Annotated in this window: 74 protein-coding genes, 2 pseudogenes and 1 riboswitch (2 of these 77 running past the window's edge); of the genes and pseudogenes, 11 read left to right on the top strand and 65 right to left on the bottom strand. The window is 39.9% G+C overall.

Translation table 11 applies throughout. The features are described 5' to 3' along the window. The 57 genes and pseudogenes from AC5WOE_RS16185 to AC5WOE_RS15905 all read right to left on the bottom strand — a co-directional run. Positions 1–365: the 5' portion of a phage holin family protein gene (locus tag AC5WOE_RS16185; RefSeq protein ID WP_496053041.1), read on the bottom strand. Its footprint begins 40 nt before the window's first position; 365 of the gene's 405 nt are visible here — the first part of the coding sequence; its start codon is at positions 363–365; the stop codon falls past the left edge of the window. A gap of 45 nt (positions 366–410) precedes the next feature. Next, the gene (locus AC5WOE_RS16180; RefSeq protein ID WP_496053040.1) at positions 411–1,133 is read right to left on the bottom strand and encodes a PIG-L deacetylase family protein; all 723 of its coding nucleotides are present in this window, start codon (positions 1,131–1,133) and stop codon (positions 411–413) included. A 21-nt stretch (positions 1,134–1,154) separates the two neighbouring features. Beyond that, on the bottom strand, positions 1,155–4,208 hold the full coding sequence (locus AC5WOE_RS16175) for a phage tail spike protein (protein WP_496053039.1): 3,054 nt from the start codon (positions 4,206–4,208) through the stop codon (positions 1,155–1,157). Then, positions 4,205–5,650 carry a distal tail protein Dit gene (locus tag AC5WOE_RS16170; protein ID WP_496053038.1) on the bottom strand — a complete coding sequence of 482 codons (1,446 nt, stop codon included), beginning with the start codon at positions 5,648–5,650 and terminating at the stop codon, positions 4,205–4,207. The genes AC5WOE_RS16175 and AC5WOE_RS16170 overlap by 4 nt, the downstream gene beginning before the upstream one ends. After that, positions 5,640–9,734, bottom strand: a complete 4,095-nt coding sequence (locus tag AC5WOE_RS16165; protein WP_496053037.1) for a phage tail tape measure protein — start codon at positions 9,732–9,734, stop codon at positions 5,640–5,642. The genes AC5WOE_RS16170 and AC5WOE_RS16165 overlap by 11 nt, the downstream gene beginning before the upstream one ends. An 18-nt stretch (positions 9,735–9,752) precedes the next feature. Continuing rightward, complete coding sequence (locus AC5WOE_RS16160; RefSeq protein WP_496053036.1) at positions 9,753–9,920, bottom strand: hypothetical protein; 168 nt, start codon at positions 9,918–9,920, stop codon at positions 9,753–9,755. Then, a complete protein-coding gene (gene gpG / locus AC5WOE_RS16155) occupies positions 9,917–10,288 on the bottom strand; it encodes a phage tail assembly chaperone G (RefSeq protein ID WP_496053035.1) in 372 nt (123 codons plus the stop codon). Before gpG ends, AC5WOE_RS16160 begins: the two co-directional genes overlap by 4 nt. Before the next feature lie 68 nt (positions 10,289–10,356). Next, on the bottom strand, positions 10,357–11,238 hold the full coding sequence (locus AC5WOE_RS16150; protein ID WP_496053034.1) for a major tail protein: 882 nt from the start codon (positions 11,236–11,238) through the stop codon (positions 10,357–10,359). Beyond that, entirely contained in the window at positions 11,238–11,600 is a 363-nt protein-coding gene (gp17, locus tag AC5WOE_RS16145) for a tail completion protein gp17 (protein ID WP_496053045.1), read from the bottom strand. Before gp17 ends, AC5WOE_RS16150 begins: the two co-directional genes overlap by 1 nt. A 2-nt stretch (positions 11,601–11,602) precedes the next feature. Beyond that, complete coding sequence (locus AC5WOE_RS16140; RefSeq protein WP_496053033.1) at positions 11,603–11,983, bottom strand: HK97-gp10 family putative phage morphogenesis protein; 381 nt, start codon at positions 11,981–11,983, stop codon at positions 11,603–11,605. Positions 11,984–11,987: 4 nt separating this feature from the next. Continuing rightward, the gene (locus tag AC5WOE_RS16135; protein WP_496053032.1) at positions 11,988–12,314 is read right to left on the bottom strand and encodes a phage head closure protein; all 327 of its coding nucleotides are present in this window, start codon (positions 12,312–12,314) and stop codon (positions 11,988–11,990) included. Further along, positions 12,311–12,577 (bottom strand): hypothetical protein, encoded by a 267-nt coding sequence (locus AC5WOE_RS16130; protein ID WP_496053031.1) that lies wholly within the window; start codon positions 12,575–12,577, stop codon positions 12,311–12,313. Before AC5WOE_RS16130 ends, AC5WOE_RS16135 begins: the two co-directional genes overlap by 4 nt. A gap of 65 nt (positions 12,578–12,642) precedes the next feature. After that, positions 12,643–13,623: pseudogene (locus AC5WOE_RS16125) on the bottom strand (DNA cytosine methyltransferase). 83 nt (positions 13,624–13,706) lie between these two features. Beyond that, positions 13,707–13,982, bottom strand: coding sequence for a head-tail connector protein (locus AC5WOE_RS16120; RefSeq protein ID WP_496053030.1), 276 nt, complete (start codon positions 13,980–13,982; stop codon positions 13,707–13,709). Between the two features lie 18 nt (positions 13,983–14,000). Continuing rightward, the gene (locus tag AC5WOE_RS16115; RefSeq protein ID WP_496053029.1) at positions 14,001–14,177 is read right to left on the bottom strand and encodes a hypothetical protein; all 177 of its coding nucleotides are present in this window, start codon (positions 14,175–14,177) and stop codon (positions 14,001–14,003) included. A gap of 26 nt (positions 14,178–14,203) precedes the next feature. After that, complete coding sequence (locus AC5WOE_RS16110) at positions 14,204–15,355, bottom strand: phage major capsid protein (protein WP_496053028.1); 1,152 nt, start codon at positions 15,353–15,355, stop codon at positions 14,204–14,206. Then, positions 15,352–16,095 (bottom strand): head maturation protease, ClpP-related, encoded by a 744-nt coding sequence (locus AC5WOE_RS16105; protein WP_496053027.1) that lies wholly within the window; start codon positions 16,093–16,095, stop codon positions 15,352–15,354. The genes AC5WOE_RS16110 and AC5WOE_RS16105 overlap by 4 nt, the downstream gene beginning before the upstream one ends. Beyond that, the gene (locus tag AC5WOE_RS16100; RefSeq protein ID WP_496053026.1) at positions 16,070–17,320 is read right to left on the bottom strand and encodes a phage portal protein; all 1,251 of its coding nucleotides are present in this window, start codon (positions 17,318–17,320) and stop codon (positions 16,070–16,072) included. Before AC5WOE_RS16100 ends, AC5WOE_RS16105 begins: the two co-directional genes overlap by 26 nt. Positions 17,321–17,332: 12 nt before the next feature. Beyond that, positions 17,333–19,018, bottom strand: coding sequence for a terminase large subunit (locus AC5WOE_RS16095; RefSeq protein ID WP_496053025.1), 1,686 nt, complete (start codon positions 19,016–19,018; stop codon positions 17,333–17,335). Continuing rightward, positions 18,999–19,352, bottom strand: coding sequence for a P27 family phage terminase small subunit (locus tag AC5WOE_RS16090; RefSeq protein ID WP_496053024.1), 354 nt, complete (start codon positions 19,350–19,352; stop codon positions 18,999–19,001). Before AC5WOE_RS16090 ends, AC5WOE_RS16095 begins: the two co-directional genes overlap by 20 nt. 115 nt (positions 19,353–19,467) lie before the next feature. Next, a complete protein-coding gene (locus AC5WOE_RS16085; RefSeq protein ID WP_496053023.1) occupies positions 19,468–19,827 on the bottom strand; it encodes an HNH endonuclease in 360 nt (119 codons plus the stop codon). Between the two features lie 125 nt (positions 19,828–19,952). After that, positions 19,953–20,111: a hypothetical protein gene (locus tag AC5WOE_RS16080; RefSeq protein ID WP_496053022.1), complete on the bottom strand. Its 159-nt coding sequence runs from the start codon at positions 20,109–20,111 to the stop codon at positions 19,953–19,955. A 17-nt stretch (positions 20,112–20,128) separates the two neighbouring features. Then, on the bottom strand, positions 20,129–20,650 hold the full coding sequence (locus tag AC5WOE_RS16075) for a GNAT family N-acetyltransferase (RefSeq protein WP_496053021.1): 522 nt from the start codon (positions 20,648–20,650) through the stop codon (positions 20,129–20,131). A 526-nt stretch (positions 20,651–21,176) separates the two neighbouring features. Further along, positions 21,177–21,890 (bottom strand): DNA-methyltransferase, encoded by a 714-nt coding sequence (locus AC5WOE_RS16070; protein WP_496053020.1) that lies wholly within the window; start codon positions 21,888–21,890, stop codon positions 21,177–21,179. Positions 21,891–22,348: 458 nt separating this feature from the next. Next, positions 22,349–22,576: a hypothetical protein gene (locus AC5WOE_RS16065; RefSeq protein ID WP_496053019.1), complete on the bottom strand. Its 228-nt coding sequence runs from the start codon at positions 22,574–22,576 to the stop codon at positions 22,349–22,351. Positions 22,577–22,725: 149 nt separating this feature from the next. Next, on the bottom strand, positions 22,726–23,265 hold the full coding sequence (locus AC5WOE_RS16060; RefSeq protein WP_496053018.1) for a hypothetical protein: 540 nt from the start codon (positions 23,263–23,265) through the stop codon (positions 22,726–22,728). 16 nt (positions 23,266–23,281) lie between these two features. Then, positions 23,282–24,187 (bottom strand): DUF6731 family protein, encoded by a 906-nt coding sequence (locus tag AC5WOE_RS16055; RefSeq protein WP_496053017.1) that lies wholly within the window; start codon positions 24,185–24,187, stop codon positions 23,282–23,284. Positions 24,188–24,395: 208 nt separating this feature from the next. Continuing rightward, positions 24,396–24,584, bottom strand: a complete 189-nt coding sequence (locus tag AC5WOE_RS16050; protein WP_496053016.1) for a hypothetical protein — start codon at positions 24,582–24,584, stop codon at positions 24,396–24,398. A 59-nt stretch (positions 24,585–24,643) separates the two neighbouring features. Then, positions 24,644–25,144 (bottom strand): sigma-70 family RNA polymerase sigma factor, encoded by a 501-nt coding sequence (locus AC5WOE_RS16045; protein WP_496053015.1) that lies wholly within the window; start codon positions 25,142–25,144, stop codon positions 24,644–24,646. Positions 25,145–25,237: 93 nt separating this feature from the next. After that, complete coding sequence (locus AC5WOE_RS16040) at positions 25,238–25,501, bottom strand: hypothetical protein (RefSeq protein ID WP_496053014.1); 264 nt, start codon at positions 25,499–25,501, stop codon at positions 25,238–25,240. An 11-nt stretch (positions 25,502–25,512) separates the two neighbouring features. Further along, on the bottom strand, positions 25,513–25,839 hold the full coding sequence (locus AC5WOE_RS16035) for a hypothetical protein (protein ID WP_496053013.1): 327 nt from the start codon (positions 25,837–25,839) through the stop codon (positions 25,513–25,515). Then, positions 25,836–26,012 carry a hypothetical protein gene (locus AC5WOE_RS16030; protein ID WP_496053012.1) on the bottom strand — a complete coding sequence of 59 codons (177 nt, stop codon included), beginning with the start codon at positions 26,010–26,012 and terminating at the stop codon, positions 25,836–25,838. The genes AC5WOE_RS16035 and AC5WOE_RS16030 overlap by 4 nt, the downstream gene beginning before the upstream one ends. Then, positions 26,009–26,182 (bottom strand): hypothetical protein, encoded by a 174-nt coding sequence (locus tag AC5WOE_RS16025; RefSeq protein WP_496053011.1) that lies wholly within the window; start codon positions 26,180–26,182, stop codon positions 26,009–26,011. The genes AC5WOE_RS16030 and AC5WOE_RS16025 overlap by 4 nt, the downstream gene beginning before the upstream one ends. Beyond that, positions 26,179–26,370, bottom strand: a complete 192-nt coding sequence (locus tag AC5WOE_RS16020; RefSeq protein ID WP_496053010.1) for a hypothetical protein — start codon at positions 26,368–26,370, stop codon at positions 26,179–26,181. Before AC5WOE_RS16020 ends, AC5WOE_RS16025 begins: the two co-directional genes overlap by 4 nt. 12 nt (positions 26,371–26,382) lie before the next feature. Beyond that, entirely contained in the window at positions 26,383–26,958 is a 576-nt protein-coding gene (locus tag AC5WOE_RS16015; RefSeq protein ID WP_496053009.1) for a hypothetical protein, read from the bottom strand. Positions 26,959–26,973: 15 nt separating this feature from the next. Further along, complete coding sequence (locus AC5WOE_RS16010) at positions 26,974–27,948, bottom strand: 3'-5' exoribonuclease YhaM family protein (protein ID WP_496053008.1); 975 nt, start codon at positions 27,946–27,948, stop codon at positions 26,974–26,976. Further along, positions 27,923–28,147 (bottom strand): hypothetical protein, encoded by a 225-nt coding sequence (locus AC5WOE_RS16005; protein ID WP_496053007.1) that lies wholly within the window; start codon positions 28,145–28,147, stop codon positions 27,923–27,925. Before AC5WOE_RS16005 ends, AC5WOE_RS16010 begins: the two co-directional genes overlap by 26 nt. Further along, entirely contained in the window at positions 28,144–28,434 is a 291-nt protein-coding gene (locus AC5WOE_RS16000; RefSeq protein WP_496053006.1) for a hypothetical protein, read from the bottom strand. Before AC5WOE_RS16000 ends, AC5WOE_RS16005 begins: the two co-directional genes overlap by 4 nt. Continuing rightward, positions 28,435–28,734: a hypothetical protein gene (locus tag AC5WOE_RS15995; RefSeq protein WP_496053005.1), complete on the bottom strand. Its 300-nt coding sequence runs from the start codon at positions 28,732–28,734 to the stop codon at positions 28,435–28,437. It abuts the gene before it with no gap. Then, the gene (locus tag AC5WOE_RS15990) at positions 28,731–29,297 is read right to left on the bottom strand and encodes a PDDEXK family nuclease (RefSeq protein ID WP_496053004.1); all 567 of its coding nucleotides are present in this window, start codon (positions 29,295–29,297) and stop codon (positions 28,731–28,733) included. Before AC5WOE_RS15990 ends, AC5WOE_RS15995 begins: the two co-directional genes overlap by 4 nt. A gap of 301 nt (positions 29,298–29,598) precedes the next feature. Continuing rightward, positions 29,599–31,869 carry a phage NrS-1 polymerase family protein gene (locus AC5WOE_RS15985; protein WP_496053003.1) on the bottom strand — a complete coding sequence of 757 codons (2,271 nt, stop codon included), beginning with the start codon at positions 31,867–31,869 and terminating at the stop codon, positions 29,599–29,601. Between the two features lie 51 nt (positions 31,870–31,920). Then, a complete protein-coding gene (locus AC5WOE_RS15980; protein WP_496053002.1) occupies positions 31,921–32,397 on the bottom strand; it encodes a DUF669 domain-containing protein in 477 nt (158 codons plus the stop codon). Then, positions 32,394–33,119 (bottom strand): ATP-binding protein, encoded by a 726-nt coding sequence (locus AC5WOE_RS15975; RefSeq protein ID WP_496053001.1) that lies wholly within the window; start codon positions 33,117–33,119, stop codon positions 32,394–32,396. Before AC5WOE_RS15975 ends, AC5WOE_RS15980 begins: the two co-directional genes overlap by 4 nt. Then, entirely contained in the window at positions 33,091–33,315 is a 225-nt protein-coding gene (locus tag AC5WOE_RS15970) for a hypothetical protein (protein WP_496053000.1), read from the bottom strand. Before AC5WOE_RS15970 ends, AC5WOE_RS15975 begins: the two co-directional genes overlap by 29 nt. Before the next feature lie 6 nt (positions 33,316–33,321). Beyond that, the gene (locus AC5WOE_RS15965; protein ID WP_496052999.1) at positions 33,322–33,486 is read right to left on the bottom strand and encodes a hypothetical protein; all 165 of its coding nucleotides are present in this window, start codon (positions 33,484–33,486) and stop codon (positions 33,322–33,324) included. Then, positions 33,477–33,650, bottom strand: coding sequence for a hypothetical protein (locus AC5WOE_RS15960; RefSeq protein ID WP_496052998.1), 174 nt, complete (start codon positions 33,648–33,650; stop codon positions 33,477–33,479). Before AC5WOE_RS15960 ends, AC5WOE_RS15965 begins: the two co-directional genes overlap by 10 nt. A 13-nt stretch (positions 33,651–33,663) precedes the next feature. Continuing rightward, on the bottom strand, positions 33,664–34,200 hold the full coding sequence (locus tag AC5WOE_RS15955; protein WP_496052997.1) for a host-nuclease inhibitor Gam family protein: 537 nt from the start codon (positions 34,198–34,200) through the stop codon (positions 33,664–33,666). Between the two features lie 58 nt (positions 34,201–34,258). Then, positions 34,259–34,462 (bottom strand): hypothetical protein, encoded by a 204-nt coding sequence (locus AC5WOE_RS15950; RefSeq protein ID WP_496052996.1) that lies wholly within the window; start codon positions 34,460–34,462, stop codon positions 34,259–34,261. Positions 34,463–34,517: 55 nt separating this feature from the next. Beyond that, positions 34,518–34,673, bottom strand: a complete 156-nt coding sequence (locus tag AC5WOE_RS15945; protein WP_496052995.1) for a hypothetical protein — start codon at positions 34,671–34,673, stop codon at positions 34,518–34,520. 14 nt (positions 34,674–34,687) lie between these two features. Then, entirely contained in the window at positions 34,688–34,828 is a 141-nt protein-coding gene (locus AC5WOE_RS15940) for a hypothetical protein (RefSeq protein ID WP_496052994.1), read from the bottom strand. 62 nt (positions 34,829–34,890) lie between these two features. Continuing rightward, positions 34,891–35,079, bottom strand: a complete 189-nt coding sequence (locus AC5WOE_RS15935) for a hypothetical protein (protein WP_496052993.1) — start codon at positions 35,077–35,079, stop codon at positions 34,891–34,893. A 4-nt stretch (positions 35,080–35,083) separates the two neighbouring features. Next, the gene (locus AC5WOE_RS15930; RefSeq protein WP_496052992.1) at positions 35,084–35,263 is read right to left on the bottom strand and encodes a hypothetical protein; all 180 of its coding nucleotides are present in this window, start codon (positions 35,261–35,263) and stop codon (positions 35,084–35,086) included. Beyond that, the gene (locus AC5WOE_RS15925; RefSeq protein WP_496052991.1) at positions 35,263–35,391 is read right to left on the bottom strand and encodes a hypothetical protein; all 129 of its coding nucleotides are present in this window, start codon (positions 35,389–35,391) and stop codon (positions 35,263–35,265) included. Before AC5WOE_RS15925 ends, AC5WOE_RS15930 begins: the two co-directional genes overlap by 1 nt. Further along, a complete protein-coding gene (locus AC5WOE_RS15920) occupies positions 35,392–35,535 on the bottom strand; it encodes a hypothetical protein (protein WP_496052990.1) in 144 nt (47 codons plus the stop codon). A gap of 63 nt (positions 35,536–35,598) precedes the next feature. After that, entirely contained in the window at positions 35,599–35,949 is a 351-nt protein-coding gene (locus AC5WOE_RS15915; protein WP_496052989.1) for a hypothetical protein, read from the bottom strand. Positions 35,950–35,954: 5 nt separating this feature from the next. Then, entirely contained in the window at positions 35,955–36,650 is a 696-nt protein-coding gene (locus AC5WOE_RS15910) for a Rha family transcriptional regulator (protein ID WP_496052988.1), read from the bottom strand. A gap of 169 nt (positions 36,651–36,819) precedes the next feature. Continuing rightward, complete coding sequence (locus AC5WOE_RS15905) at positions 36,820–37,068, bottom strand: helix-turn-helix transcriptional regulator (RefSeq protein WP_496052987.1); 249 nt, start codon at positions 37,066–37,068, stop codon at positions 36,820–36,822. A 155-nt stretch (positions 37,069–37,223) separates the two neighbouring features. Between AC5WOE_RS15905 and AC5WOE_RS15900 the strand changes: the two genes are divergently transcribed. Next, a complete protein-coding gene (locus AC5WOE_RS15900; RefSeq protein WP_496052986.1) occupies positions 37,224–37,679 on the top strand; it encodes a helix-turn-helix domain-containing protein in 456 nt (151 codons plus the stop codon). Positions 37,680–37,683: 4 nt separating this feature from the next. Beyond that, entirely contained in the window at positions 37,684–38,385 is a 702-nt protein-coding gene (locus AC5WOE_RS15895; protein ID WP_496052985.1) for a 3'-5' exonuclease, read from the top strand. 18 nt (positions 38,386–38,403) lie between these two features. On the opposite strand, the gene AC5WOE_RS15890 is transcribed toward AC5WOE_RS15895, so the two are convergent. Next, positions 38,404–38,727 carry a hypothetical protein gene (locus AC5WOE_RS15890; RefSeq protein WP_496052984.1) on the bottom strand — a complete coding sequence of 108 codons (324 nt, stop codon included), beginning with the start codon at positions 38,725–38,727 and terminating at the stop codon, positions 38,404–38,406. Between the two features lie 373 nt (positions 38,728–39,100). Here AC5WOE_RS15890 and AC5WOE_RS15885 point away from each other — a divergent pair, with 373 nt between their 5' ends. Continuing rightward, complete coding sequence (locus tag AC5WOE_RS15885; RefSeq protein WP_496052983.1) at positions 39,101–40,309, top strand: tetratricopeptide repeat protein; 1,209 nt, start codon at positions 39,101–39,103, stop codon at positions 40,307–40,309. A 134-nt stretch (positions 40,310–40,443) separates the two neighbouring features. On the opposite strand, the gene AC5WOE_RS15880 is transcribed toward AC5WOE_RS15885, so the two are convergent. After that, positions 40,444–40,629: a hypothetical protein gene (locus tag AC5WOE_RS15880; RefSeq protein ID WP_496052982.1), complete on the bottom strand. Its 186-nt coding sequence runs from the start codon at positions 40,627–40,629 to the stop codon at positions 40,444–40,446. A 55-nt stretch (positions 40,630–40,684) separates the two neighbouring features. Here AC5WOE_RS15880 and AC5WOE_RS15875 point away from each other — a divergent pair, with 55 nt between their 5' ends. After that, on the top strand, positions 40,685–42,238 hold the full coding sequence (locus AC5WOE_RS15875) for a recombinase family protein (protein ID WP_496052981.1): 1,554 nt from the start codon (positions 40,685–40,687) through the stop codon (positions 42,236–42,238). A 20-nt stretch (positions 42,239–42,258) separates the two neighbouring features. Here AC5WOE_RS15875 and AC5WOE_RS15870 read toward each other — a convergent pair. From AC5WOE_RS15870 to AC5WOE_RS15855, 4 genes and pseudogenes are all read right to left on the bottom strand, one after another. Continuing rightward, positions 42,259–42,342 (bottom strand): annotated as a pseudogene (locus tag AC5WOE_RS15870) (helix-turn-helix domain-containing protein); the annotation flags it as partial. Between the two features lie 164 nt (positions 42,343–42,506). After that, positions 42,507–42,773, bottom strand: coding sequence for an excalibur calcium-binding domain-containing protein (locus AC5WOE_RS15865; protein WP_496049302.1), 267 nt, complete (start codon positions 42,771–42,773; stop codon positions 42,507–42,509). Between the two features lie 112 nt (positions 42,774–42,885). Further along, entirely contained in the window at positions 42,886–44,040 is a 1,155-nt protein-coding gene (locus tag AC5WOE_RS15860; RefSeq protein WP_496049303.1) for an aminotransferase class I/II-fold pyridoxal phosphate-dependent enzyme, read from the bottom strand. 81 nt (positions 44,041–44,121) lie between these two features. Next, a riboswitch (SAM riboswitch) is annotated at positions 44,122–44,225 on the bottom strand. Positions 44,226–44,413: 188 nt separating this feature from the next. After that, complete coding sequence (locus AC5WOE_RS15855; protein ID WP_496049304.1) at positions 44,414–45,601, bottom strand: M24 family metallopeptidase; 1,188 nt, start codon at positions 45,599–45,601, stop codon at positions 44,414–44,416. Between the two features lie 49 nt (positions 45,602–45,650). On the opposite strand from AC5WOE_RS15855, the gene AC5WOE_RS15850 reads away from it, so the two are divergent. Genes AC5WOE_RS15850 through AC5WOE_RS15840 form a run of 3 tightly spaced genes read left to right on the top strand, consistent with a single transcriptional unit; the run spans position 45,651 to position 48,211 of the window. Beyond that, positions 45,651–47,123: an alkaline phosphatase family protein gene (locus AC5WOE_RS15850; RefSeq protein ID WP_496049305.1), complete on the top strand. Its 1,473-nt coding sequence runs from the start codon at positions 45,651–45,653 to the stop codon at positions 47,121–47,123. A gap of 51 nt (positions 47,124–47,174) precedes the next feature. Then, a complete protein-coding gene (locus tag AC5WOE_RS15845) occupies positions 47,175–47,873 on the top strand; it encodes a hypothetical protein (RefSeq protein WP_496049306.1) in 699 nt (232 codons plus the stop codon). Between the two features lie 32 nt (positions 47,874–47,905). Further along, the gene (locus AC5WOE_RS15840) at positions 47,906–48,211 is read left to right on the top strand and encodes a winged helix-turn-helix transcriptional regulator (protein ID WP_496049307.1); all 306 of its coding nucleotides are present in this window, start codon (positions 47,906–47,908) and stop codon (positions 48,209–48,211) included. Positions 48,212–48,293: 82 nt separating this feature from the next. On the opposite strand, the gene AC5WOE_RS15835 is transcribed toward AC5WOE_RS15840, so the two are convergent. Continuing rightward, positions 48,294–48,557, bottom strand: coding sequence for a hypothetical protein (locus AC5WOE_RS15835; RefSeq protein ID WP_496049308.1), 264 nt, complete (start codon positions 48,555–48,557; stop codon positions 48,294–48,296). 243 nt (positions 48,558–48,800) lie between these two features. Here AC5WOE_RS15835 and AC5WOE_RS15830 point away from each other — a divergent pair, with 243 nt between their 5' ends. Both AC5WOE_RS15830 and AC5WOE_RS15825 read left to right on the top strand, forming a co-directional pair. Further along, positions 48,801–50,333 (top strand): fumarate hydratase, encoded by a 1,533-nt coding sequence (locus AC5WOE_RS15830; RefSeq protein ID WP_496049309.1) that lies wholly within the window; start codon positions 48,801–48,803, stop codon positions 50,331–50,333. Between the two features lie 94 nt (positions 50,334–50,427). Further along, positions 50,428–51,342, top strand: coding sequence for a DUF1002 domain-containing protein (locus AC5WOE_RS15825; protein ID WP_496049310.1), 915 nt, complete (start codon positions 50,428–50,430; stop codon positions 51,340–51,342). 55 nt (positions 51,343–51,397) lie between these two features. Here the strand turns inward: AC5WOE_RS15825 and AC5WOE_RS15820 are convergent, their stop codons facing one another. After that, complete coding sequence (locus AC5WOE_RS15820) at positions 51,398–52,333, bottom strand: DMT family transporter (RefSeq protein WP_496049311.1); 936 nt, start codon at positions 52,331–52,333, stop codon at positions 51,398–51,400. A 129-nt stretch (positions 52,334–52,462) separates the two neighbouring features. Here AC5WOE_RS15820 and AC5WOE_RS15815 point away from each other — a divergent pair, with 129 nt between their 5' ends. Together AC5WOE_RS15815 and AC5WOE_RS15810 are read left to right on the top strand one after the other, a co-directional pair. Beyond that, the gene (locus AC5WOE_RS15815; protein WP_496049312.1) at positions 52,463–53,821 is read left to right on the top strand and encodes an aminotransferase-like domain-containing protein; all 1,359 of its coding nucleotides are present in this window, start codon (positions 52,463–52,465) and stop codon (positions 53,819–53,821) included. 146 nt (positions 53,822–53,967) lie between these two features. Next, positions 53,968–55,104, top strand: the 5' end (the start) of a protein-coding gene (locus AC5WOE_RS15810; RefSeq protein WP_496052980.1) for an MMPL family transporter. It continues 1,995 nt past the right edge of the window; only the first 1,137 of its 3,132 coding nucleotides appear in the window; its start codon is at positions 53,968–53,970; its stop codon lies off the right edge, out of view.

The raw sequence follows: 55,104 nt of genomic DNA, 5'->3' as shown, positions 1-55,104 counted from the left end.
TCAATTGCTTGTGTGATCACCGAGGGAACAGGTAGTCCCATTTTTCCGCTATTTTCTATAATGCTTAATCCTTCATTTGCTAAATAAAAAGTGATGGTCGCATCACGAATGACATGACCATCACCTAGCATTTGATCTACCATATGAGCCAAAGCAACAATCAAAAAGATCATCACTTTTTTTGAGATCCCTCGGCTCCCGATCCGAGAGGATAAAGAACCACTTTTTCCAGCAGCTACGAAGCCCGTAATAAAATCGATAATCACAAACACTAATAAAGTTTGGATTGCCATTGTCCATCCTCCGAACAGATAGGAGGCAATAGCTCCACCGCTAGCCAAGATAGATTTAAAGTATATTTCCATGAGTAAGCTCCTTTTCTAGGAAAAATAAAAAAACGCCTATGCGCGTTATAACACTTCCGGTTTGAAATATTTAAATGTTGGATTGCTTTGTAAATCTGCAAATTGGTCAGCAACACTGTGATATCCAATTGCAAAAGATCCGGCTGCGGGGTTCCATGCCTGGTATGCTTTGCAAACTTTGGTTAATTTGGCAGTCTCCGCAGCTGTAGCGGTCATAGTTGAACTTGCTGGTAATCCGGTTTTGGTCCGATCATTACGAGCCAAAAAGAACCTCGCATCTGTAACTTCTCCGGCTTGCCATAATTCATGCAATGCTTCGGCTAATACCACATGATCAGGCGATGTATCAAAAGGAGAATGAGTCTTAAAACTAGTGCCAGCAGGAAACATGTTAATGTAAGTTCGCATGATGGTTTTGGCTGACTCTTTGTCAAAGGTTTGTCCCTGATCATCTAGGACGTGGAAGTGTAGGTTTTCTGGAGGTACTCCAAGAATTCCGCAAGCTGTGCGGAATTCGTTTTGCCTCGCTTTGCCAAACTCCTCATTGCTTAGAACATGATATCCTTCCAAATGCGGGTCGTGGGTACCGCCCCACCAGGTCGAACCAGTTAATCCATTAATTTTATCCTTTGCCCCACTGGTGAAGCCCAAAGAAAAAAGCACCACGTGAACGGGGCGCCCTGCTGCCAAATGTCTCATAATATCCAATCCAAACTGTAAATTCTCATCATCTGCATGAGCAACCTTAAATACCGCTGGTAATGCCAATTCGATCAACTCCCTATTTTTTTATTGCCATTTCACAATCAACTTTGCAGCCACTTTCATAATTGCGTATGGACCGCTATATATAGCAATTCCTTTGGCTGTATTGTTCACAAAGGCTGCTTTGATTGTGGCGTTTTGATCCAATCGCACCTGCTTTTTCTGGTTAAAATCAAAAGAAGCACTTACAAAAGCGCTTCCAACGGTAGGATTTCCTGCCGGTATGGTTAAATAGTTATGGGTAGTAATACGTATGTTTCCAGGCGCACCCCCTTCAATATCTCTTTGGAGTTCCACCCATATTCCCGTTATGGTTTTACCCACCCAAGACGGTGTGGCTGGCATGGTACCGCCAAAAAACCAAAGCCCTTTGTGATCGCCATAACCGTAGTCACCTTCGCGAACATCAACATCGGAACGCCATCCAATATATTTTGTAGTACGATAGGACCGACCACTCACAGCCGTATCCAAGCTGTTATAAGTGGTTGTAGTTGGCGTGGTTCCTGGTGTTCCTGTGCTTGTTCCAGCTGTACCGTTATTACTTCCTGTATAGGTAAGGGACGTTGGATTTCCTTGGACAATTCCCGCACGCAGGGAAGAAATGATATTCCCTCCTGTGGTTGGTGCCGCTGCTGCTGGATAACCTACTGTAGTGATATTTAACAATACAGATGTACCATTCACATACACAAGTGAACCGCCGTCAGCCGATTGGCCAGCAATCGCGCCTGTTTGGGCGGAAGCACCTGTACATTGTTCCAGGTATACCCGTCCAAATGTTGCTGCTCTTACTGCTTGACTTCTCCAGTCTTGGAAATGCACCTGCGATAGATATGCCATACTACTATCATTTGATGTTACACAGCTGGTATTGTAATTGCTTGTACCTGCCACTCGTCCGGAGATATAACATTCTCTAAAGTAGATATATGGACTCTTAGATAAAAAAAGAGTTGCGGAACTGTTCCCCGTTCCATAAGTAGTCATATCAGGAAAATGACGTCCGTAAAAGACATTCACTCGTTTTGTAGTGGAGTCAAAGATATATCCACCGGTTATCAGATAATGTGTATACGTAAATGGTGCAGCTGCTCCCGTTCGGGTGCCACAATTTATATTGATTGAATTGAGTCCGCTATATCCGCTAATCGTTACAACTTCATTTAAATCGCTCAACACATTAATATTGACTGTGCCGTCACAATTGTGAGGGACGCCAATTAAGGCTCTTCTGATACTGGCAAATGCAGTTCCAGAAGTAAGCCCGTCGTTTTCATCATCACCTGTAACACCATTTACATAAAAAGTAAAATCTTCATCACTATAACTGACGACAGATTCAGAATTGACAATCCCAATATTGGCCACAGCAAAAGAAGCCTGTTCATTGTCTATCCTGGCCGTTTCTTCTCCAGCCGTGTTCAGCGAGCGAAAAGCACTGAAGTTATTGGATAAATCTCCCACGCTAAGAGTTTGGCTAGCACCACCAAGCACACCAGCTCCAGCAACTTGCAATTTATAAAAGTGCCAGTAGTAACCGTCCACATCAGAAGTTCCAGTTATTTGGAATTCCCCGCTATCATAAGGAAAGCTGATTTCATCAGGAAGCCTAACGAATGTCAGCCCGTCAAACGACCCCCACAATTTATAAGTGCCCACGTTAGGAGATAGCAAGAAATTAAGTTTCAGCACATATTCATATACGCTATCTGGAACAGGAACAAGGGTGGTAGAATCAAAGCTTCTCGATTCAATCACGTTATCATTTTCATCTCGTAACTCTACTACCCCCGAAGTAATTTCCTCTGCTGTAAAAACAGACGCATACGCTAGTTGAACAATATTGGTAACTTCAATGGTGATAGACTCGTCCGACTGTGAATAGGAACCTTTTGTATCGTCCTGAGTAGGACCGTATGCAATTACATGTGCGCCTGTAGCCACTTGGTTTTGAATGTTGGTTTGTGCTTGTTGGACAATACTCGGTATCGTAGAGATAATAGGGATATATTCTCCCAGAGTAACCTGGTTCTTCGTTTTATCTGATTTACTTTTCTTGGTTTCGATCACCCTTGCATCCAGTAGCAAATTAGGAGTAAAAGATTTATCTTGAATCTGAATGTTATCCCCTAAACCAACAGGAAAATCCAATAAAATAACCCCTACCGTATAGGTGTATCGGGGTGTACTAAGCTCATCTAGTTTTTTCTTGGTCTTATTGTATAAATCCACTTGGTTCTGTGCTGTATCATCTTGGTAGATTCCAAAGATGTGTTTCCCTTGATCTCCCCATTGCTCCCTAGCAGCTATATTTCCCACCCAATCGCTTTGCTTCTCATAGCCACTTGATACCACAGGGTTATAACTTCCGAATGTCATGGGATTACCAGAACTATCATTTGGACCTTTTCCGATTAAGGCAGTAACTAGATCTTTGGTATCTATCATTCGTTCTACTTGATCACTGAGATCATAACCATAACTGAATAATTTTCCTGTATCGTTCCCTCGTTGTATCACGACATCGATATATTTCCCAACTACTGTGGAGCCGTCGAAATCTACGCGGTATCGGATCTCCGCATCAAATTGAGAAACAATCTGAAGCACAGCTGCAGATGCGGTCATCATCTCGCTAAATGAAAAATCTTGAACACCTGCATAATCAACTCTTCCCAAAGTCCATCCTGTGTTTTGCAATACGTTTCCCATTGCTTGTTCTAAAGTATTGCTCTTTAGTGTAATGGGTCGAATGATTTGACCCATTAAGTCCGTTACTGCTGCGTTCTCTGCAAAAACTTTTACAGAACGATCCGATTTGGTCGAGGTAACGGTTTTAATCCGAAAATATAAAAATTCTCCTGGATTATCATCATCCGCTATCACTACAAAACCTTCATTTACAATGAACTCCGCACTCGGATGATCCAAAGGAATCGTAAATTCCAATGTCAGTAATCCCGTTAATTGCTGTGTCGTAAGATCATCCCAATATGGACATGCTTCCGTCATTTCATTGCTCAATATGGCTACTACTTTTTGGTCTTCATCCATGATATAGAAGTAATCGTTCATCCCAGCCACTTCTCCCGATACGTGATGCTGCCTGAACTAACAATGGCAGGAGTAATTGCTAGATTGGTGTTCCCTGGTTCCAGCTTGATAAACTCACTTCCGAGATCTCCTAGTAAGTTGAAGGCCGGTTCTCCGTTTTTCAAAATCATCCCGCTGGCAGAATCCACGGTCAACGTGTCACCCGATTCGAATATATTGGGAACTTGATTGGATGTGAGTGTGTTCTCGTTGTACACTCTTATCTCGTTCACATTGACAGTAGGGATAAAAGGATTGGTTCCATATTGAGCAGCATGAATCTGAATCGCAGCAAGTTTCGTCTGGAATGCGTTAGCCGTGTCATAAAATACATGGTTATAACGCCCAAAAAAATTATAGTTGCTATCTATTTTCCCGATCTGGAAAGTATATTTCTTCCCAATCCGCTGCAAAATTAGGCGACCATAAAAATTCGTGTATGCTTCTTTCCCTAATTCGCTGTTCACGATATATCTTCCACCAGATGCAGGTCCTAGTCTAGCTTCTACCCTTCCTTGTTTTCCTTTTGCAGTCGCATCGACAACCGCCATTTTACCAATGATGGCATTGTTGATGTCCAGCAAATAAATTTCAATGCGACCTAATTGGTTGGGTTTGGTCATCTTGAAGTTAAAATAATATTCAAGGGAGAAATCTTGGAGTTCTTGACCAAGAGATTTTACCAATGCTGGACCATGCCAAGTAGTTCCCGTGCTATACGTATTCGGATAAATCACATTCCCATCACTAGCAAAAGCCCCTACAATGGAGCCACCATCGACCAAGATTCCTGAACTCCATCCGGTCGTAGTGGAACAATAATCCTGTAATACCATTGTCCTTTTTGATGCGGATGTCGTTGTATCTACTGGTGCTGGTTTTCCTAAGTAAAGATATTGATCATCGGTCACAAAAGCAAATTCAGTAGTACTTGCGTTAAAAGTGACATTAATCTTGGGAAACGCATCCTGGTTCCCATTATTGGTAACGGTCACCGGATCCGTATCCACTGGTGCAAAGGATAGTAATTTTTCGGTGGTACTATAAGCAAGCGGATCGGTACAAAGAAACGTAATGGTTCCTTTTCCATAAATCAATGTATCTTCAATTGCCGAAGAAGAAACTTGAGCCATGTAATACTTGCTGGTATTCGGCAATTGTAATTTCTTTGGGCTGTCATAAAACAACCAGGTAATGAGTTCTGTCTTTCGATCGGATAGATTAGCCTTGGTTGTCCCAATAATTCCAATCGTTATGGTGATGACTCGTTCCCCTAATTCGGTTCCTTGGTTAATCGTTCCGGTTCTTCCTGGTGCTTTGGTTGTTTTAATGGCGATATCCGGGAGAAATTGGTTGGATATTTTTTCAATCCGTACATAATCGGGACTAATGATGTCATTTAAATACAAGCGACTATGGGCCATACACTCTCACCCCCGCAGCCCTATTTTGGATGGTTGTTTTCCTGGCTAGTTCTTCCGATATGGCTTGACCTAAATCCCTCGCCAATGTTTTTACCTGTTGTTTATCCTGCGGCATCATGATATCTCCATTCAGATTAACCACCACAGAAACAGGACTGTATACGGGATTGTTTGTTGATCTAGTCGATTCTGTTCCTACCGCAATCGTCTGAGCAGAAGGCTGTACAATGGCTGCCATTGCTAACCGAGCCGCATCATCAGCGACTTGAGAAGTACTCATTTTGATTCCCAATGACAGTCCTTCTCCTACTGAAGAACCAATGCCCATCATCACTTTGGAGGGCGAATTGATATCCAATGCCGATTTCATCGATTCATAAGCAGACCGAGCAAGGGATATCGCAGCAGAAGCCACGCCACCTATTCCATTTCGAATGCCAGAAGCGAAACTAGAAGCTACATTGGAACCAAGGGAACTCGCTCCACTCACTTTCAAATTGCTTTTTACCGCACCTGCAACTGCACCAGCCGCTGATCCAGCTGCACCTTTTTGACTGGAAACACCACTGGCAAATTGTCCTCCTGCTTTTTTCCCTCCGCCTCCATCGGTTGTAGATCCCAATGTCTTTTGGACTCCGGTTTTCATCGATTGGGCTTGGTTTTGACTTTGCCCTTTCGTAGAAGCAAGACCTGATGCATACGACTGTCCCGCTTGTTTCCCCTGTGGCGACAGATCAGCCTTGGCATTGGTTTTCAGAAGCCCTTCTATTCCTTTGGCAAAATCAGCAATACTGATCTTTCCTGATTGAAGTCCTGTAAGGAGGCTTTGTACCGTTTGTTTTCCTTCTGCTCCAAGATCCACTTTTGCATTGCTCTTTATATTCAATCCTAAAGCTGCGGATGCTTCTTGTAGATCGATAGCCTTGGACTGCATTCCCAGTTTTAGAGTTTCTAGATTTTTTTGTCCTTCAGGAGTAAGATCCACTTTCATTCCCGTTTTGATCTGATTACGGAAATACGTATAGATGGAATCAAACCCTAGCGACCCATTGGATAATCCTTGTACAAAAGACTGTGCCGTTACTTGTCCATATGGGCCAAGATCGATTTTCATTTTGGATTTGAGATCCAAACCAAGTTTGTTCGCTATTTCGGCTGGTTTTTGAGATTTCAACCCATTGGCAAACGTTTCGATCGCCTTGATTCCTTCGGCGGTAAAGTTCCCTGATCCATATAGATCGCGTAGCTGATTCATGGAAGCAATCGAAACATCACGGGCTTTGTATTGACCTGTTTGGAGTCCTTTGACAAACGAATCCACGGATATAACACCCGATGGACCCAAATCAATCTTAAATCCATCTCTCGTATTCAATGCCAAGGATTGGGCAGCTAATCTCGCTTTGTTGCCACCTTTTTGGATCATGGCGGTTAATTGACTTACCGAAGCAGTGCCCATATCTCCGAACGCACGGATCAGCACTTGTTGACTTTTCTTTACTTCTACTGCTGACTTTTGAGCATCTTCAATCAGACTCTGGAAATACTCATGGTTCTTCTTTTTTCCTACCTTTGTTAATTGATCATTCGTGGCTTCCAAAGCAAACTCATCTTGGACGGCACTATACCGATCTAGCATTTCCCCTGTCTTTAAGTCGTACATATTTGCTTCATCAGACAAACTTTTTTCCAATGATTGCAATGCCTTTGCACGGGAGTCTTTGGCAATCTGGATTTTTTCTTTTTCCCCTTGATCCACAATTTTGAGGACTTGATCATACTGCTGTTTGGTGATGTTCCCATTCGCAAATTGTTCTTCCCATACTTTCTTTTGCTCACCCGACCACTTGTGTGCTGCATTGATTGCTTGGGTAAAAGCAGTTTGAATATCCTTCACCCATTTTCTCGCACCGGCTGCTGTGATTTTGCCCTGATCAGCTGTGATATTTTCCATGTATCCTTTTAGATCGCCAATTTTCTTCACGAAAGTCTGGGAGGTCTGATCCAAATCTTTTAACGCTTTGGTGTAGGACGCAGCAAACTGTTTTGGCATTTTTGCCAAATCACCACCGTATTGCACCAATCCTTGTCGTATGACTTTGTTTGCATTCTGCACTCGTTTTAGTTGGGCATCAATCGATTTGATCGCGGTATCGGTAATATTTTGGATGCCTGGTTGCAAGACTTTTGGCACATCCTGCAAAAGTCCAGCAGCAGCCTTTTGGACATTCACCTTATCTTGATTTAACGCAGCGGTGATTTTATCTCCCATTTGTCCAAAGAGAGTAACTGTTTCTTCTACGATTCGCTTTGCTTCGGAACCTGTTGCAGTTCGGAGTTGAGCGAGATTTATCAGAGCCCGATCCCGCAAATCGATGTAACCTTTTGCCGCTTCCCTGGTTCCTTGGGAGACACCTTTCCCGAAACGAACCGCATTTTCTTCTGTCACCCTCAAGTCCTGTGCCGTTTTTTGAGAAATTGCCGCAAGTCCTCCAAGTACTACTGCTGCACCAACCACCGTAGCGGTAAAGGGATTGGCAATGGCAATGATTCCTGCAATCGCTGCTCCGAGTGCCAGTGTTCCAGCTGTGGCAGCAATAAAAGTTCCTATGGCTTGTTGAGTAGATGGGCTGAGTTGAGAGAACCAATCTACCACTTCGCCTACGTCACTTACTAACATGCGAAGTGTAGGCAAAAAAGCACTTCCCATTTGGATCTGGAACGTTTCAAAGGAACCATTTAATTGCTCGATGGTACCCTTGAGATTATCCATTCGTGTTGCTGCCACTTCCGCAGCAGTTGTCTTGGCCATTTCTTTTTCCATTTTGTTAACACCTTCAGCACCTTCTTTGAATGCGATGTTTGCTGCACGGATCGCATCGGTACCGAACATTGTTTTGAGGGCTTGGGATCGTTGTTCATCTGAAAGTCCTGCTAGTTGCTTTTGTAGTACTCCCGCGATCTCTGCAAAAGAACGTACATGGCCAGCTGCATCAAAGAAATGATTGGCTCCGTCTCTCGTGATAATTCCGAGATCAATCATCTCTTCCCTTGCTTTTTTGCTATTAGGGGTAAGATTGAGCAACATGGTTTTCAAGGAAGTACCAGCGTCTGATCCTTTTAATCCATTTTGGGCAAATACAGCTAATGCAGAAGCAGTATCCTCAAACGATAATCCTGCTCCCGATGCTACTGCTGATACTTGCGACAACCCAAATTTCAACTCCCCGATATCTGTTGCAGAAGCGTTTGCTGCTCCAGCTAAGATATTGGCTGCTTTTGCCACGGTCAGGTTATCGTCACGAAAAGAATTTAACACGGTGGAGGCGATCTCGGCTGCATCTGCTAGATCGATTTCACCCGCTGCCGCTAAATTGAGTGCTCCACTTAATCCTCCATTTAGGATTTGGCTAGTGCTAATCCCCGCTTTGGCCATTTCTTCAATCCCTTGTGCTGCTTCGGCTGCGCTAAATTTTGTTTTCGCACCCATCTCCAACGCCAATTGTCGAAAGCGGTCCATTTCATCGGATGTTGCTCCTGTGATTGCTTTGACACCGGATAATTGCGCTTCAAAATCCGCAGCTTTCTTCACTGCACTTCCGAGCGCAACTGCGAGAGCTCCAGACATCACACCGAGCGCAACTCCTGTTTCTGCCACTTCGTCTCGGATTTCGAATGTGCTCTTACTAAAAAGTTTTCCTTTGCTTGCGCCGTTTGTAAGTTCTTTGGATGTTTTTTGCAACTCGCCTTGCATCCTAGTCATCGATGTACTGGCTTTGTTCAAATCAGTGGCCAATCGTTGGCTCTGTTTGGAATGCTCCCCTGTCTTATTCACCGAATCCTGATAAGCTCTATTTAGAAGGGCTACTTTTTTCTCTTGCAAATCCAATTGCCGGTTGAGTGCTTGCGCTTGAGCTTTTAATGTATCCTGGGACTTTCCAAATGCCTTTACTTTTGCAGCACTGGAATCAAACTCACTTTTGGCCAATCGTAATCGGTTTCCTACTTCCGTCATGCCTCTTTTAAAATCTTCGGATTCCAGTGTGACCTCGCCTTTGATCCTGCCCAGTATCACATCTGCCATAATTCATTCACCCCCTTGCTAAAAAATCCCGATCTGATCAATGTAGGTCGTTTGCTTTTTTTTGTTTTGTTGTAAATCATAGGCACGAAGCTCCATGTAATACACCATGTCCATGTTGTCAATATCAGGCAGCTTCCAGCCTTGTTCCATTAGAGAAGAATAAATATCCTTCACCAGTTCGGTCATTTGGATTTCTTCTTTTTTTTCGTCCCATCGTCATCACTTTCCACGGATTTCAATGGCTCAACAACCTGTGAAATAATACCGTGAACAATCGTCCACGATTGATCGATAATCCTACGAGCATCTGTCCCGTCCTCGTATTGTTCTGCTGTGAATTGTCCTCCGAATACTTCCGAGATAAATTGAAACAACTGATTAATAAGAGCTTCTTGTTCTTCAACGGAAGAAGGCGTTTCTTGGTCCAACATATTTTTTAAATAGTTATTTCGTTTGTCGTCGAGATCCAAGGCTTTGCGGAACATGCGACCAGAGATAAAGTCTTGGGAAAACGAAATCTTTTTACCTTGTAGCTGAAGTTGTAGTTTTAACATGTACCAATACCTTCTTTATCTAAAAAATAAAGAGAGCCAGTCTCCTGACTCCCATAACGTAATTGGAATTAAGCAGTAGTAAATTTCGTCACACTTGGAGCGGCAAGTGCATTTCCTGCCAAGTCTTTCACCCCTACGCCGACAATCGCCATGTATTGCGTAGATGCGGAGAGGTTGGAGGTTGGCGTAAAGGTAACAACTGTTTTCGCTGTGTTAATGCTAAGTGTACCCGCCACCTGCGCTGTTCCGTCAGCTTTTTGGATAATAAAGTTAGCAGGTACAACCGCAGCGGATTGAATCGCTTCACTAAATGTCCAAACAATGGTAGAAGAAACAGCAACACTCGTCGCATTGTTTGCTGGTACAACGGTAGAAATGGTAGGGGCTGTGGTATCCACAGATAGGTTCGCTACAGCATTAAACCACGTAGCCGATTGGGTGAAACCGGATGCGTCTTCATCCCCGATTACCTGCCAGCGGTTATCATAATCTCGTTTGACAAAGGAACCTTTGATGGTAGGAGTTTGGAAAGTGGGTTTGTCTTCTTTGGTTTGATATTCCATCTCTGGCGTAGAAAATTTACCCTTGTATAACCAAACAAAGCGATACTTTCCGTTCGATTTAATGGATTGAAAGCCAATGGCCACATAAGGAGCTTGGTCATCTGAATTTTTAATCAACACCCCATTGGATACCGTATGTCCCAATAATACTGCTTGGGTGTCCAGTGATAAATCCGCTACATTCAACTCTACCCCAATTTCTCCTAATGCTGTTGCCACATCACTTGCCGCATCATCTGCATACAAGGTTTCGGTGTTGGTGGTAGGAGTGACCTTTGCGTTGATCGCTCCAGAAATTTTTACTGGGGTGTCATAAGCTACCCCGCTTACATCATCTTGTGTTAATTTTGAATAATAGATATTCTTTAATCCAACTTGTACAGACATTATATAACCTCCCGTGTTATGGTATATCGCATCGCTTTATGGTATACAGCGACATCATCTTCGTATAGATCGATAGCAGAACTCCGCCCATATCCCATTGCTTTCATCGTTCTATCCACCTCTTGGGCAATTGCTGAGGTGCTGGATTTATTCCAAATGTCCACTTGTATCCGAATTTCGCTGCTGATCTCGATGTCATCGGCAAAGTGGTCATCGTAGTTCATCAGTTCATAAAACGTAATTCTTGGAAACTCGTCCGCATTGGGTGCTTTGATCTGATAAATATGTGTTCCACCAAGCAAAGAAATAAGCACCGTATTGGATTCCAGTGCTTGCAAGATTTCAGGTTTTATATTGAGCATCGTCATGTGAGTCCGTTCCTTAATTTGTCTGCCATTGTTTGAAGTACTTTCCCGCTAGACTCCACGATACTTGGTTCTACAAACGGCCGAGCGCTCATCTTCGACGTACCATATTCGAGAAAAAGAGCATAGAAGGCCGAATTTCCTGGACCCACTTCGATAACTTTTAAACCATCTTTTTGTTTGGGATTGCTTACTTGGATGTTTTCTTTTAAGTGTTTCCTTTTCTTTGCGGAGGGACCAGGTGCATTTCGTTGCATCGTTTGTTTTAATTCTTCTCCTCCCGCTTTCAGTGCATTATTTTCTAAACGGGTGGCTTTGGCTCCGAGCAGCTGAATTTTTGTGATCATTTCGTCGATGCCCTCATATTCAAAACTGGACATCTCATCACCCCCCTGAAATAATTTCTTCACACATCAAATGGATTTCCTGATGACGTGTGTTTATATCCAGAACTGATTGGATATTCAAGATCTGATTTTGAAAAAGAACCCGCATGTCTGGGGTAATCCCTTGACGATAACGGATTCTGATCCGAATGGTATTCTCTGCTTGAACAGCTGCTGCTTCAAAATATTCTCGTCCCCGAAGTGGTTCCACCGCTGCCCAAACGGCAGCGAAGTCTTCCCATGTTTCGGTAACGATTCCTTCTGGATCTTTGCTGCTTACTTTTTGTTGAATGGTTATACGGTTACGAAGCTGGTTGATTCTCATGATTTCCCTTTGCCTTTACCTTTGCCCTTTTCTTTGGGAAGGGCTTCTTCTTGATTGTTTAATTTTTCGATGCTTTTGGCTGCTTCGGTTCCGGATATTTCTGTTTCTTTTCCTATCCCTTTTGCTTGTTCAGCAATAAAGCCCTGGTCAATGAGTTGTTTTGCCCGTTCTTCATTTGTTGGTTCGTGAATATCGTCAGGCTTAAAATGTTTCATATCTGAAAAACGATCCAAAAACTCCTGGATTACTACGTATTTTTTCAACACAAACACTCCTTTCTTTTCGGAACCTGTCTGAACGAAATAACAACTACCCTGCCACAAGTTTTTTAAAGCTGTATCGCAATTTCATAAACGACAGTAGTGGTGACAGCATTACCAGCCATTTTATAGAGCTGAGAATCAGAAATTCCAGCATCCTTTGCCTTTTGACAAACCCAATCCGGAAAACCCTGTAAACGGAAACATTCCAGCGGTGTCAACCTACGAACACGTTGACCATCATAAATGCCATGTCGATCCTATGTGGTCAACGTAAACATAGGATCACCAGGTTCTTTCATTCTGCGACCGTTTTGCCTTTTCTTTATCCGATCTGGTGTAAGCACGGGACGTACTAATATTTTCGTTCCTTCACCTTTATTCGTGGTCAGTGTTGGAGCTAGACCTTCACTATCATAAACGTTACCGTTCATTCCTTTGCCTGACGGATTCACATTGCCAATCAAATACAAACACGTTTTTGCAGTAGCTTTTTTGTTTTTTCTTGTGATAGGAAATACTTTTCGGGTACGTCTTCCTCTAAGATATCCGACAATGTAGGTCCGTTCTCGTTTTTGAGGGACTCCGAAATCGCTGGAATCGAGTACTTGCCATTGGAAATCGTACCCGATTTCGTCCAGTTCACTTTGGGCAAGAAAGAAATCCCATCCTCTATTAACTGATAGAAGATTTTTAACATTTTCAATGAGAAGGTAGGAAGGCATTTTTTCGGGATGCCATTCTTTAATTTGGCGTAATCGTTTAGTGACTTCAAAAAATAAAGAGGATCTTTCTCCGTTGAATCCTGTTTGCTTTCCTGAGACGCTGATGTCTTGACAAGGGAATCCGAATGTCCAAATGTCTGATTGTGGCAATTCTCGATAGTCGACTGTTCGAATATCGTCATACGTCCACTCCCCTTTATTTTGATAAACCGATTCATATGCTTTTCGAGCAAACTTATCCATTTCAATCCATCCAACTGTTTCATGTCCAGCTGCTTCCATCCCTATTTTGAAGCCGCCAATACCCGAAAAAATATCCAACATTCTCATCTATTCACCCCATCCAGACAGTACCAGATGAAGTTGTTATTCTTCCAAAGTTGGTTCCATTTATCATTTCGTTGTTCTCATGTTTGCACTGGACCATAATTTTTCAATTGTAAGATGATGCTTTCCAACGCAAAGTTAAACTTTTCTATTTTTACAGCAGGATCACGATTCTCGTAATAGATGGCGCAGTACAGCATAACCGCCAATTTATATTGCGACCGATCCGATTCCGGAACCCCTGCTGTCGTTAAATATTCCTTTGCACTATCAACAAGAAGAGTGAGGATCGCATCATCCCCACTCCCATCGATTCGTAAATACGTTTTAAGTTCATCCAGTGTTAGTTCGAGCATGGGTATGCCCCCGATCGACTAAGAAGATTTGATGATCCCGACAGCACGAAGAGCTGCAAGGATTTGATTTTGCTTGGTTGCGATTTCTGTAGCGGTAGCTGTGGCTGGATTGGCATGATTTGCAATGGCTGCTGCTTGGGTACCGTTGGCAGTAATTTTTCCGCCAGGTGTCACGTCTACTTGATTGATATACATGGGTTTACACCTCCAAAGTCCTTAAATTACGGAGTTGCTACTACTTTTGCAATACGGAAAGCGGATTTTAAGAGGATCTGCATATCAAACCATGCGGTAAGAACAAACAAATACTCGCCGGATTTAACATCTTTGTCTGTTTCATAGATCAATTCTCCGTCATAGTTCAAACCAGCATAACTGAAATCACCTACAATGGGATCCGTAGCAGAGTCAGAAAAAATAACTGGTTTTCCTAAGATTTGTTCCGGTTGAGCGGTATATAAGGTGGCATTTCCATTGGCCAATGTTTCGATAATGTCCATGTAGTCACTGAATGACATTACAATCTTGGCATTTTCTCGATAATCTTCGTGAAGTGCTGCAATTGCTGCTTTGATTGCTTTGTATTTCGTGTCTGAAGAGATCTGGGTAATGGCATTTGCAGTAGAATAAAAACTCATATGTTCTTCCCCTGTTACTGGACTTGCAGAAAAGGATACTTTCTTTTCTTTTGCAGCTAAACCGGATCTCAATGCGTTTTCTACATAATTCACAAGATCCACATCAGATCCATGCAACACGGTATCCGAAATGCCCGTGTATACCTTGAATTTGAAGCGTCCAAAGGATACGGTATCCCCTGTTGTTTGTAGCTCTTTTGCTGTTGCAGTATCGCTGATGAAACCATCATCGCTAAGGGTATAGGAAATTTTCGGTAACTCTAAACCCTTGATATTGGTCGTCTTAACCACTTCACGCAATGGATTTTTCACGAATGGCTCATGAAGCAATTCATTGGTCATCGTGGTTGGAAGAAATTTATCCCCGCCTGTTGCATTGCCACCAGGTAACGCATGCAGAAGAGTAGCTTTGGCATCTTCGGACATAGGACGACCTTGTACCATTGCACGAATATATTCCGCTTTAGCAGCAACAATCTTTTCTTTGTCTGTACCACCAGCAGGAATTTTATTTTGTTTATTTAATTCGTTTCGTAGTTCTTGTTCTTCTTTGTCATGTTGTTCTTTTAATAAATTGAATCGCTTGCCCAAATCCGATTTTTGTTTTTCTAGTGCATCAATTTCATCCATCGGAACGGCTGGATTGGCTAATTTTTCGATCAGTGAGTTCTCAATGTTTTTTAGTTGACCCCCAACGATAGCCATTTTTTCTTTCAATTCATATAATATTCTCATTCTTTTACCCCTAAGATAGAATTAATTTTTTCAATGTTTTCCTTTGCTTGTGTGATCTTTATTGCATGTTCTTGCTGGCTAAAAACCGATTTTCCAGGCTTTTTTTGCGTGTTTTTGAATACATCTGGTACGTTTTTGTATTTGGCCATGATCTCCAGATCCACACAAGCAGCAATATTTTTTTCTTCTAATACTTCATCCGCAAAACCATAGTCATAACATTCTTGAGCGGTCAGCCATGTTTCTGCATCCATGAGTTCCGTTACCTGTTCCCTGCTCATGTTTTCCCCGACTTTACCAAGATAGGATTCAATCAGGCTTTCTCTGATTTTGTCGAGATCGTCTGCAATTTTTCGGAAATCAGCGGCATTTCCATACGCAACTTGCCACGGATTATGAATCATCATCATGGCGTTGCTCGGCATAACAATCCGATTGCCGGCCATTGCAATGACGCTGGCAATACTAGCAGCCACCCCATCGATGTGAACCGTTACATCAGCAGCATGTCGACGTAAAATGGAATGAATCGCCTGTCCTTGGAAAACGGAACCACCAGGGGAATTGATGTATACATGCAACGAACCGATGTCGCCTAGTGCGTCCAAATCTTCTTTGAAACTTTGAGCGGTGGTGTCGGCATCGTCCCACTTGTAGGAAACAATCTCCCCATAGATATAGAGTTCGCCTACACCTTTCTCTGTCAGTTGGTTTTTAAACTCCCAAAACTTTTTCTTCATTCGGCTTCACCCCCTTTCGTTGATCCAGTGGTGTATCGATGGGATATAAATCCCCGCTGAGGTAGAGTTTTTCTCCGCCTTTTTCCGGCGGAAGTTCTTCCCAAGCTCGAACTTCGTTCGGTTTGAACCAGCCGGATCGGATACCCTTTGTATAAAATTCCCCACGGGTTTGCATGTCTCCACGTAAAAGAGCGTTGACATTGAACTTAAAAGAAAGTCCCTGTAAACGCTCCTCTGGAGTCAGAAGTTTTCGATTGAACTCTTGCTCGTAATGTCGTACGATCGGCAGCAGCGTACCTTGCACAAATTCCAGATACAGCTGCTCCATACTGGAATAGCTCGCCCCTTCTGTTTCTCCCAACATGTGAACAGGCATATTAAACACCGTTGCTACTCTGGAACGAGTAATTTTCTCCACTTCAAATATCTTGGTATCAATCACATTTCGAGTTATTGGGCTAATTTCGGTTCCCGATTCCTGAATGAGAACCCCACCATTTTCTTGATAAAACTCTCGAAAGTTTTGAAGGATTTCTTTCTTTTTGTCGGTGCTCAGATGAGAAGCCATTTTCAGAATAAAAGAAGCTTTGATAGCCACATCCATTTGTTCCAAACTGAATGTTTTTACTTTTCCTTCAAAATCAATCGTGTTCGACAGCACATCGATTGGGCTTATTCCCTTGTAACCAATTGAATTATCCGTAAGCGTATTGGCCGTGGCAGCAATGTGTTTCACATGGATCATGTCCATATTGTGTAAGTAGTATCGTCCTTTTGGACCATCGATTTCATACCACAGCTCATACGTTTTTTCTTCGATAACGGGATTTACCCGATTCGGATCTAAGAGTAGCAGGGATTCCACTTGAAACGTGTTGTCGTACATTTTTAACGCATATCCATTCCCATAAGAATCCCTTAAGACTTCCAAAGTACGAATGAAATCAAAGCTTGTCATATTGGGATTAGGTGAATGAGCCAACAAATCGGCAATATGATTATTCACTGGACTAAAATCTTTGTACAGTTTAAGTGGTAGACTGGCCATCGAATTCGATAAACGAGTAATGGCTGCAAAGATGGTTTCATTGGTTGCTAACGTGTTGCTTTCCTTGCCAGCGAAAATATTGCTAGGAGAAAACCATTTTGTATAATCATATCCTTGGCCTTCATACTTGGGTTTGGCTAGACTGAATACGTTTTTTATTTTTGTCCATAGTCCCACATTTTCACCTCCTCACCTCCCCAAAAGGTCTTTGATCGATATAAATTCTACGTTCCCACTTGGTTCTGGTGTGACCATGCGCTTCATTACTTCTACATGCGCATCTAACCAAGCAGCAAAGCCATCTATTTTCCGATATCGATTCTGTTTGGTTGGTAACCAGTTGCCTAATCGATCCTCCACTAACTTCACATTGTTCAGATACCATCGGAACAGTTTGTTTTGATTAAAGATGACTTTTCCATCAAGTAATAGTTCTTTTATATCCTTTAAAGCTGGAGATAAGGTGTACCCTTGGCGGACGACTTCCGTTGTAAATCCGGTTTTTTTCAATTCCTCCACCAATCGAAAGGCATTATGCTTGTCATAGTTAATGAGATCAATTTGATACACCTTGGATTTTTCTCTAAACCAATCCAGTACATAATGATAATCCACATAGTCTCCAGGACAGATGGTTAACCATCCTTGTTTTTCCCACTCTTGAAATGGCAGCTTCTCATTACCCAGCTGCACCTTTCGTTCTGGAACAAAGGAATGCGAAAGCACCACGACTTTATCTTCTTGGACGAACTCCAAACAAACGGAAGTAAAGTCTTCTGTTTGAGACAAGTCAAATCCCCCAACACAAGCCATTCCTTCTAATTCTGCAAAATCGAAGCATTGATCGTTTCGTTTGATGACTTCAAAATCGATAAAAGATTGTTCATCCGATTGAACAAAGCGATTCAACCGTTTGGTGATAAAATCGTTTCGTTCAGCTGGAATGTGCTTTCGGGTGTTCCATTCTTCGATCATGGTTTCTAGATTAATGGAGACACCTAAATTTGGGTTTGCTTTGATCCAGTTGTTCGAATCTTCGATGTCGTCTTCTTCATCTAGCTCTGCCAAATAATAAAAGGACCGCTCATCTTGGATCACATCTTCCAAAACATCTTGCGATTTTTCATAGTAATCCATAAGTGGCCCATCCAATTGATAACCAGCTGTCGTAATATAGAGCAATAATGGCTGCTGTCGTGCTCCAGTGCTGTTCTTAATAACGTTGATCAGCTTGTATTCCTTATACTCGTGGATCTCATCAAAGACTCCCAAATGGGTATTTAATCCATCGAGCTTTTCACTATCCGATGCCCGCGGTTCAATGGTTGAAATCGTTCTGGTATATTCAATTTCATCCCGTTTTGCACGGAAGTGTTTTTGTAGCTTAGGAGACTTTTGAACCATCGCTTTCGCTTCTTTGAAAATGATCCCTGCTTGTTGCTTGGTATTCGCTAGTAAATACACATCAGCTCCATTTTCACCATCTTTCGATGCTGCATAGAGAGATAAACCACTGATCATCGTGGATTTCCCATTTTTTCTCCCAACAAAAATAAGCCCCTCTTTGAATCGACGGACGTTGGTATCTTTATGAATCCAACCATAGAGAGAACCAATGACAAAGTGCTGCCAAGGCTGCAATTCCAATTTGGAGTAATTCCCTTTGGATGGCTTGCAGAACTTTTGAATAAATTCGATGGGACGAAAGGCACGATTTTCATCAAAAATATAGGGAAAATTGGCTGTTTTTTGCCTTTTTAGATCATCTAAATGGCGTTTACAGGATAATTTCACTTTGCTGGAAGCAACGATTTTTCCCGATAGGACTTGTTGTGCATAAGAGGTAGTTTGTAACTCAGAAGCTCTCGAACTCATCCACGGTCACCACCTCCGCCACTCGTTTATCGGAAGCTGGTGTCAGTTTTAACTCTGCCTGCAATTTCCGTTGCTGCTCTACAATTTTGAGAACCTTATCCACAGATTTATTCTCTCGGTACATCTCTTGAGGACCATTTTTGAAGAGTTCTACCACTCCACGCTCTTTGATATCATCCAAATGTTCGTGTTTCAGTTGTTCCAGTAAAACAATATTGTCCACAATAAGAATGGTTTTGTCATTAAGATTGGATTCTTTTTCTAATTCTTGCAGCAATAACTCAAACATCAATTTCGCTTCTCGCCGTTTGATGATTTTCTTTGGTTTGTACATGGGATCACCTCGCTTTCTTACCCCCCCTTACGTTTTAAAATTACCTTACGGTGTGAACGAAGGACCGCGGTGGTCTGCCGAATTTCGTTTTTCCTACTTCAAGGGCAGGGGGGATCTAAATGATTTCTTTATTTGCTTTCGATTGGATAATTTTTACTTTTTTCTGCTTGTTTTCTTTCTTTTTGCTTTGTTCATTGCTATGGATCTTCGAGTGACAAGAAGAACAAAGAGACATGAGGTTATCTGTCTCCATCCCCTTGCTCCAGTCTTTCCTTAGTTCCACTACATGGTGAACAAGATCCGCAGGAGTGAGTACCTGGTTATCCTTTAAACAAATCTGGCACAAATAGTTATCTCGTCTGAGTATGTTCTCCCTACACTTCAACCAAGCGGAACTAATATAGAAATGCTTTGCTTGTTTATCTCTGCCATACTCATCATAATAACGGTGATATTCTTTTCTGTTACTTCCCATGTGATCACCTCTATCTTGTCAAATGACCATAGTAGTTTAAAACATCTCGTACACCTTTAGCATTATAAATACTTCACCGTAACTTACCAATCTTTTTTGCTACCACATCCATCTGTTTATTAAACTCATTGGTATCCAAGTTGATGCTCACATACTACTTTCGTTTCTGCCTTCTTTCCAATCATCTGTCTTTTCATTCGGTGATCCAGTTCATTCAATACCATTTCAATTAACAATGTCATTACAAACCAGAAAAAGCATCGACCGCCCTTTTTAGCATACAAGGGCGGTCGCCAGCTCGCTACATGAGCGAGTGGATGTCACCGGGAGCGTAGACGAGATAAGTTACTCCTCTGGACTCTTCGCGTTTGATCACAAACCCAAGGTTCTCCGCCAATCGGCGGGAGGGGAAGTTTTTCCTTTCGATCATCAGGATGACTGTCTTGTCTGGAGCTATTTTCTTAATCACGCTGTTGACAGTGGACAGCACCTTCCGTGTGATACCCTTCCGGCGATAGGGAAGAGCGATCCAGTATCCCACCTCAACCTCTTTCTGAGATCCAAAATTATGGCAGATAAATCCTGCAGGACTCTGCTCCAACAGGATCACGAATACATCGATGTTCATATTTTTCAGAACAGGTACCACGGGAGTACCAGCCATGATTCCACTGGTCTCAAACCACTTAAGGCCATCCTTATCCTGCTGGAGAGATTCCTCCAGCTTTTTCTGGATACGGGATGAACACATCTTCAGAGGACGGAGACGGATTTCCTCGTCCACCTTGACGTCGCAGAAACGTGAGAGCAGAGAACCAAACATCTCAGGTCCAATCACTCGATGACGATTATTTCTGATAACTATTATAATTCAATATGATCTAAGAAATCATAAGAATAAAAACAACCAAATTCCTCTTTTTAACAAGGAGATTTAAGCTATTCTTTCATTTCATAGCATTGGGCAAATACACCTAATTTGTGGCGTAAGATTAGATTGCTATTGAATTAAAAAGAAGCGGCAAAAGATTATACCAATGCGGCTTCTTTTTATATTTTATAGTCACATCACAAGATGTTGATTTTCTGGGGAGCCGCGGATCTGATCGAGATCCACGGCTCCGTTCACTTCAGGTCAGCCCTTGAAGAGCTTGCTGATGCGCTTGAAGAGCTTGTGCCCCTCGCCGTCGGGCTGCTTCGGGATGGTGTTGATCATGTTGCTTCCCTTCCAGAGTGAACGAAGTGGGCTCTTGCCCAAACAATATTTTATAACATTAAATATTTTCCGTCTACTCTTAATATAATGAATAATGATACATTCAATTAACAATATATGGTCCCGTTGCCCCTCAGTCGAAGTTTGATGATTCTACTCCTAACCTTTGTTCCATCACTTTAAAATACTTCTCATCTTTTTCAATTCCTATATATTTCATACCAAGGTTATCTGCAGCAACCAGTGTAGTTCCACTTCCTGCAAATGGATCTAACACTGTCCCTCCTTCTGGAGTAGTAACTCTTATTAACTCTTCTATCAATTCAACGGGCTTTTGTGTGGGATGATTCTTTTTATTGGGAGCCACCCGTTTACTACTAATAACATTTCTCCCGTTCTTCACAAGATAGTTTGGCTTCCCTTTCACAAACTCCATGATCAGTTCATACTGTGGTCGGAATCCGATCCCCATTCCCATACTTCCCTTGTCCCATACAATTAAGCTCCGATGTTGCAATCCGGATGATTCCAAAGCCGGAGCCAAATGTGCATACATTTTCCAATCACAAAAGATAAGAGCACTACTACTTGGTTTTAGGATACGAAATAACTCCACACAAACAGATCGAAGTAAAAACACAAGTCCCATCGTGGTCATGTTGTCGTTGCTAAACCAGCCTAAACGTTTATATGTTTCGCCTTCTTTTGGAATCCCTTGTTTCTGTGCACTTTTTTTAGCGGATTCGGTAAAACCACCTGCACAATAAGGCGGATCTGTTACCACACTATCTACACTATTATCTTCTAGCCTTCGCAACTCTTCTAAGCAATCACCATGTATAATCATGTTGTTCATCCTCTCAGAGTATAAAATGCTATCCGTATAAGTAGCTCATTCGCTTTCAGCTATCTTCCTGATTCTTTCTAATAAGGCATCCAATCCTAGCAGCCTGAGCACTAATATCTTTTGATAGAGACGGCTTGATTCACACCAGCTTCTACCGTTTTCGGATGTTCTACATTAAACTACGTTCTATAAACTAAACTCCATACGCTTTTAAATCACCTTGCATATACTATATTGTTCAGACAAACACCCTCCACTCTCTGTTTTCGGACGGTAGGAAACAGAGAGGTACATACATCTGTAACATAATTCCGTAACACAATTCAAACATCTTACATATACTATGTTAGGGTATTGGGGAACCCATAGACTTCACACCTTTAAACCATTCGGATTCTATCATCGGATGGTTTTTTCTCTTTCTAAATAAAATAGCAAGAGCGACTAGGCTTCTTTCCCTAATCGCCCCTTGCTTCTAGATAAGGCATCCAATCCCAGCAGCCACCGCTGTCGCCTTGCTTCACGTTTTGATTAAAGAACAGCCCTGTTGGATTTAATACTGCTAAGTGAACTGTTTCATCATCTACTACTCCTGTGATGATAGCAGCACGATTCTCGCTATTGTATTCTCCATTAGGTGTTTCATATGATTTGTAATACACGATTCTGCCTACTGTTGGTTTCATATAATCAACTCCTATAAGAAGTGCTTAACGTTTAATTTGACAATGTTTTTGGTTATCTTTTTTAACTTGCTCTTCCAACTCATCTGTATCCATGTTGATTCTCACTTTTGTAAAGGTTCCTGGATCGAAACAAAAAAAAAGACTCCTAATCACTGAGAAGTCTCTTTTTTTGCATTCATTCTTTTATATTCTTCTTCCTGTTCAACTGTCTTTTTCAATCTTTCAGGTCTACGATTAAGACTTTCATACGAATCAATAAATACTATTTGCATCAATATGTGAATAATTCTATACGAAGAGGTTAAGAAAAACATTGTCACAAAAGCCCAGAACGATAGAGTAATTCTGTTAAGAAGAAGCATATGTTTTAAATCGAATGCGATAATGTATTGAGCGGCCGATACAATTACAGTAATCAAACCGGAAATAATTGCCCAAGACAGATAAGTCATTAATATTTTCTGACCTTTTCCATTATCCACATGTTGATAGATTGATTTTAAGATTTCAGAGTCCTTTATTGTAACTAATATCGCCAACAAAGCTGCCAAAAAACCGATAATGATGGAACTAAATGTTATATCTGCATCTAATACTTTCTCAAACTTATCTAGAGGTGTTGGATTCCACATATACACTACTAAAAATGTTAATGATCCATAAATTAGAGGATATATCTTCTCCAACATACCTTTCACCTCTTTTCTAATAGTCTAAATGTTGTGTCACCTTATAAAAATTTTCTTCATATAATAGAAGCATACGATCTCTGACCATTGAATGGCTCAAGGTTTCATCCTCTCTCAATTTAAAAGTATATTCTTCATTTGCGTGACCACCAAACAAATCAATTATCTCGGTTTGACTAGATTCGAAATTTTTTACCCCCACTTGAGCTTTTTTTACATTTCCTCTCATCTCACTAATATCATGAATCGTGTCTAATACGGTTTCTTTAGACAATGATCCGTCTCTTCTACCTAAAGATATACTAATCTCAACATCGTAACCCCTATATTTCTTTTGTAAGCCCAATAGAGGGCCTATTGCTCTAAAATTTCCTCCTGTATAATCAGGGTTTATATCTGCCAATTTTAAAGTGATTTTACGATATTCCTTAGCAGCTTCTATCTGTTTGATTGCATCCATTGTAACGATCGGACGTAAGTAAATCGTTTCTGTTGGATGATTTTTCTCCCAAATCCGATTCATATATTTTTCCAACATTACATGTCCTACACTCTCTCTATTCCTTTGCAACAATAATACATGCCGAGTTTCATCATATATTCCTGTCACATCGTGTGATAGATGTTCGTCTGAATCGAGAGGAAATTCTTTCACATCTCCATTTTTTTCGACGAGTGGAGTATCGTTAGTTAGTCTAAGGAGGTACAACACACTAAACACTTCTTTATGGTAATAGGCTTGATTAATAGTTATCTTAATTCCTGAAGGAAATTCAATTTTCTTGTCCTCATTATTTAAGAGATTGGATTCATGAAGCCAATCTCTTAAGTCAAACAGACCATCCTTCTGATTTTCTTCGCCTTCTCTACAACTAACTACATGAAAATAATCAAACTTTACTTTTTTCGGTACTAGTCCCAAATGAATCTCTCCCATATTGAGAATAATTAGTTATCTAAGACTAGTCTATCAATTAATAAAAAAATATCAATACATATACCTTTTACTCAAAAATAGCAAGAGAGACTAGGCTTATTCCCTAAATCGCCCCTGCTATACCGAGGAGTTACATGCTAGATTCACTTTCTATATATAGGTGGCATTTGCCTTACAAGCACTATATCTAGTTTTAAGCTTGTGTATTTTCCATTTTCTGTGCAAATTCTCTGATGCACTTCCAAGAACAGAAATGAATTTCTCCAGTATTTTCTCCCAAAATTATAACCTCAGGTGGAATTATGGTCCACATAAAGTTGGGATCGTGTTCCATGATCGTACCACATTGGTCGCATTTTGATTTAGCTTGAACAATTGTCAAGTTCCTACCTCCCAATTATCATCCTTAGCTAATATATCACTTTGACAGATCATAATGTATTAGATAACAGTTCTATACAAATTCAACTTTTTCTCTGCTCTACCAATTAAAGTACCTACTGTCTTCCGAGAGATCCCCAGCATATCCGCAATCTCCTGAAAGCTAAATCCTTCGCCTCGACTCATCTTAAATACTTCTTTCTCTCTTTCTGTAAGAACACTCAACGCATCTTCAATCATCTGATATCTTCGTGGATCTGGTAGATCATCTTCCTCTTTTATCATTAACTGCTGAGAAAATCTTTCTTGCTGGAACCATAATGGATCATATGTTATTTCTCTTCTATATGCATCCAGTCTTTCTACTCCCCTTATGTTTCCTGGTTGTCGTCCAGTAGATAACCACTTTATGATAAAGGTTAAGCTCGTTTCCATATTGCTTAAGTATCCATAATTCAAATCTTCATTAGAATTACGTTCTGTTTTATGCTGTGGGAATTTTCCTTTTAACTTCTTTATTTGGTTTAATGATTCTTTATATTCGATTATAAGATCCTGCATCTTCACTCACCCCACATGGTATAATGATGGTATGTTAGTTCCATCCATGTACCAATGAAGGATTCCCTAGATAAAAGTGTCTAGGGAATTTTCTTATTCCATTATCTTAAACACCAGTTTCTCTTCTACAACATCACTTACTTTTATTGTTATATCTACTATGTCTTCATGCCGATCAATATAGACCACATCCATTTCAAATGGCCTAACTTCTTTTACGAGTGCATGGACGAGAAGATTTTTGTCTTCGAAATAAAACTCCATGCGGTATTTCCCATCATTCGCACCTGGTACAATCTTGATCGCCTGTCCTACTGCGAAAAATGCCGGATCAAATTGCGGTTTTTGTATAATCACTCGTCACCCTCCTAAGCAAGCCCGAAATTCCGAATGTATTCTAATGCTTTTTCCATATCACCCTTATTTTGTTCCAAGGCTTCTTTGCACCTTCCCATGTTTTCACCTGTTATCCGTCTTAACTCTTTCACTTGGTGAAGGTTAACTTCATACTCCTCTACATTGAACTCACCCTTCTCAATTCGAGCCATCAACATACAAGCTGCCATACCTTGCCCCTTAAGCAGAACATTTTTACCTAAATCAATGAGATCATTTGGAGCAGTCTTCTGTTTTTCTAGACACTCATTTGCATATATCTCCATTGCTCTGAGTAGCTTTTGTTTATCTAACATCATTTGATATCATCCTCATACTCTCCAGATTGCAACTTCCCCAGTACCGCAAACAATGCATCCCGTCCACCTGTATACCAATCCCAATATAAGTTATTCTTACATTTCTCCCGATTTACACCTAAAGATTTGATATGTTCAGTTATATCTTTGGTGAGTTTCTCTTTATTGATCACTCGTCACCCTCCCCTATCAGGTTTAACTCATTGTGTAAATCACATGCGAAATTTATGAGAGACTCCGGTATCCAATTTGGTGCAACATTTACGATAACTGCAAGCCATTTGGCTTCTTGCGTTGTTAGCTCAATGTTGTACCTTGTCACCGTTTCTTTTGTGATGTTCACTCGTCACCCTCCTCAATCTTTGGTGCTAACTTCCTATCAAAATACAGACTCCACGCTTCAACAAGGTAAATCTCCTTTTCCGACGGATTATCTTTGTCATCAATCTCGTCTACTAACACAGAAACAGCATTGTGCAAAATGTTCTCACACCCGTATCTTTCTACTAGCTCTTTTGTTGAGATTCTCATTTGTCACCCTTCTCAATTTTTAATAAACGAAAACGCCATTTCCAAACCACTAGATTGCTTGATCTTAATGGTTTGTCCATCACTGGTAACTGTGAATTCTTGACTTGTTGTTTCTATCTTTTCTTTGCTTATTTGCTCTATTTCAGCCTTTAAAGCTTTGATTTCATCTGACAGCTCCGTGTTTATTGCTATAAAAGCGTGATTTCTCTCAGTTAGGTATACATTTTCTTTTTTTAACTGTTCTAACTCTTGATTGAACTTTGCACTTACTTCATCAATAATGTCTTGGGCTTTACGTGGCCCTCTACGAGCTCCAGCTTTTTTCAAGTCTTTTTCCTCCTCTTTTACTTCCTCGTCTGCATAGATCGCTGATGTAAGTTTTCCAGTAATGCCAGAGCTAACTTCTTTGACTTTTATACCAACGTCACGGAAAACGTCTGTATTAATAAGGTTAGGCTTTCCTTGACTTTTAACCATGTAAAGCTTTCCACAGGTCTTACACTTTGCTTTCCCATCGGTCCATACATGTATATTTGAATCCCGATCCTCACCACAAACAGGACAAGTACAATCCACATCCCATTCCATCACTTAACCTCCTACTTATGAACGGTAGTAATCCTTACCATCCATCTCATGTAAACTATGTTTCAAATAACGACCTGATAGAGTAGAATCAGACACCCATTCTCCCACTGGAGAATCTTTCATATGACGGAACAATCGATAGAAAGTTGCATCCATCTTGTCGATCATATGGAGAGCCTCTGCTTCAGGAATTGCTGGCATGATTGTAGATCCCCATTCCGGTTTTCCATGATGAGAAAGAATCAAGTGTTTCAGCAGCATGATATCTTCTGTATCTTTTACATCTTCTCTCTCTGAAACCAGTATCTGATCGATCAAGGTAATTGCTAGATTCATATGACCTACCAGCTGACCTTCTGTTGTATATCCACCTTTCAACACATCGTTAAGCTCTATCGTTTTACCGATGTCATGCCAGAGACATCCAGCAAGTAATAAATCTAATGAAAGAAAAGGATAATGCTTTTGGATCTTCACTGCTAATCCCATCATCGAAACGGTATGCTCAATTAGTCCATGCTGCGTTGCATGATGATACTTACTTGCAGCTGGTTTGTTGATAAATGCATTCCACAAGGCATACCCAGTATCTAACGCACATGAACAAAGCTCCTTCAGATTCAAATTTTGGATCTTGTTTATATATCGCCAAAGTTCATTCTTCATATCTTCTAAGGGCTTTTCAGGAACCTCTACGATATCAGCCATATCTACTGCGTATTCACCAAATAAGATAAGATCATGAAATTTAATCTGGAGATTCCCTGCATACTCATCAACCATGCCAAATAGTTTAATATAGGCACCTGGTTCCAAGTTGTAATACATATCTTTAACATGATCCCAATCCCAAATCTTCGTACTACAATGGATATATCGATTACGGACCTGTAAATCCAAGTATGTTTTACCTGATTTGGTCAGCTTCTCTTCCATATGCAAAACAACAAAGTAATGATTTACGCTATCTCCTGCTTTTAGTTGATTCATTTTTCGCACCCATTTCTCTATTGATGTTCTTTTTCTCAGCGATTAAAAAAGCTGTCCCTTTATTACCAATTAAGTTTTTATCTATATACTCCATCTTGCATTTCTTGCAAAAATCATAGGGTAAGGAAGGTACTCTGCGAACACCGCGATAACTTAACTCCTTCTTACAAACGCTACAAAGAAAATCTTTACTTATCATTCCTCACCATCTCCATTCATTAACTCTTGAAACTTAGAAAGAGGCATAACCACAAGCCACTCTTTCCGATCAGCTTTTAAAGCCAGAGCATCCACATCTTCTAACCAGGCATGAAGCATCTTAAATCCATCCTTCCTTGCCTTTAACTCCCATAGCAGCCCCATACCTTTTACATCTCCTTTGAACGATCCACCAGCCGCACCTGACAATGGGATTCTTTCTCCTCCAATAATCTTGGCAAAATCCCGCTCTGTTCGTAATCCTTTATCTCGTTGTGCTTTACCCATCTATACCGCCTCTTTTTCTTGTTTGTATGAATGTTCAAGTAAATAAACTCGTTCCAACACTTCCAGAACACATTCCATCTCATAGAGTGCTTTGTCTAATGCATGTAGGCTTTCTATATCTCGTTGCTTCCTCGCTGTTGTAACTGCTTGTTTCACAAACGATTCAACTTCTGCAAGTGGTTCAGCAGTATTGATAACATCTTTGTGATGTCTTGCCCACAGGATTATTGCATCTTTGTTTTGGTACAGTTTCCGAATGCTATCAATGTAAATGTTTATCGTTGCATCTACATCATTCATTGGATCACCCTCGTTTTAAAATCAAACTCAAATCGTGCTTGTTTTGCTTTTCGATAGGCATCCATTAATCGAGGAGAATCAAAGTTATATTCCTTTTCTTTCTCACAAATACAAGCAAGATTGCTGATTCTTCCGTGATATTGAATGCCAATCCATCCACATACTGGACATTCACACCAGCTGTAAGCCCCATCTATAAAACCAAGACTACGTTTATAATGAGAGTCATCATCGCTGGTCCAAAACCCTAGAGGACATTCCACTTTTCCCCACAGAATGTAAACGTCTTTTTCTGTTGCTTCCGATAACCAGATGCATTTATGATCCTCATCCTTCGTTGGTCGTTGTCCCTTCACCTCAAGAAAACAATCCAACTCTGACAGATAAAAATCAGGCAAATAATAAACTGGCTTCCCCGCTTGCTCCGTTAAATCAAATCCCTCTGGTTCATACTCATAAGCCACTCCGAGAGAATCAAAGAATACTGCCCACCGTGCTTCTAATCTGCTACGGAATTTATACCCGTTGTATACCGTCTCGATCGCCTTTGCGTTTCCGTACATTTGTTTTGCTCCTTTATCGTCGCTGGTAGTCGACGATAGTCGACCTACTTTCGACTTTTATAACCCTTGGTATCATTGAGCTGAAGCTTTATCGTCGATAAAGTCGACACTGTTATATGTGTAAGTACTTAAATCAGGAGGAATAGAATGTTTTTATTTGATATATAAATAAATAATTGGAACGCTTATTTATATACACCTATCGACCTTTCGACTATTTCGACGATAAGCCCTAAACCCATACAATACGGGCGTTTTAATCGTCGAAACGCTGTCGACGATGATCGACGATAGTCGACGATTAAAACAATTGAAAAGCTATTGAGTGTTTTCCCCTGCCTGATGGTCTAATTGATTTCACTATTCCATATCCAAGGTCTTCTAACTCTTCAAATAACGCCTGTACTTCGGATGCCTTTTTGCAACCAACTAACTTTGCATGTTGCGCTTCTTTCTTTGTTGCTGCTCCACCACGATCTCGAATCCACTCGACTGCTTGCATACAACGCTTGTCACCTTTGGTCGTCCCCAATTCGGTATAAACCTTGTGGGCAGAACATTTAAAGTAATTTACAAGTTGTATAGCAGCTGCGAGACTTTCTCCAGTAATCAAATCATCGCTCTCTTGACCACAAACTGCGTTCATCACTTGGATAATCAATGCCAGCCGAGCAAGTTGGTTTGTCATCTTCGCATATGGTCCACGTAATCTAGGATTGAAATCCTCTTGTTCCATTTCTTTAACATGTTCGTTGTGCCAACGTTCGAACAACCGTTTTGATTCGTCAGATAATCCCAATACTTTTGATTCTTTTTCCGACATCGAATATAGGCGATAAAACAATCTTTCGTATTTCTGCATGACTACTGGATCAACTCCATCCCATGACCAGGCAGATATTTTCTGATCATCAGGATAAGCGAAGAGAAAGCGGTCAATGAATCCATCTTCTTCTCCTTGTGTCTCCAGCTTAGGCAAGATATCAGGAGGGATATTGCCAGTCACCGACAGGAAGGGTTTATGTAGGATAGTCGGCTCATCTTCTCGTACACGGTTAATCTTTACATCTGCATTTGCCCAACAAGAAAGAAAATGCTCTCGGTCGTCTCCTCTCCCGCCTTTGTACTGGTTCATTCCTTTTATCAGCGAAGATAATTCATCCAGCTTCACCACAATGCCACGAGGATTAAATTTCAGCATTTTAAAAATTGCTTCGGTAGTGGCTTGGCTGGTGTAATATTCACGCATGATTGGTTTTTCTGGTTCCGTTACCTCTTCTTTTTCTTTCTGTTGTTTACTCAAAGCTACATACTCAGCTAACCGAGTCTCGTATTCTTCCATTGCTAATACATAGGACTCATGGGCCTCTTTTTGTAGATGACTAATGGGTTCAAATGCTTTATCTAATGAAGGCGATTTCCCCGTCCCTGTTTCTCCGATCAGTGCAGTGTATAAATTGGGATACTGACGATATCCCTGTTTCATCTCAATCAATCTAGACTTGCCGATGGCAGCCCCTGCGAAATTCAAAACATGCACTGCGATGAAATCATCTGGTAGTCCCAACGAATTCGCTACCGTTTGTACCATCGTTTTCACAGAGGAAGGAAACACATCTGTAGGAAAAGGCAACGCTGTTGGTCGTTTAGGTAAGAGCATCGGTGTGACTTCTTCGACTTCAATCGCTTTATTTTCTAAGCTCCAATCGTAGCCATTGGTTACCAGTTGTAACGCACTCTCGATATCACTCTCCGCAATTCGATCCCATTTTTCGTAATACAACCCCGATTGCCGGACGATACGATCAATCTGCATCCAATCCTTTGTCCAAAAAGCCAAAATACAACATAATCGACCAATTGCTGCACTATGACTGTGGTCATTGGTTGCACCAGCATGGACATCTCCCTTCATTAATCCTAGAAAAATGTCCCCCTTTTTGGACTCTAAAATCTTTTCCACCACTCGCTCGTCGTCTATCTCTCCTGCTTCTTGAATCGACACCACGTTGCTTTCTTTGTTATCTCCTTCAAACAACCATGTATAAAACTCATCTATTGCCTTTTGATTGGATTCAATAGTCGTCTTTGCTTCTGTAATGCGATCACCAGTAAAACAACAGAACCAATTATCATATATTTCATATGCCACACCGTTTTTATGTCTTTTGGTCTTTTTCCCTGGCTTATGCCCTTTCGCAATGACATGATATCCTGTTCCGGATTGGCTATATTCTGCATAACTTCCGAATTCATTTATAATTTTCTTGTGGTTCCCTATGTCACGATACGACAGGCACTTGTCCGCATCGATAAATACATATCCTGTATCAGGTACGAAGCAAAATCCTACACCGTCAGCAAAACCATCCTTATAAGCACTTACGGCATCCTCATAAGACATCCAATTATTTTTATCGGTTCTATCTGCCGACTTCCCATATAGATCACAGGGAGATTTTGTCAACTCTCCCTTTCGTACAATCTTTTTCCACGGCATCCACTGATTTAAATGTCGTAGTTCTTCTGGTATTTCCCGAAAGTTATAATTCGTTTGTTGGACTGCTAACAATCAGCTTCACCTCTTTTCTAGATGGGAAAGGGGAGTATTCCTCCCCTTGAATTAAAACGGCAGATCACTATCTTTTAACACGGGTACTGCTTGCTCTGGTTTCTTCGTTGCTAGTTCTACTCCAACTGGTCCATTGAAGTACGCATTCTGAAAGGAGCCTTTCGCGTTTGTCTTGGTCTTAAGTGTTACTTTGACCATGTTATCGAGCATCTTCGGCAATAATCCTTCTAGATCCGCCAAATCCTCCAATGGATGCCCTACACGGAACAAATCTTGTTTCAACCAAGTAAGCTTTTCGGCAGAATCTAACCCGCTATACTTCCAAATATAACGCCCTGTATAAGTGCCTTCTTCCACCACCAGCTCCCATACCATCTGCGGTCTTCCTGTTGCTTTGCTTTCCTCTACTGCTGCACGATTAATCCGAACAACATACTTTCCATCTGGCAAATCATCGTAGGTGTTTTCCTCTACCTCTGCATTTTTGTACGCTTCCTCATACTGTTTCAATTGATCCCAAATACTCATCTATCTGTCTCTCCTTTGTTTTCGCTTTTTTTGTCATAGAAATAATTTTCAAATACCTGAAACTTCAACGGAATGGTAGGCGGTAATTTTCGTTTGAAAGCATGCTCAGTGCGATCTCCCGCAACCCAATTTTCACTTGGTTGTGTTCGGATCACCCGCTGCTCACCATCCTCGACCACCACACTTTCGGCATAGAGGATGATATCCACCAGCCCGATAACAATCCCGCGACCACTGTTCGGGACAGTGGGTACTGCTCGATTAATCTTGCTGACACGAGTTTCTACCTCAACTAACTCAACATGGCTGGTTAGTACTAATCCATAAGGGAGTAATGCCAGTTTTCTTAGAGCTCGGAAAAATTCATCTTTGACCATCTGCCAGCCTTTCCCATATCCGAGATCGCTCTCATGCTGAATGCCTTGCTGTGCTCGGACATACTCCGAACAACTTTTCCACAGGTTATCCACGGTATCGATCACAATGGTTTTATAGAAGTGATCCCCTTTTGCTATCTCGGCGCAGATTTGCAAAAACGTATTCCAATCTGGTACTTTCATCTCGTACACTTCCATTGCTTCTAGTCCTGGCTCGGTAGCCAAAAACAATGGCATATCCATCTGGCTACAAAACGTTGATTTGCCGATTTTGGGATGGCCATACAACAACATCGTGTAATCTTCTAAACGCTGTTTAGGCTGTCTCTTTTCGGTTGGCAGCATCTATCCTCACCACTTTCACTAGTTTTCCTTTCAAGCAAATACAGTCTTCTTTCAGCAACCAACTTGGAAGATTTTCATCAATCTTTTGCCTTGCTTTATGTTCTGCCTCTTCCAGACTGCTCGCATCCACCTCAAACTCCGAAACAAAATCCCCTCCCTCCAATGGAATGCGTCTTTCAAAAGTCCATCGATACATAGTCATTCATCTCCTTTTGGCTAGTACTTGTCTGGATTTCTCTATACTCTCTATCAAAGATTGAATGGATTTCTCCAGTTCTTCCTGATCGGACTTATAGGTTTCTGTCTCATCGATCCATCTGGAAACGAGAATGAGTCCTATTCCACTAACAACAATGGTTAGGAACATTTGGGATCATCTACTTTTGTAAAAATGTTTAACTGCAACAAATTCTGTAAGGTAGCAGCATCCAAGGTAAACGTTTCGCCGTTTTGTCTTCTAATCTCACAAGTAATCTCTACGACTTCAAACACATGCCCTAATTCATCGGTAAAACGGAATCCTTCTTCCAAACTGATCCCTCCCTTATTCGGTTTCGATTTTTACTTCATCGGGACGCTTCTCAACCGTTACACCTTCAATTGCTACTCCTGTCTCCAAATCCACCACTTTTCCCTCAGGTGAGACATGGAACCGTTTCTTCATCTCTGCTTTGTTCACTTCTTCCTTGGTTCGGATCAAATCTTCATATCCATGAAGCTTTAAGGAAGAAAGTACAACCTTGTCAAAATAATTCCATTTGGCCTGTTGTTTGCGGAATCCAATCTTCCCATTTGGTAGTTTCAAAGACTTGAATTTGGGATTCTCTTCTCGCAATCTATCAGCGTATCCAGCTAATAAGGACATAAAATGATCGAGATCCCGATCCAAAGTCCCATTAACTTCCTCTAACCAGGCATCTATTTTGGCGGTTTCTGCTTCTGCTAACTCCACATTGGCTTGCTTTCGAGCTTTCAAATCCTTGATCTTACGCAATACGGCATTCACTTTTTCTTCACTGTTGACAACTGCAAAAGAAAGGCTTGCTTCTTGTGACTCTAGAAACTCGGTTAAACTTTTCATTTGATTGCCTCCTGTATAAGAAGGGGCATGGTAGCCCCTATTTGCTTTTCAATAACCTCTAGCTAACATTATTGTTTGATGACGACTTGACACTTTCTTTTTGCTCTATACGATGGATCAAGTAGCGAATCTGTAACTCTGTCATGATCTTGTTAGCTGCTACCTCCAACGCCTGATCGCGCTTATATCCAACAGTGCTGTTACTTGCTTGGCGAAATGCCTTGCCTACGATCTCAACTACCTCATCTATATCAATCATCATTTTCCATTGCTCCTTTGCGGTTACACATGGTATAATAAAAGCCTGTCAGGGCGCTCTACCTTTGTGTAGGGTGCTTTATTTTTTTGTAGCCATATTCTTTCAATAATTCCTCTGTTGCCTCTTTGTTGTACGCTTGTTCCGCTTTCTCTTTCGCTTCTAGAAACCTCTCAGCTACTTCTTTCTCGCGTTTCTCCTCATCTGTCCAAGGCATTGTTTCTACCCTCCCTACAGTTGTTTTAGTTGTTCGTATAGACTTTCGATATCTTCCGATAACTGAGCTACCTCTTCCAACTTCTCGGCTTTCGTATAGATATCGATCAATGCTCGCTTCCGTTTGATTTCTTCGTTGATTGCTTCCTGATCCATCATCCTCACCTCCTCCCAGCGGAGTTGTGAGCATCTGGTTTATCATTTCGGATATTTGACTGCTAGGTATTCGACAAATCGTTGTCCTCTGCCTCAACCTGATCCGATTTTTTGATGAGTCGAAGTGCCTCATCCATATTTCCAAGCCTATATTGATCCCATGCTTCCTTACGAAGCGAAAACCATTTCTTTGATAACTCTTCCAAATGCTGATCTTCTGCATTAGTGGTCAACTGTTTGTTATATCTCATGTACTTATCCTCCGACATAATTGACCAGCTCCTCGCAATTCGGACAAGTCTCCACATATGGAACTTCATCCGTCGCTAATTCGTCTTCCTCACAACCGAGATACACATGTGTTGCAACCGTTTTTGGTCCATCTCCAAAATGGCCACATGACCACCCACAGGAATTACACTCGTACTTGATCATCACTTAGCCCCCTTTTTCTTCTGCTGCTCCTCTTTTGCAGCAGCATCACGAAGATTCTGGATGCTGCCACGCTTGAGGTCTTTGACTTTCGGTTTACCGTTATACACCTTGCCGACTCTTCCAAACACTCAGTTCACCTCCTTTGCTAGTTCATTTGCCAACTGGCTTATCCAAAGTTCCTTAGCAACAGATTTGATACGTTCTATCCTTTGTTTTCGTTCCTCATCTGTAAGTGCTGGTGGTATAACTCGGACAACTGTTTTACGGATCATGTTCCCACCTCCAATAGAACGAATATTCTGATTGCATAGAGTAGCATTTTGTTGCAAAATGATTTAGGTTTGATTTAAACAGCTTTCCAAGTACCCACGATCTTCTTGGACTTCTTTGTCCCAGTCCCAGAGTTCAGATGCTATGATTGGATCAATTTCTGGATTACATGCTTCTGCAAAATCAATTACACGTTCTGCATTCTCTAGGTCAAGGATGAAGTGCCAATCATAAGTTCTAGAGCCGTCTCTCCATTCCACATACCGTCCGACCATGAGTTTAGGGTAGTCATCCTTATCACTGAGCCAATCCCTTACAAAGGGGATGACATCTTTCGGATCAGCAGTGTTTAGAATGATTGCAAATGGCTGATAGCTGGGATATCGACCATGGATGTGAACCATGTATTGTTTCATATGTGTTACGCTCCTTTGATGAGTTTGATATTTCTCAATCGGTTGTAATACTCCGTCAATTTCTCTTTACGCTCGGAATAACTCAGTCCAGCGTGGATTAACCCGATGTCAACATTTTGGAGCTTTTGAATGTAGTTGATTTCCTCATTAGTGAGATAGGGACGGATCGATGTAACATCACTGCTTAACCCTCGTTCCGCTTTGAACTGTTTGGCACTCATTCCTATCACGATCCGGTTGAACATGTCGGACTCGTTGGAGAAGATGTGGGCTTTCATCGGCTTTCCAGATAACTCTCTGGATAACACCAATGCATCTGTTAATGCCGGATGTTCAAACTTTGCAAGGTTACGAGCCTCAATGAATTCTTCCATTTCGTTGAATCGATTGATGTATGCGATTTTGAATTGAAGAGCCTTTGCACCAGTGAATCCCATTGCTATTAATGTGAAACCATCTCTTGTGAGCAAGTACTCTGGGTATTCCCGACCTCTTAATTTATAAGTCGACTGGATAAAGTTGGTTGCGGAAAATTCCGCAGCGATATCATTAGTTACATTTAGGGTTTGGATAGTATTTCGAATAGACTCAAGAACATCTCTGTGTTCTTTATCAAACACTCGTGCCACATCACGGCTGCTAGTGATGATTTGACCTTTACGTTCTTTAACTCCGAAATCAATCGTTGCTAACTCGTTCATGTGATCAGCTCCTAATATGTGATGGCGAACTGTCTATATGCTCCATAAGTCTTGGTGGTTGGCTCCCTTTTGATCATGGCCACTCGCAACAGCGTCTGCACTCGATCCTATAAAACATTTGGGCGTTCGCTTGCCTCTTCGATTCAGTTTTCAATGTGCGTTAAATGTCTTATGCCGTTTTTTCGTTTGCTCTCATTTCGTGAGCACAAGGACCAAAAATAATAGACTCAATGGTCACATTAAAATACTTGGCAATTATGTGAGCTCTTTTTAGATTTGGTGTACGTAAACCGAGCTCATATTGTGCAATAGATGACGGGGAAAAGGTTATTCCCTCATTGTTTTTACTAAGATCAGTCGCAAGCTCACGTTGAGTTAGATTTCTAGACTTACGAAGATCCGGTATAGTGTATCTCATTTCATACCTCCTCCGCTTACGTTGTGTGAGCATACTCATATATTACTCTCGTTATGTGAGCAAGTCAATAGCATTTCTAAAAAAAGTTTTCATTTTGTGAGCGTGAATTTCTTTTGCTTACATACTGTAATAAAATACATCTAGGGGTGAATTTCATGGATATTTTGGCAGAAAGATTGAAGATTGCAAGGAAACAAAAAAAGCTAACTCAAAGAAAGTTAGCTTTGGCATTGAATATTTCGGCTGGATCAGTAGCCATGTATGAGACAGGAGATAGAAATCCAGATCCATCCACATTAAATAAAATAGCGGATTTTTTCGAAGTCTCGACAGATTGGTTATTAGGACGTACAGATGATCCAACTCCAATAAATGACATCATAAAAGAAATAATTTCGAAAGCGAAAGAATTGGATGAATCACCACAACCTAACCAAAAAGAAAATGATCTCATTAAAGCCATTAATATCAACGATATTACACAAATCATAAAAATCCTTGAAAACACAAAAAACCTCCACGCAGGAGGGCAACCATTAGACGAAATACAAAGACAAACTGTGATAAATTTCTTTAAACAAATTGTAATCCCCAATTTAAGTAAGGAGTAGTTAAATGGCAAAAGAAAGTCCTGACGAAATATTCGACAGATGGAATCTCATCGACTTTGTAATTCTGGACACAGAAACCACTGGACTAGGGGAATCCGCTGAAATTCTAGAAATCGCAATCATTGACCATCACGGCAATGAAATTATAAACACACTAGTTAAGCCTAAAGGAAGAATCACAAAGCAATCTAGAGAAATACATGGTATCACAAGAGAAATGGTTCGTAATTCGCCAACATTCCCGGAAATATGGGATGCCATCTATCCCATAATAAAAGATAAGAAAATCCTTATATACAATTCATCATTTGATATAAGAATGATTAAGCAGAGTCTTGCCAAGTGGGATATTGTGCCTCGAATTAATCTTGATGTCGAATGTGTTATGAAAACATATGCCAAATTGATCGAATCTAGTGAATGGGTTTCACTTGGGGAAGCTTGTGGGTATGTAACTGAACACAGAGCTTTAGGTGACTGTATAGCAACACTAAAAGTAATCCGTGATAATGGGATTTATTTCGATGAAATTGCTGTTACTACTGAGCAAGAAACACTCGATAATGAACATCAGATTCCATATAAAAATGAAGAAACGAAGGAAGATTATCCTAAATTTTTAAAAAGTGAAGAATTTTTATTTTTCTGTATCATCTTATCTTCTCTTGCAATATATTTCCTGATCGCTTCCTTATTTTTCAAATAATCTGATTAGATCTAAATATCAATTTTTTTGGTTTAATACCCATCTGAATATAATTAACAAATCAAGTGATTCGCTCTTATCAATCACATCATCATACATATATGTAACACCCACGCTATCCTGCTCAATCTCTGGATGGCTTTTTGCTTTGCGTTCAAGACGTTTAAACGAATCACCTAAGCTGTCCAAGAATTTCCTCACTCCATCTTCCACATGAATGTTTTCCATACAACTGGGCTCCAAGGATGTCATTCTCCTTGATGTGGAAATTAATTTCGTAAAGGAGTTACTTATGCCATTCAGTAATTGCTTAACTTGTTCTTTTTCGATATCTGTTTGCATCTGCTTCACCTCGTAGTAATACGTCTATGTATTCGCTTACATGATTAGTTAGAAAGGTTATATATGTTAGATATTTCTTTCTATGGAGTATTTAAGTATGTATTCGTTTCATTTATAATGTTATTTATCTTCACCATTTTTGTATTTTTTGCTCTGCTGTGAATATATCACGAATATACCACAGATAAAATTTGTTGTAAAAACATCAAATGACCGAAAATGTGCATGAAGTCGTGCACATTTTACCCCATTTTGATGCTTTTTTGGCCAAAATGACCCAAAATGTGCATGCGACCGTGCACATTTTGCTCCATTTGGTGATTTTTCTATTAATTTATTTTTTAGTACAATATTTTACGAAAGGTGTTCAGTAATGGAATTAGATGATCTAAGGAAAATTATTCATAAAGTACGTATTCAAAAGGGGTTAACCTTACAAGAATTAGCGGAGCAAATTGGTTGCACACACGGCACACTAAGTAGATTTGAAAAAGAAAAAACCAAACTCAATGACGATACCCTAAAGCTACTACTCAACGCATTAGACGTCCGTGAAGACGATCTCCCAGCCCTTCAATTGTCCTTTCAATATGAAGATACCATCAATCTATTTGCCTTCCAATCAGTTGAATCACAGGTAAAAATGAATACATTAAGTTTGCAGCAGTTAAACCAAAAGCTACAATATATCGACGATGAAATCGCTAGAAATTACCTGAGAGCGAAACGATGCTTTGTGGTTGGGGATCATGAAGAAGCAGTGAAAATATATGACCTTATCCTAAATGCCGATGACAAAAAATACGATCCAAAAACCAATCTAAAATCCGCATCACTCAGTGATATGGCTGTCATGAGATATAAAGAAAATGACTACAAAAGTGCTCTTATCTACCTTGATAAGGCGTTAGAATGCTACGACCAACAAGGACAACGACTCAGCACATGGCACAATATCCACTACAACAAAGCCCTCATATACTTTGAATTAGGGAAAACAGAAAAAGCAGAAAAATGGTTGAATGTCATATGGAAAAGTCGGTCACATATTACTGGACGATTACAGATTCAAGTATATGAGTTAAAAGCTTCCATCTATCGAGAAAAAGGGCTAAGAGACAATGCAGTCAATGTACTTCGAAAAGCAATGGAAATTGCTTCTGATCAAGGGAACGCAGACGCAATATTTTATATCCTTATAGTTCTTGGGAATCTCTCTTTTGACAATAAGTTATACGTTAACGCTGAAAGATGCTTTCAGTCCGCAATAGACATCCAAGCTGAATTACAAAAAACAACACCAGGTATTGCTTATGTGGAAATATCAAATGTATATCTAAAACAAAGCAAACTAAAAAAAGCAAAAGAGAACATCGCAAAAGCTATCCAATGGGCAAAGAAATCAAAGGACATGCATGATCTCATTAAAGCGTATTCTGTTGAAGGAAAAATATACGAAACAGAAGGCAACCGATATGATGCTCACAACAGCTATAAAGAGGCCCTGCGATTAGCTGAAAAATACCAATACGATCTTTATAAACCTACGTTATCTGAACATATCTTTCGATGTACCAACTAACTATAAGGAGGTCATACCATGTTAAAAGGTGATCCTATAGATGGTTAGTAACAACAGCGATCTAGGAAACTAGGTCGCTTTTTTCAATTGTCAAGAACGCATAAAAGAGACCATCATGGTCTCTTTTTTAGTCATCATACCTTTTCACTTTTTAACCATAATATACGTGCTACTTCACGTATTCTTTCTAATATTATATCCCTCTCATCTTTAGAAATATCTGGAGCTATAATATGGACAGAAGTTCCACCTATTTGATAAGTTTTTGTATAATGTGTATATGGAATTAAGCTATTATTGGGCTTTTTTATAAAAATCACCCCTTAGAATAACCACCTCATTAATCAAGATATGCAGGTGTAAAGGAGTTATCACATGGACAGGGTAGCGATGTATTTAAGAAAATCACGAGCCGATCTAGATGCGGAAGCACATGGAGAAGGGGAAACTCTGGAAAAACATCGTAAGATGTTGGCTGAATTGGCGAAAGAAAAGAATTACAACATAATCAAGACTTATGAAGAAATTGCATCAGGGGAAAGCGTTGAGCAACGCCCAGAAATGATAAAGCTATTAGACAATGTAAAGCGTCGACTGTATGATGCCGTTTTGGTAATTGATATAGATCGACTTGGTAGAGGTAAGATGCAAGACCAAGGATTAATACTTGATACCTTTAAGGAATCCAAAACAAAAATCATCACCCCTCGAAAGGTATATGACCTACAGGATGAATTCGATGAAGAATACTCAGAATTTGAAGCATTTTTAGCAAGAAAAGAATATAAATTAATTCGCAGAAGAATGGAACGTGGAATGATACGTGCTTTAAAAGATGGCTACTACCTAGGAGCACGTCCTCCATATGGGTATCGCAAAATCAAAAATAATCGGATTGCTACATTAGAAGTAGATCCAGAGCAATCAAAAGTAGTTCAGATGATATTCGATTGGTACACCTCAAGCGATCCCAATAAACGCACTGGTGCATCGAATATCGCTAAACGACTCACTGAAATGGGGGTCAAATCATATACTGGTGCCGATTGGAATGCACATGTTGTACTTCGAATACTTTCCAATCCAGTTTATATAGGTAAAATCGTTTGGAAACAGCGAGATCGAAAAAAGCTAAATAAACCGGATCATAAATCTGTTACTCGTTTTCGACCTGAAAATGAACAGCTCATAGTAGATGGTCATCATCCTCCAATTATAAGTATGGAACTATTTGAGAAGGCAAAAACAATCAGAAATTCCCGCTATCATCCGAGTTTTTCTGAAAAACGACCTTTACAAAATCCCTTGTCAGGATTGATTATTTGTGGATTTTGTGGTGGTAAAATTGCTACTTATCGTGCAGGGAAACACAAATATACATACATTCGTTGCGCTAAAAAAGGACAAGGTGGAGGCTGCAATCGAGTATCTAGATTGGAATATGTGGAAAACCGTACAATCGAGGGATTAAAAGATTGGCTACATCAATATGAACAACAATTACAAGTTGACAACTCAGGAGAAGCTGATGAGGGTCATCTAGAAGTATTTGAACTAACAATTGGGTCATTACAGGATGAGTTAAAGAAATTAGATAAACAAAAGGACAAGCTCCATGATTTCCTCGAACGTGGTGTCTATGATGATGAAACTTTCTTGGAACGGTCAAAAAAAATCAGCATACGTATTAAGGACCTACAACAACAGTTGCATCGAGTTACAGAAGACTATGAAACCGAAAAACAAAGGATAGCATCTCGTGTAGACACTATCCCTCGTGTAAAAAAAGTATTGGATATATACAATGAATTGGAATCGGCACAGGAGAAAAATATCCTACTTCGTGAAATCATTGAAAAATGTGTTTACAAAAAAACAAAGGATCAACGTAATGATGAATTTTCATTGGAAATATATCCGAGAATTTGATATATTTTCATTAGTGATAATTGTGTGGTTTTATCCTGAACCAATAACTCAAATACTTCCCTCTCCCGATTGGTAAGCAGGGTTTTCCCCTTCTGATTGTGCAACTTCTATGCCACCCTTCCTTGCTCGAGCAATTAGATATGAGGGTCAGGGATACAGTCAAGTTATCTTATGAGACCATATACCTATAGGTGAGAGCAAAAAAGGGATTTTAAGCAAAAATGGGTGTTAAGCATCGAAAATGCCACTCATGATGAGTGGCACTTGTTTATCGTTCACATGCGATTAAATCTTTATCGCGATCTAATCTTTTGTTTGCGTCATAGATGACTTTTGATACATATGGTTTATAATACGTTTTTCCGCCTTTATTTTTTGTGGTGGAATAGCGTGCAACTCCACCTTTATATATTTTGTTCAACTCTGTACAGTTTTTATATACTTTAACAGTTGTTTTTGCATCAACTAATGTAGTAGAAGCAGAGAAAGCAATGATAAGCCCTAAAGCCAAACCATATGTTAATAATTTTTTCATGTAGGTTGTATTCCTCTCATCTGGTGTCTCTTTTATCATAATTCAGATTAATATGAAATTTATCATTTTTTTGTGTCTATTATACGTCTAATAGAGTATATTATGTCATTGTTCAAGAATGATATTCATTAGCATGCGATAAGGCTTGTTCCAAATCTGCACGCAAATCATCTATATGCTCTATTCCTACTGATAAACGAAGTAATCGATCACAAACTCCTACTTTTAGCCGAATTTCCTCTGGTATATCTGCATGTGTTTGTGTCGCTGGATAAGTAATTAGGCTCTCTACCCCACCTAAGCTTTCTGCAAAAGTAATCAATTTCAAGTGATGCAAAAACGGTCGGATAAGATTAGCATCAGCTAGTCGAAAGGACAGCATACCTCCAAATCCACTAGCTTGTTTTAGGTGTGTATCTTTTCCCTTTTCATCGAGAGCTGGATAATATACTTCTCCCTTGATCAACGGATGCTCACGAAGAAAATGTGCTAACTGTAGAGCATTTTCTTCATGACGATCCATCCGTAAAGCGAGTGTTTTCATCCCCCTCATCAACAAGTAGCAGTCATGAGGTCCTAAACTTGCCCCTATGGCGTTATGCAAGTATCTTACACGCTCTGATAATTCAGATCCTTTTGTCACGATCAGACCAGCGAGTACATCATTATGACCACCTAAATACTTCGTTGCACTATGAATGACGATATCAGCACCTAATTCAATCGGACGTTGGTAGTATGGGGTCAAAAAAGTGTTATCCACAATAGTTATGATCTGATGTCTGCGAGCTAGGCTGCAAAGCGCTTGTATATCAGCGACCTGCATCAATGGGTTGGTAGGTGTTTCGATAAAAATAGCTCGTGTGTTGGCCTGGATGGAACTTTCTACATCCTCAAGATTACGCAAATCTACATAAGTGAAGTCCAAACCGAAGCGTCGAAGGTTTTCTTCAAACAATCGATAAGTTCCTCCATAAAGATCAAGAGAGACGATCAAATGATCTCCTTGTGAAAACAATCCCATTACCGTTTGAATGGCTGCCATTCCTGAACTACAAGCAAAACCTTCATCTCCTTGTTCTAATCTTGCAATGCTTTCTTGCAGCACATCTCGGGTCGGATTAGCTGTCCGCGTATAGTCATAACCTGTACTTACCCCACCAACGTGTTCATAAGCAGTTGCAAAATAAACTGGAAAATTAATAGCTCCTGTCTTCGGTTCCTTTCTACAGCCTATCTGCGCTAATTCCGTCTCCATTTTTTTCATTTGTTCATCCTCCTGACCCATTTCCTCACATAAAAAACCTCTTCTCCTAAGAGAAGAGGCTGGTTTTCGACACCGCTTCTTCTCTTATCTTCCAGGAATTCCTGCAGGATTTGGCACCTTATTGATCAAGATCAATTGGTTGCCGGGCTTCATCGGGCCAGTCCCTCCGCCACTCTTGATAAGAGAAAATCTTTAAATATAATATTTATTTATTTTTATCAAACTAATTTTATCATATATATTACTTTTCTATCAATGTTGGTGAAATAATCATCTATCTATAGAAATCATGGATAGGCAGCTACAACCCTATCCATGATTGGATGTCTAGTTATTGGGTTAAAAATACTATTTCCTTGCAGTCAAAGCCTTTTTAAATAGTGATGACATCTTCGCTAGAAATGGATAGAGATACTAATCCATTACTTTTGACGACATATGTATTTTCTATTCCGACAACACCCCTGCCAGGAAACGTGAATTTAGGCTCGATTGCAATGACCATATTCTCTTGTAAGGGTTGTTGAAATCCTTTTGCCAAAATGGGGAACTCGTCAATTTCCAAACCTACTCCATGTCCCAAAAATTTCGCTTGATCTTCCCCAAATCCCATAAAATGAGCTTGTAAACCAGCATCTTCCACTATTTTTAAAGCATGCTGATATAAACTCTCCCATGTAACTCCTGGTTTTCCTAACTGTTCTACAGCACGCAAAAGGTTTCGACTTACTTCATATGCTTGTACCAGATCGTCTTCAAGTGTACCAATGACAGCTATTCGAGTTTGATCAATCATATAGCCTTCTACTACTGTGCTAAAGTCGAGTAAAATTGGTTCGTTTTGAGCTAATTTTTTGAAACTTGCACCTTGTGGACTAGCAACTGTCAATCCTAAGCCGCCAGCAGGACCATCAAAATAAGTCGGGGTTGCTGCTGCCGCACCAGAAGCTACCATCCCCAGTGACAACTCTTGGTTGTAACCTCGCATTCGATTGAGATTTATATTTCCACGTACTCGTAAATATTGCTCCATTTTCGCTGCTAATTGTACTTCTGTCATACCTATTGATATCCAAGCAGGCAATTGTTGAATAACTTCATCTACTAATATAGCAGCCTGCTGAATCTGCGCTAGCTCGTAGTTTGATTTTACTGCACGCTGCAAGCGAATAATAGGAGAGATGTCTTTGATTTCTGTATCTAGCATCTGCTGATAACGAACACCTAACTGATAAGGTAACACATCAAGTTCCAATCCTAATGTATTAGGTTTACCAAAACGAGCCTGTATACGCTCTCCTAATGTTCTCATTCTCCCTAATGGCTCCACTTCAATAGAACTTTCCTCTGTTGCACGAACAACGCTTTTTTTCACATAAAACACAGGATCTTCTGAATCAGGAACATAGAGTAAACCGTTTTGCATAGATCCTGTGTAGTAGAAAAGGTCTACATTTTGTGTAATAAGAGCTGCCGGAATTTCATGCTTGCGTAGTCCCGATTGTAAACACTCGATTCGAGTAGTTATTTCTTTTTTAGAAATTTTTGTAAGAAAATCCATTACAATCACCCTTTACATAGAAGGAATTTTTTGGTGGAAAGATAATTATATGGTTGAACAGATGAAGGAGGGAACTTTCATTATACATAAACCAATTATATGCTTGTTAATCGACACCTTAATGGACACCCCGTTACAAGAAGAAATCCAAGCGGGTCGGGCTCCCACTCTACAGTTTCTACGTGATAATGGAACTTATTTTCCTAGAGTAGTCAGTACATTTCCTACAATGTCTGTGTCTATTGATACTACCATGTTAACAGGTGAACCTCCCAACAAACATGGAATTTATGGTCTTACCTATTATCATTCCCAGCAAAAAAAAGTGTTCAACTTTGGTACTGGCCCAAAAGAAATTTTATTTTTCGGACTGAAACGTGTGCTCCATGCTGCAATCATGCAATTAAATCAAAAATTAATAAGCAGAGATGTGGAAACTATTCACGAAGCAACAGAAAAGCCTACTGCTTCTATTAATTCAATGATTTACCGCGGCAACCAACCCGCAACACTAAAAACGCCTTGGTTAGCATGGCTGTTTGGTTTGCTACCTAGAAATGTGGAAGCATCTGTACCATCATATTTCTCATTCGGCTCTCTTTTCAACATAACAAAAAAGCCGCTTCCAAAAACCCCATTGTCTAAATTTGGTATGAATGATCATTTTTCATCGATAGAAATTATCTCCCTAATCGAAGAAGACAAATTACCACCCCTTTCTCTCGTTTATTTCCCAGGAAATGACACGATTGTACATAAAAAAGGAACATCTGAAGGAAAAGGGATAAAAAAAGTCGATGAAGAGATCAGTCCCATTTTAAATGCCTTTGGTTCATGGGAAGAAGCTATTCAAAAATGTAATTTCATCGTTCTAGGGGATAGTGGTCAGACCAACATGATGAAAAAAGATACTTATGTAGACCTACGAAAAACACTACAACCTTATTCGATTATGCCACTTTCAAGAGATACACCAAAACCGCAAGACCAACTCATCACTTGTGTAAATGAGCGAATGAGTTATATAACTATTTTGGATGATAAAATATCTTATCAAGACATAGTCCGTTTATGTAAGACCGAAAAAAAATTAGATGTAATTGCATGGCAGTCAGAAGATAAATGGATCCATGTAGTAAGCGGACAAACCGATGGAGCTTTAAGCTTCCGACCAGATGGAGATTACACAGATGAATATAATCAAAAATGGCAGCTTGAAGGAGATATTTCTATTTTAGACTTGACACTGGATGATCATCAAATCCAGTATGGTCTCTATCCTGACGCATTATCCCGTTTAGCGGGAGCAATGGACCCTGCAAGTCGAAATGTAATTATTACCATATCTCCCGGTTACGAGTTAATAGGAAAAGCCTCACCTAAACATAAAGGAGCTTCCCATGGTTCCTTACATCATTTAGATTCCCTTGTACCTATGATTGTAACAGGCATGGATCATCAACCAGAACACCTACGCCTTATTGACTTAAAAAAATGGTTTCTTAAATTGTTACAGGAATGAGCCAAGCCTCCCCGTTCATAAATGTAAAAAAACAGGAAACGGGGAGTTTTTATGTCTATTTTACAAACCAAAAGTAATATTCAATTCGATTGGGAGAAATATTGGCCATATCTATCTCCTCTTTACCTGTCCTTTTTAGAGTTAGAACGTGATCCTTACTACTCTTTTTTACCTGAGGAAGAGTTGGAAGACTATCTTCAGAAAGCTATTCATATAGGAGAACAAACAGCAAAGCGATATATGGACATGAATCATCTCGATTTTTTTAATCATGTGCTAAAAGAAGATATTCGTATTCGTTTACTAGATCAACATCCTGAGCAATCTACCATTCGAGCACAATATCATAAAAAAAAGCAAACCATTTTCATCTATAAAAATTCAATGAGAGAAATTCAACAATTTATATCAAAAGAAATCGGAAACATTCTCCAAATTGATTTAATCGCATTACATGCTTACCATGAATGGTTTCACCATTTGGAAGAAACAACAATCGGAAGAACAGATGAAAAGTTCCGACCTGTTGTCCTGAAACAGAGAGGGCCATTTTTAGTAAAACGGTCTCTTTTGAGACTACGTGAGATAGCTGCCCATTCCTTTACACAAACCGCACTTGGTTTAAATTGGTCCCCGTTGCTTCTTGATCAATTTCGTTATTTATTAACAAAAGGATATTCCAATACACAAATTAGAGAGTGTTTTCAAGACACGAAGCGTACATACTATGCTATAATAAATAAAAAATAAGTCGCTAACTGTTAAGAAGTGGAGGGAATTCGGTGGAAAGCTGCATCTGTCCTAAATTTGAAGCTGCAATTGAAATTTTAGCAAAAAAATGGACGGGTCTTATCTTGCGGGTTCTCATGGAGGAAAAACGCCGTTTTCGTGATATCCGGGAGCATATACCGCAGATGAGCGAACGGATGTTAGCTGAACGCCTAAAAGAATTAGAGGCGTCTGGACTAATCAATCGGCAAGTTTATCCCGAGACACCTGTCCGCATTGAATATACACTTACGGAAAAAGGAAAAGCCTTACAACCCGTACTCGACTCGATCGAAAATTGGGCACATGAATGGATTTAAAACTCCCTTTCTAAATAGGGAGTTTTTTCGTTATCTTAATGTCTCACCAGTAGATTCATCTTTCCATCTCCTCTGTATACTCTTAAATGGATACAGCTTTATGTGGTTTACTATAGTGGCTTGTTCCTCCACCGCCGACTAAGATTCTCCCGCCTCTGGGGAAAATGAGTTGTTTTTGTAATCCACCTGCCAAAAGTACAATAACTTTAGCTCTATTTGCAGTAGCAATATATTCTACATATCCATTTCTTGTCAGTCTAGTCTTCCAATTTCTATCGAATTCAGATCGAAGAACTCTATTTGAATAAATTTGGTTTTCTACATTAGACTTTTTTCTCTTCTTCATTTCTCGCACCTCTCATCTTCGCTCTGCATACTTTTTATATATTCAAAATTCATAAGTTCGCACCGGCTGATACCCTCAAAACGATTACAACTCATAAAGCCATATGATAATTTTGTAATTTAATAAAAAAAGTTTAAATCAATTTATTTTCCTATAGAAGCATCATTGTTTTTCCAAAAGACATCTTGCACGAGTATGTTAAAATAAAGTTGACTTTGTGGCGAAAAAAGAGAGGTTTTTGACATGCAATCATTTGAACAATCCATGCTTACCCTGATCACAGATACATCTACCCAATTGTCACCAGATGTAAGGGAAGCAATCGACAAAGCAACTGCACAAGAAGACAGTGGGACTCGATCAGCATTGGCACTTGCAAGAATTACGGAAAACATTCAAATGGCAGAGGAAAAAGTGTCTCCTATCTGCCAAGATACAGGTATGCCGACTTTTATCCTTCATGTACCAATAGGTGCCAATCAATTAGAGATGGAAAAAGCAATCAAAAATGCTATTGCAACAGCTACCAAACAAGGAAAACTTCGCTCTAACTCTGTTGATTCCTTAACCGGAGCAAATACGGGGGACAATTTGGGACCTGGAACACCTGTTATTCACTTTCATCAATGGGAAAAAGATTACATTGATGTTCGGCTTATTTTAAAAGGAGGAGGCTGTGAGAATAAAAACATTCAATACAGCCTTCCAACTGAATTAGAAGGATTAGGTCGTGCAGGAAGAGATCTAGATGGAATTCGCAAGTGTATCTTGCACAGTATTTACCAAGCTCAAGGACAAGGGTGCAGTGCCGGTTTTATTGGAGTTGGGATTGGTGGGGATCGTACCACTGGTTACGAACTTGCAAAGCAGCAATTATTCCGACATGTGGACGATGTAAATCCAATCGAAGACCTTGCTAAATTAGAAAATTATATTTTAGAAAAAGGAAATACATTAGGCATTGGTACCATGGGATTTGGTGGAAATACCACTTTACTTGGTTGTAAAATCGGTGTTATGAACCGTCTACCAGCGAGTTTCTTTGTTTCGGTTGCATATAATTGTTGGGCTTTTCGCCGACAAGGAGTTGCGATCGATCCGGCAACGGGAGAAATCCAAAACTGGTTATACAAAGAAGAAAGACCAAAAGTACAAGGAAAGCCAAAAATCCAAGAAGAATCTAAGAGTTCAAATCGCCAAGTAGTACTTACTACCCCTATCACCGAAGAACAAATTCGCGATCTCAAAGTTGGAGATGTTGTGGTGATAAATGGTTTGATTCATACAGGTCGAGACGCACTTCATAAATATTTGATGGATCATGATTCTCCTGTTGATCTAGAAGGAAGTGTTATTTATCACTGTGGACCTGTTATGCTCAAGGATGAGGAAGGAAAATGGCATGTAAAAGCGGCTGGTCCAACCACTAGTATCCGAGAAGAACCATATCAATCGGATCTCATCAAAAAATTTGGCATGAAAGTAGTCATCGGAAAAGGTGGAATGGGCGCAAGAACGTTAAAAGGTCTACAGGAACATGGCGCTGTTTACCTCAATGCCATCGGTGGAGCTGCACAATACTATGCAGAGTGTATCAAAGACGTAGAAGGGGCAGATTTCTTAAATTTTGGGGTACCAGAAGCAATGTGGCATTTAAATGTGGAAAATTTTGCTGCTATTGTGACGATGGATTCTCATGGCAATAGTTTGCACGCTGATGTTGATAAGACATCTCTTGAAAAACTAGCACAGTACAAAGAACCTGTATTTAAATAAATTTCTGTTCACTTCCGAGACACAAAACGGTAAAATGAAGAGGGACTGTAAGCCCTTTTTGTACTTGTCTCTTACTTTTTAAGGAGGTTTGACTTTGAAACTTTTATCAAAGCTTTCTTTGGTAACACTTTCTGTTTTGACCGCATTTACGATTGCTCTTCCTACTGGAGCCTTTGCCGATGCAGTTGAAGGAGATACGGTTGTAACATTAGGGAAAGACCTAACTTTACAACAACAGGATAGTATTTTGGCGGAAATGCAAGTACCTAGCAATGTAAGCAAAATTTATGTTACAAACCAAGAAGAACACCAATACCTTGGAAAATATATGTCTGCTGCAACCATTGGAACACGTGCCTTATCCTCAGCGAAAATTACAATCGCTGCTAACGGGTCAGGAATATCCGTAAAAACAAATAATATTACTTCGATCACCGATGCGATGTACGCAAATGCTGCGATTACAGCTGGAGTAAAAGATGCAGACATTTATGTAACTGCTCCAATCCGAGTGTCTGGTACTGCTGCTCTTACTGGAATCATTAAAGCATTTGAAAAAGCAACCGGCAAACAAATCAGTGAAAATCAGAAACAAGTAGCAAACCAAGAGATTGTAAGAACCCAAGATGTTGCAAAAGATATCGGTGGTAATTCACAAACTGCAGGTAACCAAGCTGCTCAGTTCATGAACAACTTAAAACAAGAAATTGCAACACAAAAACCATCAACTCCACAAGAATATAGAGATATTATTGTCAATGTTGCAGGTGACTTAAATATTAACCTAAATCAAACTACCATCAACCAATTGGTTCAATACGGGCAAGCATTTTCTACCCTTGATATCGACTATAGCCAATTGAGCGATCAGATTTCCAAACTACGCGGTAGTCTTAGTGATGTATTGAGTGTTAACCCTCAAGGATTCTTTGATACCATCTTTGAATGGCTTGGAAGTCTCTTTAGTACAATTGGTAATTTCTTTACCTCTTCTTCTTCTCGGCAATAATTACAGATAGAAAAAGAACCATCCTAGAGAAAATCAAGGATGGTTCTTTTTCTATCTATACATATGAACCTTTTTTTTTCGATAACCTAGTCCATTGACCTGCTAAATTGGTTCCAATAACCCCTACTATGATCATGATGGCACCAATTACATGAACAGAAGTGATCGGTTCATCGAGAAATACAACTCCTGCTAAAATGGAGACTAATGTACTCAAGTTATTAAACACACTCACTTTGTAAGCTTCTAATTTGGAAAGGGCATAATTGGAAAGCAAAATTGAGAAAACACTGCTAAAAACTGCTAAGTAAAAAATGCTGTATAGATATATAGGCTGATATAATGGCTTGACTAGCTCATCCACTGTTCCACTTAAAACGTGCCCCACAATACTAATGATGATAAAACAGATAGAAGCTAGCATGATGATCACATAACTCAAATCGTATGAATTGTAGGTTTGACCAGTACGACGCACCAATATGGTGTATACTGCAAAAGAAAAAATAGACAAAAGCAAAAATCCAATACTGCCGAGATGTTCGATCGAAAGCGAGTTTCCTTGCATGACAAAGATAAAAATTACTCCTCCTACAGAGAGAAATAAAAACAATTTCTGCCATAAGTTAGTTTTTTCTTTTAGAACAAAAGCGGCTAGAATAGCGGTAAAGATTGGTGCAGTTGCTTGAATGATACCACCTTCAGCAGAAGTTGCTCCTAACAATCCCCATGTCTGAAAAGTAAAAAAAAGAATGGGATACAAAATTGCTAACGGAATGAGCTGAAAGATATCTTTAAACTTTATTTGGAGCTTTATCCATCCAAATAAAATAGGGATAGTCAGCATCACCAAAGCAAGTAGAAACCTAGCAGCCAGAATATCAAAGGCTGAAGCAGTATGAACGATTAATTTCACAAACATAAACGAAAACCCAATGAGTATCGAATAGGTAATAGCAGCGGCATACGCCATTTTGGTTCCTGTTCTCATTACGGGAACCTCCTATCATTCTAATAAATTATTTGGCTGGCCAGCCGTTCAAGATTACTATACGCAAATAAATTTTTAATGAAAATATTATGTTCTCTATACTGTACCGGTACAAAAAGGATGATCGATATGTATAAATATGAAGAAGTAATACAAAATCTACAAGAAAAATTAATCAATGGCATCTTCAGAGAGGGACAAAGCTTACCATCTATCCGACAACTAGCTGAGCAATATCAATGCAGCAAGAGTACAATCATTCGCGCATATGCAGAATTAGAACGGCAGCATTTGATTTATGCGATACCTCAAAGCGGTTATTATGTAGTGAAACACTCAAATCAACAGATTCAAAATGCAAATCCTATCATCGACTTCGCTTCGGCCTCCCCAGACCCAGCTTTATTTCCCTATCGAGATTTTCAACACTGTCTAAATCAAGCGATCGATCGTTATCAAAATGAATTATTCCTCTATGGCATACCACAAGGGCTGCCTTCATTGATTAATGTGTTACAAAAACAACTAGCAGATCATCAAGTATTCGCACACAGTGAACAATTTGTTATTACTTCTGGTGTACAACAGGCGTTATCCATACTAACATTGATGCCTTTTCCAAATGGAAAAGAAACCATTCTTATTGAGCAACCAAGTTATCACCTATTTATTCAAATGCTTGAGTTACTTCAAAAACCCGTCATCGGGATTCGCCGAACAGAAGACGGACTTGATCTGAACTTACTTGAACAGCTCTTTCGCACAAAGCAGATTAAATTTTTTTATACCATGCCCCGTTTTCAAAATCCTTTAGGAACATCGCTCCATCAAAAAGAGAAAAAATCAATAGCAGAGTTAGCGAAGCGATATGATGTATATATTGTAGAAGATGATTACTTGCTAGATTTGGAAATGGACACAAAAGCAGATCCGATTTACTCCAATCAAAATGGTCATATCATTTATCTCAAAAGCTTTTCGAAAGTTATATTTCCCGGACTAAGAGTGGGGGTGACGATTCTACCAACTGAATTGATCTCTCTCTTTCGGCGTTACAAAAAAACCCAAGATATTGACAGCTCCATATTATCTCAGGCAGGCTTAGAAATTTATATTAATAACGGCATGTACAACTACCACCTAAAAAAAATACGATCCTCCTATAGCAAACGAATGCAGATCATGTATGAAACTCTTATATCAATGGATATGGAAGAGTACATTACTTTTCCTGCTGTTCAAACAGGAACACATACACATCTCTTGCTTAAAAGACCTGTCTCGATCGAAAAACTTCAACAAATCATGCAGCTACATCATATACTCATCAGTTCGGGTGAAAAATACTATCTGCATCACCATCCCAAGGATCATCTACTGCAAGTGAAAATTTCCAATGTCCCATCCGAAAAAATTGCTTCCGGTCTTGCGACTTTATTACTAGCAATAAAAAAATTGTCTGACTTGAATGCACGGCAATTCTTTTAAAAACGAAGAGCGTATTACAAAAAATAATTTTTCATCAACTATACTGCTTGTACCATTCTTGTGTTTTTACTTTTTGCAACCAAAAGCAATGGTATAATAATTTTATTCGTACTCAAAATACATCCTACTGGCGGTGATATACAGTTATGCGCAGTATTATTCGATTGAAATGGTTTTGGCTAGTGATTTGGATTGCGATCTTAGGAGTGATCCTACTTACCATGCCTTCCATGGATACATTAATACGTGAAAAAGGCCAGCCTAATCTGAATGGCACTTATTCATCTAGTACTGCTTCCAAATTACTAGCTGAATTCCATAAGAGTGATAAAGGTGGTAAAAATCTCGATACCATCTTAGTATTCCATGATCCAAAAGGATTTCAAGCAGAGGAAAAAAAGCAAATCAAGCTGAAAATCGATCAGATGGAACAAAACAAAAATTTACATATACAATCCATTTTGAGTCCATTTGACAGCAAAGACGCAGAAAAGAGACTGTTCTCAGCTGATCAAAAAACGATAATGGCAATTGCTAGTGTAGAAAAAACAACACAAACCATTCCACAAATTCGAGCTCAATTCGAACAACAAATGAAGATGGATGGAATCCAAACCTATTTAACTGGTGATGGTTACATTGAAGAAGATTATGCACAAAACTCGATTGATGGGGTAAAAAAGACGGAACTATTTACAGTAATATTTATCGTACTGGTTCTTATCCTAGTCTTTCGCTCTCCTATCACACCAGTTATCTCTCTACTCATTGTGGCTGTTGCCTATCTTATCGCCCAAGGTACAGTTGGATTATTGGTAGAATACTTTAATTTTCCGTTTGCCAATACAACACAAATATTCCTTATCTTAGTGCTCTTTGGAGTAGGTACTGACTATAATATCTTGCTTTTTATGCGATTTAAAGAAGAATTAGGCCAAGGAAAACCATTGCTCACCGCTATTGTGGAAACATACAAAACAGCTGGAAAAACAGTATTATTCAGTGGTTTAGCTGTATTAATCGGGTTTACCATGATCGGTTTTTCCAACTTCTCGGTTTATCAATCTGCTGTCGCAGTAGCAATCGGTGTTATCTTCTTACTGGCTGCTCTGTTTACACTCAATCCTATCGTGATGTTCATTCTAGCAAATCGCTTGTTCTGGCCGTTAAAGAAATTTGAAGGACATGGGCAAAATCGACTATGGTCTCGATTGGGGCATTTTTCTGTAATCCGTGTATCCATCAGTATCCTGTTAGTCGTAGTCCTCTCTGTCCCTATCTTT

The sequence above is a fragment of the Shimazuella sp. NTD248 genome, from assembly GCF_059510395.1.
This window is presented reverse-complemented; position numbering and strand designations above follow the sequence as displayed.

Coding starts and splice junctions, on each gene's coding strand:
- AC5WOE_RS16175 (WP_496053039.1), bottom strand. CDS start 4,208: ATGAACGATTACTTCTATATCATGGATGAAGACCAAAAAGTAGTAGCC.
- AC5WOE_RS16170 (WP_496053038.1), bottom strand. CDS start 5,650: ATGGCCCATAGTCGCTTGTATTTAAATGACATCATTAGTCCCGATTAT.
- AC5WOE_RS16165 (WP_496053037.1), bottom strand. CDS start 9,734: ATGGCAGATGTGATACTGGGCAGGATCAAAGGCGAGGTCACACTGGAA.
- AC5WOE_RS16160 (WP_496053036.1), bottom strand. CDS start 9,920: ATGACCGAACTGGTGAAGGATATTTATTCTTCTCTAATGGAACAAGGC.
- gpG (WP_496053035.1), bottom strand. CDS start 10,288: ATGTTAAAACTACAACTTCAGCTACAAGGTAAAAAGATTTCGTTTTCC.
- AC5WOE_RS16150 (WP_496053034.1), bottom strand. CDS start 11,238: ATGTCTGTACAAGTTGGATTAAAGAATATCTATTATTCAAAATTAACA.
- gp17 (WP_496053045.1), bottom strand. CDS start 11,600: ATGCTCAATATAAAACCTGAAATCTTGCAAGCACTGGAATCCAATACG.
- AC5WOE_RS16140 (WP_496053033.1), bottom strand. CDS start 11,983: ATGTCCAGTTTTGAATATGAGGGCATCGACGAAATGATCACAAAAATT.
- AC5WOE_RS16135 (WP_496053032.1), bottom strand. CDS start 12,314: ATGAGAATCAACCAGCTTCGTAACCGTATAACCATTCAACAAAAAGTA.
- AC5WOE_RS16120 (WP_496053030.1), bottom strand. CDS start 13,982: ATGCTCGAACTAACACTGGATGAACTTAAAACGTATTTACGAATCGAT.
- AC5WOE_RS16115 (WP_496053029.1), bottom strand. CDS start 14,177: ATGTATATCAATCAAGTAGACGTGACACCTGGCGGAAAAATTACTGCC.
- AC5WOE_RS16110 (WP_496053028.1), bottom strand. CDS start 15,355: ATGAGAATATTATATGAATTGAAAGAAAAAATGGCTATCGTTGGGGGT.
- AC5WOE_RS16105 (WP_496053027.1), bottom strand. CDS start 16,095: ATGAAGAAAAAGTTTTGGGAGTTTAAAAACCAACTGACAGAGAAAGGT.
- AC5WOE_RS16095 (WP_496053025.1), bottom strand. CDS start 19,018: ATGAGTTCGAGAGCTTCTGAGTTACAAACTACCTCTTATGCACAACAA.
- AC5WOE_RS16090 (WP_496053024.1), bottom strand. CDS start 19,352: ATGTACAAACCAAAGAAAATCATCAAACGGCGAGAAGCGAAATTGATG.
- AC5WOE_RS16085 (WP_496053023.1), bottom strand. CDS start 19,827: ATGGGAAGTAACAGAAAAGAATATCACCGTTATTATGATGAGTATGGC.
- AC5WOE_RS16075 (WP_496053021.1), bottom strand. CDS start 20,650: ATGTTTGGTTCTCTGCTCTCACGTTTCTGCGACGTCAAGGTGGACGAG.
- AC5WOE_RS16070 (WP_496053020.1), bottom strand. CDS start 21,890: ATGATTATACATGGTGATTGCTTAGAAGAGTTGCGAAGGCTAGAAGAT.
- AC5WOE_RS16065 (WP_496053019.1), bottom strand. CDS start 22,576: ATGAAACCAACAGTAGGCAGAATCGTGTATTACAAATCATATGAAACA.
- AC5WOE_RS16060 (WP_496053018.1), bottom strand. CDS start 23,265: ATGTTGGAGAAGATATATCCTCTAATTTATGGATCATTAACATTTTTA.
- AC5WOE_RS16045 (WP_496053015.1), bottom strand. CDS start 25,144: ATGCAGGATCTTATAATCGAATATAAAGAATCATTAAACCAAATAAAG.
- AC5WOE_RS16035 (WP_496053013.1), bottom strand. CDS start 25,839: ATGATGTTAGATAAACAAAAGCTACTCAGAGCAATGGAGATATATGCA.
- AC5WOE_RS16020 (WP_496053010.1), bottom strand. CDS start 26,370: ATGAGAATCTCAACAAAAGAGCTAGTAGAAAGATACGGGTGTGAGAAC.
- AC5WOE_RS16015 (WP_496053009.1), bottom strand. CDS start 26,958: ATGGAATGGGATGTGGATTGTACTTGTCCTGTTTGTGGTGAGGATCGG.
- AC5WOE_RS16010 (WP_496053008.1), bottom strand. CDS start 27,948: ATGAATCAACTAAAAGCAGGAGATAGCGTAAATCATTACTTTGTTGTT.
- AC5WOE_RS16005 (WP_496053007.1), bottom strand. CDS start 28,147: ATGATAAGTAAAGATTTTCTTTGTAGCGTTTGTAAGAAGGAGTTAAGT.
- AC5WOE_RS16000 (WP_496053006.1), bottom strand. CDS start 28,434: ATGGGTAAAGCACAACGAGATAAAGGATTACGAACAGAGCGGGATTTT.
- AC5WOE_RS15995 (WP_496053005.1), bottom strand. CDS start 28,734: ATGAATGATGTAGATGCAACGATAAACATTTACATTGATAGCATTCGG.
- AC5WOE_RS15990 (WP_496053004.1), bottom strand. CDS start 29,297: ATGTACGGAAACGCAAAGGCGATCGAGACGGTATACAACGGGTATAAA.
- AC5WOE_RS15980 (WP_496053002.1), bottom strand. CDS start 32,397: ATGAGTATTTGGGATCAATTGAAACAGTATGAGGAAGCGTACAAAAAT.
- AC5WOE_RS15975 (WP_496053001.1), bottom strand. CDS start 33,119: ATGCTGCCAACCGAAAAGAGACAGCCTAAACAGCGTTTAGAAGATTAC.
- AC5WOE_RS15970 (WP_496053000.1), bottom strand. CDS start 33,315: ATGTATCGATGGACTTTTGAAAGACGCATTCCATTGGAGGGAGGGGAT.
- AC5WOE_RS15965 (WP_496052999.1), bottom strand. CDS start 33,486: ATGTTCCTAACCATTGTTGTTAGTGGAATAGGACTCATTCTCGTTTCC.
- AC5WOE_RS15955 (WP_496052997.1), bottom strand. CDS start 34,200: ATGAAAAGTTTAACCGAGTTTCTAGAGTCACAAGAAGCAAGCCTTTCT.
- AC5WOE_RS15950 (WP_496052996.1), bottom strand. CDS start 34,462: ATGATGATTGATATAGATGAGGTAGTTGAGATCGTAGGCAAGGCATTT.
- AC5WOE_RS15945 (WP_496052995.1), bottom strand. CDS start 34,673: ATGCCTTGGACAGATGAGGAGAAACGCGAGAAAGAAGTAGCTGAGAGG.
- AC5WOE_RS15940 (WP_496052994.1), bottom strand. CDS start 34,828: ATGGATCAGGAAGCAATCAACGAAGAAATCAAACGGAAGCGAGCATTG.
- AC5WOE_RS15935 (WP_496052993.1), bottom strand. CDS start 35,079: ATGAGATATAACAAACAGTTGACCACTAATGCAGAAGATCAGCATTTG.
- AC5WOE_RS15930 (WP_496052992.1), bottom strand. CDS start 35,263: ATGATCAAGTACGAGTGTAATTCCTGTGGGTGGTCATGTGGCCATTTT.
- AC5WOE_RS15920 (WP_496052990.1), bottom strand. CDS start 35,535: ATGATCCGTAAAACAGTTGTCCGAGTTATACCACCAGCACTTACAGAT.
- AC5WOE_RS15915 (WP_496052989.1), bottom strand. CDS start 35,949: ATGAAACAATACATGGTTCACATCCATGGTCGATATCCCAGCTATCAG.
- AC5WOE_RS15910 (WP_496052988.1), bottom strand. CDS start 36,650: ATGAACGAGTTAGCAACGATTGATTTCGGAGTTAAAGAACGTAAAGGT.
- AC5WOE_RS15905 (WP_496052987.1), bottom strand. CDS start 37,068: ATGAGATACACTATACCGGATCTTCGTAAGTCTAGAAATCTAACTCAA.
- AC5WOE_RS15900 (WP_496052986.1), top strand. CDS start 37,224: ATGGATATTTTGGCAGAAAGATTGAAGATTGCAAGGAAACAAAAAAAG.
- AC5WOE_RS15895 (WP_496052985.1), top strand. CDS start 37,684: ATGGCAAAAGAAAGTCCTGACGAAATATTCGACAGATGGAATCTCATC.
- AC5WOE_RS15890 (WP_496052984.1), bottom strand. CDS start 38,727: ATGCAAACAGATATCGAAAAAGAACAAGTTAAGCAATTACTGAATGGC.
- AC5WOE_RS15885 (WP_496052983.1), top strand. CDS start 39,101: ATGGAATTAGATGATCTAAGGAAAATTATTCATAAAGTACGTATTCAA.
- AC5WOE_RS15875 (WP_496052981.1), top strand. CDS start 40,685: ATGGACAGGGTAGCGATGTATTTAAGAAAATCACGAGCCGATCTAGAT.
- AC5WOE_RS15865 (WP_496049302.1), bottom strand. CDS start 42,773: ATGAAAAAATTATTAACATATGGTTTGGCTTTAGGGCTTATCATTGCT.
- AC5WOE_RS15860 (WP_496049303.1), bottom strand. CDS start 44,040: ATGAAAAAAATGGAGACGGAATTAGCGCAGATAGGCTGTAGAAAGGAA.
- AC5WOE_RS15855 (WP_496049304.1), bottom strand. CDS start 45,601: ATGGATTTTCTTACAAAAATTTCTAAAAAAGAAATAACTACTCGAATC.
- AC5WOE_RS15850 (WP_496049305.1), top strand. CDS start 45,651: ATGGTTGAACAGATGAAGGAGGGAACTTTCATTATACATAAACCAATT.
- AC5WOE_RS15845 (WP_496049306.1), top strand. CDS start 47,175: ATGTCTATTTTACAAACCAAAAGTAATATTCAATTCGATTGGGAGAAA.
- AC5WOE_RS15835 (WP_496049308.1), bottom strand. CDS start 48,557: ATGAAGAAGAGAAAAAAGTCTAATGTAGAAAACCAAATTTATTCAAAT.
- AC5WOE_RS15830 (WP_496049309.1), top strand. CDS start 48,801: ATGCAATCATTTGAACAATCCATGCTTACCCTGATCACAGATACATCT.
- AC5WOE_RS15820 (WP_496049311.1), bottom strand. CDS start 52,333: ATGAGAACAGGAACCAAAATGGCGTATGCCGCTGCTATTACCTATTCG.
- AC5WOE_RS15815 (WP_496049312.1), top strand. CDS start 52,463: ATGTATAAATATGAAGAAGTAATACAAAATCTACAAGAAAAATTAATC.